62 protein-coding genes, 1 tRNA gene, 1 pseudogene and 1 riboswitch (2 of these 65 only partly in view) are annotated in these 55056 nt (G+C 67.1%); of the genes and pseudogenes, 35 read left to right on the top strand and 29 right to left on the bottom strand.

The annotated features are described in order from the left end of the window. From BDW16_RS17090 to BDW16_RS17060, 7 genes are all read right to left on the bottom strand, one after another. Window positions 1-1075: the 5' portion of a UDP-N-acetylmuramoyl-L-alanyl-D-glutamate--2,6-diaminopimelate ligase gene (locus tag BDW16_RS17090; protein ID WP_066576618.1), read on the bottom strand. 341 nt of this gene lie to the left of the window's left edge; only the first 1075 of its 1416 coding nucleotides appear in the window; it begins with the start codon at window positions 1073-1075; the stop codon falls past the left edge of the window. A 10-nt stretch (window positions 1076-1085) separates the two neighbouring features. After that, the gene (locus BDW16_RS17085) at window positions 1086-2840 is read right to left on the bottom strand and encodes a peptidoglycan D,D-transpeptidase FtsI family protein (protein WP_066576622.1); all 1755 of its coding nucleotides are present in this window, start codon (window positions 2838-2840) and stop codon (window positions 1086-1088) included. Continuing rightward, entirely contained in the window at window positions 2837-3490 is a 654-nt protein-coding gene (locus tag BDW16_RS17080) for a hypothetical protein (protein WP_066576628.1), read from the bottom strand. The genes BDW16_RS17085 and BDW16_RS17080 overlap by 4 nt, the downstream gene beginning before the upstream one ends. A 10-nt stretch (window positions 3491-3500) precedes the next feature. Then, window positions 3501-4451: a 16S rRNA (cytosine(1402)-N(4))-methyltransferase RsmH gene (gene rsmH / locus BDW16_RS17075; protein WP_237241159.1), complete on the bottom strand. Its 951-nt coding sequence runs from the start codon at window positions 4449-4451 to the stop codon at window positions 3501-3503. Next, on the bottom strand, window positions 4448-4933 hold the full coding sequence (locus BDW16_RS17070; RefSeq protein WP_237241160.1) for a division/cell wall cluster transcriptional repressor MraZ: 486 nt from the start codon (window positions 4931-4933) through the stop codon (window positions 4448-4450). Before BDW16_RS17070 ends, rsmH begins: the two co-directional genes overlap by 4 nt. A gap of 374 nt (window positions 4934-5307) precedes the next feature. Beyond that, on the bottom strand, window positions 5308-5613 hold the full coding sequence (locus tag BDW16_RS17065) for a hypothetical protein (RefSeq protein ID WP_066576638.1): 306 nt from the start codon (window positions 5611-5613) through the stop codon (window positions 5308-5310). 63 nt (window positions 5614-5676) lie between these two features. Then, a complete protein-coding gene (locus BDW16_RS17060) occupies window positions 5677-6669 on the bottom strand; it encodes a cysteine synthase A (RefSeq protein ID WP_066576640.1) in 993 nt (330 codons plus the stop codon). 134 nt (window positions 6670-6803) lie between these two features. Between BDW16_RS17060 and BDW16_RS17055 the strand changes: the two genes are divergently transcribed. Further along, on the top strand, window positions 6804-7226 hold the full coding sequence (locus BDW16_RS17055; protein WP_125958790.1) for a hypothetical protein: 423 nt from the start codon (window positions 6804-6806) through the stop codon (window positions 7224-7226). Here BDW16_RS17055 and BDW16_RS17050 read toward each other — a convergent pair. Next, complete coding sequence (locus BDW16_RS17050) at window positions 7223-7549, bottom strand: Mpo1-like protein (protein ID WP_066576646.1); 327 nt, start codon at window positions 7547-7549, stop codon at window positions 7223-7225. The two genes, BDW16_RS17055 and BDW16_RS17050, sit on opposite strands and share 4 nt — an antisense overlap. Before the next feature lie 22 nt (window positions 7550-7571). Between BDW16_RS17050 and BDW16_RS17045 the strand changes: the two genes are divergently transcribed. The 5 genes from BDW16_RS17045 (at window position 7572) to BDW16_RS17025 (ending at window position 13742) form a co-directional block, all read left to right on the top strand. Further along, on the top strand, window positions 7572-8075 hold the full coding sequence (locus BDW16_RS17045) for a DNA-deoxyinosine glycosylase (protein WP_066576649.1): 504 nt from the start codon (window positions 7572-7574) through the stop codon (window positions 8073-8075). Window positions 8076-8112: 37 nt separating this feature from the next. Further along, a complete protein-coding gene (locus BDW16_RS17040) occupies window positions 8113-8526 on the top strand; it encodes a VOC family protein (protein WP_066576651.1) in 414 nt (137 codons plus the stop codon). A gap of 50 nt (window positions 8527-8576) precedes the next feature. After that, window positions 8577-8778: riboswitch (cobalamin riboswitch) on the top strand. Between the two features lie 108 nt (window positions 8779-8886). Next, window positions 8887-9651 carry an acyl-CoA thioesterase gene (locus tag BDW16_RS17035; RefSeq protein WP_066576652.1) on the top strand — a complete coding sequence of 255 codons (765 nt, stop codon included), beginning with the start codon at window positions 8887-8889 and terminating at the stop codon, window positions 9649-9651. A 120-nt stretch (window positions 9652-9771) separates the two neighbouring features. Then, window positions 9772-12282: a TonB-dependent receptor gene (locus BDW16_RS17030; protein WP_066576654.1), complete on the top strand. Its 2511-nt coding sequence runs from the start codon at window positions 9772-9774 to the stop codon at window positions 12280-12282. Next, window positions 12282-13742, top strand: coding sequence for a CehA/McbA family metallohydrolase (locus BDW16_RS17025; protein WP_083954244.1), 1461 nt, complete (start codon window positions 12282-12284; stop codon window positions 13740-13742). Before BDW16_RS17030 ends, BDW16_RS17025 begins: the two co-directional genes overlap by 1 nt. Before the next feature lie 20 nt (window positions 13743-13762). Here the strand turns inward: BDW16_RS17025 and BDW16_RS17020 are convergent, their stop codons facing one another. Further along, complete coding sequence (locus BDW16_RS17020) at window positions 13763-14458, bottom strand: DUF899 domain-containing protein (RefSeq protein WP_066576659.1); 696 nt, start codon at window positions 14456-14458, stop codon at window positions 13763-13765. A 20-nt stretch (window positions 14459-14478) separates the two neighbouring features. Continuing rightward, a complete protein-coding gene (locus BDW16_RS17015; RefSeq protein WP_237241161.1) occupies window positions 14479-14700 on the bottom strand; it encodes a hypothetical protein in 222 nt (73 codons plus the stop codon). Window positions 14701-14779: 79 nt separating this feature from the next. On the opposite strand from BDW16_RS17015, the gene BDW16_RS17010 reads away from it, so the two are divergent. The 8 genes from BDW16_RS17010 to BDW16_RS16975 all read left to right on the top strand — a co-directional run bounded on the left by BDW16_RS17010 (window position 14780) and on the right by BDW16_RS16975 (window position 21360). Further along, window positions 14780-16000: an HTH domain-containing protein gene (locus BDW16_RS17010; RefSeq protein ID WP_066576668.1), complete on the top strand. Its 1221-nt coding sequence runs from the start codon at window positions 14780-14782 to the stop codon at window positions 15998-16000. Between the two features lie 29 nt (window positions 16001-16029). Beyond that, window positions 16030-16668, top strand: coding sequence for a Vgb family protein (locus tag BDW16_RS17005; protein WP_066576669.1), 639 nt, complete (start codon window positions 16030-16032; stop codon window positions 16666-16668). Between the two features lie 151 nt (window positions 16669-16819). After that, entirely contained in the window at window positions 16820-17002 is a 183-nt protein-coding gene (locus tag BDW16_RS17000) for a hypothetical protein (protein WP_066576670.1), read from the top strand. 72 nt (window positions 17003-17074) lie between these two features. Continuing rightward, window positions 17075-18022, top strand: a complete 948-nt coding sequence (locus BDW16_RS16995; RefSeq protein ID WP_066576673.1) for a class I SAM-dependent methyltransferase — start codon at window positions 17075-17077, stop codon at window positions 18020-18022. An 84-nt stretch (window positions 18023-18106) separates the two neighbouring features. Beyond that, window positions 18107-19411 (top strand): Y-family DNA polymerase, encoded by a 1305-nt coding sequence (locus BDW16_RS16990; RefSeq protein ID WP_066576675.1) that lies wholly within the window; start codon window positions 18107-18109, stop codon window positions 19409-19411. A 97-nt stretch (window positions 19412-19508) separates the two neighbouring features. Then, window positions 19509-19895: a hypothetical protein gene (locus BDW16_RS16985; protein WP_066576677.1), complete on the top strand. Its 387-nt coding sequence runs from the start codon at window positions 19509-19511 to the stop codon at window positions 19893-19895. A gap of 143 nt (window positions 19896-20038) precedes the next feature. Next, window positions 20039-20506 carry a carboxymuconolactone decarboxylase family protein gene (locus tag BDW16_RS16980; RefSeq protein WP_066576679.1) on the top strand — a complete coding sequence of 156 codons (468 nt, stop codon included), beginning with the start codon at window positions 20039-20041 and terminating at the stop codon, window positions 20504-20506. After that, complete coding sequence (locus BDW16_RS16975) at window positions 20503-21360, top strand: sigma-70 family RNA polymerase sigma factor (protein ID WP_066576681.1); 858 nt, start codon at window positions 20503-20505, stop codon at window positions 21358-21360. Before BDW16_RS16980 ends, BDW16_RS16975 begins: the two co-directional genes overlap by 4 nt. Here the strand turns inward: BDW16_RS16975 and BDW16_RS16970 are convergent. Further along, the gene (locus BDW16_RS16970) at window positions 21357-21899 is read right to left on the bottom strand and encodes an AAA family ATPase (protein ID WP_066576683.1); all 543 of its coding nucleotides are present in this window, start codon (window positions 21897-21899) and stop codon (window positions 21357-21359) included. The genes BDW16_RS16975 and BDW16_RS16970 overlap by 4 nt on opposite strands. An 82-nt stretch (window positions 21900-21981) precedes the next feature. Between BDW16_RS16970 and BDW16_RS16965 the strand changes: the two genes are divergently transcribed. After that, a complete protein-coding gene (locus BDW16_RS16965; RefSeq protein ID WP_066576685.1) occupies window positions 21982-22713 on the top strand; it encodes a ParA family protein in 732 nt (243 codons plus the stop codon). Then, a complete protein-coding gene (aat, locus tag BDW16_RS16960) occupies window positions 22710-23459 on the top strand; it encodes a leucyl/phenylalanyl-tRNA--protein transferase (RefSeq protein WP_066576690.1) in 750 nt (249 codons plus the stop codon). The genes BDW16_RS16965 and aat overlap by 4 nt, the downstream gene beginning before the upstream one ends. A 35-nt stretch (window positions 23460-23494) precedes the next feature. Here aat and BDW16_RS21715 read toward each other — a convergent pair. Both BDW16_RS21715 and BDW16_RS16950 read right to left on the bottom strand, forming a co-directional pair. Beyond that, window positions 23495-23728: pseudogene (locus BDW16_RS21715) on the bottom strand (DUF2155 domain-containing protein); the annotation flags it as partial. A 197-nt stretch (window positions 23729-23925) separates the two neighbouring features. Then, window positions 23926-24318, bottom strand: coding sequence for an NADH:ubiquinone oxidoreductase subunit NDUFA12 (locus BDW16_RS16950; RefSeq protein ID WP_066576693.1), 393 nt, complete (start codon window positions 24316-24318; stop codon window positions 23926-23928). Window positions 24319-24436: 118 nt separating this feature from the next. Here BDW16_RS16950 and BDW16_RS16945 point away from each other — a divergent pair, with 118 nt between their 5' ends. Next, a complete protein-coding gene (locus BDW16_RS16945) occupies window positions 24437-24643 on the top strand; it encodes a ParD-like family protein (protein ID WP_066576699.1) in 207 nt (68 codons plus the stop codon). Between the two features lies 1 nt (window position 24644). Beyond that, on the top strand, window positions 24645-25415 hold the full coding sequence (map, locus tag BDW16_RS16940; protein WP_066576702.1) for a type I methionyl aminopeptidase: 771 nt from the start codon (window positions 24645-24647) through the stop codon (window positions 25413-25415). Here map and BDW16_RS16935 read toward each other — a convergent pair. The 3 genes from BDW16_RS16935 to BDW16_RS16925 all read right to left on the bottom strand — a co-directional run bounded on the left by BDW16_RS16935 (window position 25412) and on the right by BDW16_RS16925 (window position 27103). Next, window positions 25412-25876, bottom strand: a complete 465-nt coding sequence (locus BDW16_RS16935) for a DUF192 domain-containing protein (protein WP_075153352.1) — start codon at window positions 25874-25876, stop codon at window positions 25412-25414. The genes map and BDW16_RS16935 overlap by 4 nt on opposite strands. 7 nt (window positions 25877-25883) lie before the next feature. Continuing rightward, the gene (locus BDW16_RS16930) at window positions 25884-26492 is read right to left on the bottom strand and encodes a cold-shock protein (RefSeq protein WP_066576710.1); all 609 of its coding nucleotides are present in this window, start codon (window positions 26490-26492) and stop codon (window positions 25884-25886) included. Window positions 26493-26557: 65 nt separating this feature from the next. Further along, window positions 26558-27103: a regulatory protein RecX gene (locus BDW16_RS16925; protein WP_066576712.1), complete on the bottom strand. Its 546-nt coding sequence runs from the start codon at window positions 27101-27103 to the stop codon at window positions 26558-26560. Window positions 27104-27238: 135 nt separating this feature from the next. On the opposite strand from BDW16_RS16925, the gene BDW16_RS16920 reads away from it, so the two are divergent. Both BDW16_RS16920 and BDW16_RS16915 read left to right on the top strand, forming a co-directional pair. Further along, complete coding sequence (locus BDW16_RS16920) at window positions 27239-29002, top strand: fatty acyl-AMP ligase (protein ID WP_083954248.1); 1764 nt, start codon at window positions 27239-27241, stop codon at window positions 29000-29002. A 268-nt stretch (window positions 29003-29270) separates the two neighbouring features. Further along, window positions 29271-31490 (top strand): putative bifunctional diguanylate cyclase/phosphodiesterase, encoded by a 2220-nt coding sequence (locus BDW16_RS16915; RefSeq protein ID WP_241230461.1) that lies wholly within the window; start codon window positions 29271-29273, stop codon window positions 31488-31490. Between the two features lie 93 nt (window positions 31491-31583). Here BDW16_RS16915 and BDW16_RS16910 read toward each other — a convergent pair whose 3' ends face one another. From BDW16_RS16910 to BDW16_RS16880, 8 genes are all read right to left on the bottom strand, one after another. Continuing rightward, entirely contained in the window at window positions 31584-34040 is a 2457-nt protein-coding gene (locus tag BDW16_RS16910) for an EAL domain-containing protein (RefSeq protein WP_164519398.1), read from the bottom strand. Between the two features lie 29 nt (window positions 34041-34069). Then, a complete protein-coding gene (locus tag BDW16_RS21150) occupies window positions 34070-34279 on the bottom strand; it encodes a hypothetical protein (protein WP_125958791.1) in 210 nt (69 codons plus the stop codon). Between the two features lie 292 nt (window positions 34280-34571). Further along, window positions 34572-35108, bottom strand: a complete 537-nt coding sequence (nusG, locus tag BDW16_RS16905; protein ID WP_066576721.1) for a transcription termination/antitermination protein NusG — start codon at window positions 35106-35108, stop codon at window positions 34572-34574. Window positions 35109-35131: 23 nt separating this feature from the next. Beyond that, the gene (gene secE / locus BDW16_RS16900) at window positions 35132-35329 is read right to left on the bottom strand and encodes a preprotein translocase subunit SecE (protein ID WP_066576723.1); all 198 of its coding nucleotides are present in this window, start codon (window positions 35327-35329) and stop codon (window positions 35132-35134) included. Between the two features lie 235 nt (window positions 35330-35564). Beyond that, window positions 35565-35819 (bottom strand): hypothetical protein, encoded by a 255-nt coding sequence (locus tag BDW16_RS16895; RefSeq protein WP_066576734.1) that lies wholly within the window; start codon window positions 35817-35819, stop codon window positions 35565-35567. 230 nt (window positions 35820-36049) lie between these two features. After that, window positions 36050-36304, bottom strand: a complete 255-nt coding sequence (locus BDW16_RS16890; protein WP_125958792.1) for a hypothetical protein — start codon at window positions 36302-36304, stop codon at window positions 36050-36052. Window positions 36305-36489: 185 nt separating this feature from the next. Further along, the gene (locus BDW16_RS16885) at window positions 36490-37062 is read right to left on the bottom strand and encodes a YqaA family protein (protein WP_066576740.1); all 573 of its coding nucleotides are present in this window, start codon (window positions 37060-37062) and stop codon (window positions 36490-36492) included. A 26-nt stretch (window positions 37063-37088) separates the two neighbouring features. Beyond that, window positions 37089-37165: transfer RNA gene (locus BDW16_RS16880), tRNA-Trp, on the bottom strand. Window positions 37166-37464: 299 nt separating this feature from the next. On the opposite strand from BDW16_RS16880, the gene rplK reads away from it, so the two are divergent. From rplK to trhO, 3 genes are all read left to right on the top strand, one after another. Continuing rightward, on the top strand, window positions 37465-37896 hold the full coding sequence (gene rplK / locus BDW16_RS16875) for a 50S ribosomal protein L11 (protein ID WP_066576748.1): 432 nt from the start codon (window positions 37465-37467) through the stop codon (window positions 37894-37896). A 4-nt stretch (window positions 37897-37900) separates the two neighbouring features. Then, window positions 37901-38599, top strand: a complete 699-nt coding sequence (rplA, locus tag BDW16_RS16870) for a 50S ribosomal protein L1 (protein WP_066576749.1) — start codon at window positions 37901-37903, stop codon at window positions 38597-38599. A 71-nt stretch (window positions 38600-38670) separates the two neighbouring features. Further along, on the top strand, window positions 38671-39612 hold the full coding sequence (trhO, locus tag BDW16_RS16865) for an oxygen-dependent tRNA uridine(34) hydroxylase TrhO (protein WP_371836689.1): 942 nt from the start codon (window positions 38671-38673) through the stop codon (window positions 39610-39612). A gap of 28 nt (window positions 39613-39640) precedes the next feature. Here the strand turns inward: trhO and BDW16_RS16860 are convergent, their stop codons facing one another. The 5 genes from BDW16_RS16860 to BDW16_RS16840 are packed head-to-tail and all read right to left on the bottom strand — an operon-like array spanning window position 39641 to window position 45388. Next, a complete protein-coding gene (locus BDW16_RS16860; RefSeq protein ID WP_066576752.1) occupies window positions 39641-40363 on the bottom strand; it encodes an anti-sigma factor family protein in 723 nt (240 codons plus the stop codon). Next, the gene (locus BDW16_RS16855; protein ID WP_255265766.1) at window positions 40356-40868 is read right to left on the bottom strand and encodes a sigma-70 family RNA polymerase sigma factor; all 513 of its coding nucleotides are present in this window, start codon (window positions 40866-40868) and stop codon (window positions 40356-40358) included. The genes BDW16_RS16860 and BDW16_RS16855 overlap by 8 nt, the downstream gene beginning before the upstream one ends. Further along, entirely contained in the window at window positions 40865-42109 is a 1245-nt protein-coding gene (locus tag BDW16_RS16850) for a glycosyltransferase family 4 protein (RefSeq protein ID WP_066577005.1), read from the bottom strand. The genes BDW16_RS16855 and BDW16_RS16850 overlap by 4 nt, the downstream gene beginning before the upstream one ends. A gap of 34 nt (window positions 42110-42143) precedes the next feature. After that, window positions 42144-43313, bottom strand: coding sequence for a PepSY-associated TM helix domain-containing protein (locus BDW16_RS16845; RefSeq protein WP_066576755.1), 1170 nt, complete (start codon window positions 43311-43313; stop codon window positions 42144-42146). Continuing rightward, a complete protein-coding gene (locus tag BDW16_RS16840; protein WP_066576757.1) occupies window positions 43313-45388 on the bottom strand; it encodes a TonB-dependent receptor domain-containing protein in 2076 nt (691 codons plus the stop codon). Before BDW16_RS16840 ends, BDW16_RS16845 begins: the two co-directional genes overlap by 1 nt. Before the next feature lie 187 nt (window positions 45389-45575). Here BDW16_RS16840 and BDW16_RS16835 point away from each other — a divergent pair, with 187 nt between their 5' ends. The 12 genes from BDW16_RS16835 to BDW16_RS16780 form a co-directional block, all read left to right on the top strand. Continuing rightward, a complete protein-coding gene (locus BDW16_RS16835) occupies window positions 45576-47288 on the top strand; it encodes a DEAD/DEAH box helicase (protein WP_066576759.1) in 1713 nt (570 codons plus the stop codon). Next, on the top strand, window positions 47285-47737 hold the full coding sequence (locus tag BDW16_RS16830) for a YaiI/YqxD family protein (protein WP_066576762.1): 453 nt from the start codon (window positions 47285-47287) through the stop codon (window positions 47735-47737). Before BDW16_RS16835 ends, BDW16_RS16830 begins: the two co-directional genes overlap by 4 nt. A 73-nt stretch (window positions 47738-47810) precedes the next feature. Continuing rightward, window positions 47811-48632 (top strand): alpha/beta hydrolase, encoded by an 822-nt coding sequence (locus BDW16_RS16825; protein WP_066576766.1) that lies wholly within the window; start codon window positions 47811-47813, stop codon window positions 48630-48632. A 141-nt stretch (window positions 48633-48773) separates the two neighbouring features. Beyond that, the gene (locus BDW16_RS16820) at window positions 48774-49094 is read left to right on the top strand and encodes a DMT family transporter (protein WP_066576771.1); all 321 of its coding nucleotides are present in this window, start codon (window positions 48774-48776) and stop codon (window positions 49092-49094) included. A 78-nt stretch (window positions 49095-49172) separates the two neighbouring features. Then, on the top strand, window positions 49173-50672 hold the full coding sequence (locus BDW16_RS16815) for a L,D-transpeptidase family protein (RefSeq protein ID WP_066576775.1): 1500 nt from the start codon (window positions 49173-49175) through the stop codon (window positions 50670-50672). A gap of 22 nt (window positions 50673-50694) precedes the next feature. After that, on the top strand, window positions 50695-51003 hold the full coding sequence (locus BDW16_RS16810; RefSeq protein ID WP_066576778.1) for a hypothetical protein: 309 nt from the start codon (window positions 50695-50697) through the stop codon (window positions 51001-51003). A gap of 111 nt (window positions 51004-51114) precedes the next feature. Then, window positions 51115-51636, top strand: coding sequence for a regulatory sequestration protein YfiR (yfiR, locus tag BDW16_RS16805; RefSeq protein WP_066576781.1), 522 nt, complete (start codon window positions 51115-51117; stop codon window positions 51634-51636). Beyond that, window positions 51633-52850 carry a diguanylate cyclase DgcN/YfiN gene (gene dgcN, locus BDW16_RS16800; RefSeq protein ID WP_066576784.1) on the top strand — a complete coding sequence of 406 codons (1218 nt, stop codon included), beginning with the start codon at window positions 51633-51635 and terminating at the stop codon, window positions 52848-52850. Before yfiR ends, dgcN begins: the two co-directional genes overlap by 4 nt. Before the next feature lie 5 nt (window positions 52851-52855). Continuing rightward, window positions 52856-53347 carry an outer membrane lipoprotein YfiB gene (gene yfiB / locus BDW16_RS16795; RefSeq protein WP_066576785.1) on the top strand — a complete coding sequence of 164 codons (492 nt, stop codon included), beginning with the start codon at window positions 52856-52858 and terminating at the stop codon, window positions 53345-53347. A gap of 302 nt (window positions 53348-53649) precedes the next feature. After that, window positions 53650-54165 (top strand): 50S ribosomal protein L10, encoded by a 516-nt coding sequence (rplJ, locus tag BDW16_RS16790; protein ID WP_066576787.1) that lies wholly within the window; start codon window positions 53650-53652, stop codon window positions 54163-54165. Window positions 54166-54219: 54 nt separating this feature from the next. After that, on the top strand, window positions 54220-54597 hold the full coding sequence (gene rplL, locus BDW16_RS16785; protein ID WP_066576792.1) for a 50S ribosomal protein L7/L12: 378 nt from the start codon (window positions 54220-54222) through the stop codon (window positions 54595-54597). A gap of 150 nt (window positions 54598-54747) precedes the next feature. Further along, window positions 54748-55056: the 5' portion of a hypothetical protein gene (locus tag BDW16_RS16780; RefSeq protein ID WP_066576798.1), read on the top strand. The gene runs 72 nt beyond the window's last position; only the first 309 of its 381 coding nucleotides appear in the window; the start codon lies at window positions 54748-54750; its stop codon lies off the right edge, out of view.

Here is a 55056-nt window from a genome sequence, read left to right as displayed (position 1 = left end):
CGGTGTGCGGCTTCAGCGCCGCGATCGCGGCCTCGAGCGCGTCGGGGGTATGGGCATAATCGACATAGATGGGGGCGCCGGTCCGGCTGATCGCCGCGCGTTCAAGCCGGCCGCGCACCGGCTGCAGCCGCGAGAGATTGGAAAGCGTGGTCGCACTATCGCCGCCGGTGGCGATCACCAGCCCGGCGGCGATCAGTGCATTGGCCGCCTGATAGCCGCCGATCAGCGGCAGGCTGACGCGATGCTCCTGGCCGTCCACGGCGACCACCAGCTTCTGGTCGAGCAGGGTTGGCTCACGCGAGACCAGCCGGATCGCGCTGCCATGCTCGCCCACCGTCATCACCCGGTTGCCGCGCATCCGCGCGATGTCGATCACGCGTTCGGAATGGGGATCGTCGGCCCAGACCACCGCGGTTCCGTCGGGATCGAGCACATCGGCGAACAACCGCAGCTTGGCGGTGAGATACTCCGCCATGTCGGCATGATAGTCGAGATGGTCGCGCGAGAGATTGGTGAACGCCGCAGCCGCCACCGGCAATCCCTCGGTCCGGTATTGCGACAGGCCGTGGCTCGATGCCTCGAAGGAAAGATGCGTCACGCCCTCGCGTGCGAGCCCCGCGACATTGGAAAGAAAGGTCACGACATCGGGGGTTGTAAGCCCCGTCGATACCGCCTCGTCCGCGGTGGTCACCCCCAGCGTTCCGATCGACGCGGCGTTGAACCCGGCCATGCGCCAGAGCTGACGGACCATCTCGACCGTCGATGTCTTGCCGTTGGTGCCGGTGACGGCGACTGCGGTTTCGGGGAAGGGCGCGAAGAACCTGGCCGCGATCCGCGCGAATTCGGTGCGCGGATGATCGGTCGCGATATGGACCGCGCCCTCGACGCGCGTCTCGGGCCGCGCGATCACCGCGATCGCGCCGCTCGCCACCGCCTGCGGGATGAAGTCCTCCCCGTTGAAGCGCGCGCCGCGGAAGGCGCCGAAGACCGTGCCGGGCGCAACCTTGCGATGATCGATCGCGAAGCCGGTGACGATCGTGTCTTCGGTGCCGCCGGTCAGCTCGCCCAGTCTCATGTACCGCGCCTCACTCGCCGGCTCCCGGTGCGACGATCGGGGTCGCAGCTGCGGCGCCCTTGGGCTTGTTCTTCGGCTCGGCCTTCCACAGCAGCGGCGTCAGGTCCGAGACATTCACGTCGCGCGTCTCGTCGGGCACCACGCCGAGCATCGCGCCAGTGCGCATGATGACGCGGCTAACGACAGGGGCGGCGGTCCAGCCCGCGGTCGAGAAGCCATGGGTCTGAGCATTTCCGACAGGCGAATCGAGCATCACCAGCACCACATAGCGCGGTGCGTCCATCGGGAAAGCCGCCGCGAAGGTCGAGACGTTCTGGTTGCGCTTGTAACCGCCCGCGCCGGGCACCTCGGCGGTACCCGTCTTGCCGCCGACACGATAGCCGGGAGCGTCGGCCTTGCGGCCGGTGCCGTAGGTCACGACCAGGCGCAGCAGCTGGCGCATCCGCGCGCTCGTCGCCTCGGAGACGACACGCCGGCCCGCGGGCGCCTTGCCCGGCTCGATCCGGCGCAGCGTCGCCGGACGCCATACCCCGCCATTGACCATCGCCGCATAGGCGCTGGCGAGGTGGAGCGGCGTCACCGCGATGCCATGGCCATAAGCGGTCGTCATCACCGTCGTGCGCGCCCAGTATTTGGGCCAGAGCGGCGCGGCCTTGCCGCCCAGCTCGATGTCCGGACGCTGATCGAAGCCGAGCTTGCGGAACATGCTTTCCATCCGCTGCTGCCCCAGCTCGTCGGCGATGCGCGCGGTCGCGATGTTCGACGAATGGATCAGCGTCTCGGGGATGTTGAGCCACCGCTTCTGGGCATGATCGTCGCGGATGCGGAAGCCCCCGACCTGGAGCGGCACGGTGGCGTCGTAGCGCTTGGCCATCGACGTCGCGATGCCGCTCTCGATCGCGAACGCCATGGTCAGCGGCTTGAAGCTGGAGCCGAGCTCATAGACGCTCTGCGTCACGTTGTTGCGGAAGCTCTCGGGGTTCGACCCCTTGATGTTGTTGGGATTGAACGTCGGGAGCGATGCCATCGCCATCACTTCGCCGCTCGCGACGTCGAGGATCACGCCAGCTGCCCCTCGGGCCTGGAACGTGGTCATCGCCGCGCCCAGCTCGCTCTCCAGCGCCGCCTGTGCGCGCAGGTCGAGCGAGAGCGCGACCGGCTGGCCGCGCCGCGCCGGATCGGTAAGCTGCTTGTTCAGCGCCAGCTCCATGCCGGTGACGCCGTTGCCGTCGAAGTCGAGATAGCCGAGCACATGCGCGCCGAGGCTGGCCTGCGGATAGAGGCGCTGCGGTTCGCGCGCGAACTCGATCCCCGGCTCGCCCAGCGCATGCACCGCCGCGACGAGTTCGGGCACCGCGCGCCGCTGAAGGTAGGTGAAGCGCGAATCGCTGCCCAGCAGCTTGGCATAGTCGCCCTCGCTCTTGCCGGGCAGCGCCGCTGCGAGCATCCGCGCCAGCTCGCGCTTGTCGCCGATCACCTTGTCGGGCCGCACGCCGATCGACCAGGCATCGATGGTCCGCGCGAGCGGCGCGCCGTTGCGGTCGACCAGATCGCCGCGCAGCGGCACCAGCATCGCATTGACGCTGGTCGCCGCGGCCGGTTCGGCGAACAGCGCGAGCAGCGTCAGCCGCCCGACGATCACCGCAATGCCCGCCGCGAACACCAGCGCCAGGATCATCAGCCGCACATGCGCGACAGCAAGGCTCGCCTGCCGGTTTCCCGGCCGCGTGCGATTGCGGGGCGCAGGGGCGACGAGAACGGTCACCGCGCGCGTCGCGCCTCGGCACGGACGCCCTTCATCAGGTCGCCGAAGCTCGAATCGCGAAGCAGGCTGCGATCGAGCGAAGCCACCGCCTGTTCACGGGCGGTCTTCGGCGCGGGCCTGGGCGGCTTGGCCGCTGCGGCCTGCTGCCGTGCGGGCGGCGTCGCGGCCGGCGCCTTCACCGCAGCGACCTTCGGCGCGACGGCCTTTTCGGCCACCGCCTTGAGCGGCACAGGCTTGGCCGGCGCGGACGCCACGGCGGCGACGGCGTCGCTCGCGGTCGGCGCGGAGCCGGCGATCGCGTCGGGAACCCCTTCCGGAACCACCATCGCCGCATAGCGCTCTGCCACGCCCTCGGTCTCGAGCGCGCGCATCGACGCCAGCGCGGTGTCGCTGGCGAGGAACTGCTGCGGGGTCGGCGCGGTGTAGCGCATCACCTCACCGTTCCAGCGCTCGAGCTGGGCAAGGTTGGCGCGCGTGTCGAATTCGGTTTCGAGCTGGCGAATGTCCTTCTTCGCCTTGGCGATGGCGCGTTCGACGGACTCGACATGCGTCCGCTCGGCCGCAACCATCGACGAGACGAGGTAACAGCCCGGCGCCACGATCAGCCCCGCGGCGTACCAGCCCAGTCCGTTCAATGCCTTGATCGCCATCTCCGCCTCCTCAACTCACCCACGCCGGAGCCGCGGTGCGCCGCGCGACGCGGAGCGTCGCGGACCGGGCACGCGGGTTCGCCGCAATTTCTTCCTCGCTCGGACGCACTGCCTTGGCCGGGGTCTCGAAGCTCGGCGCGCGCGCCGCCGCCGTTGCCGGGCGATGCCGCGAACCGGCAGGCTCGCTGCCAGAGCGCTCGCGCAGGAATTTCTTGACCATCCGGTCTTCGAGGCTGTGGAAGGTCACCACCGCCAGCCGCCCGCCGGGCTTGAGCACCCGCTCCGCCGCGGCCAGCCCTTCTGCCAGCTCGTCGAGCTCGCGATTCACATGGATGCGGATCGCCTGGAAGGTCCGCGTCGCCGGGTCCTTCTTGTCGTGCGGCTTGTAGCCCAGCGCCTTGCGCACGACGTTCGCCAGCTCGCCGGTGCGCGTCAGCGGGCGCGCGGCGACGATCGCCTTTGCGACGCGGCGCGAACGCGGCTCCTCGCCATAGTGGAAAAGGACGTCGGCGATCTCCGCCTCGTCCGCTTCGTTGACGAAGTCGGCGGCGGTCATCCCCTCACCCGCCATACGCATCGACAGCGGCCCGTCCTGCTGGAAGCTGAAGCCGCGCTCGGCCTGATCGAGCTGCATCGACGAGACGCCGATATCCATGGCGACGCCATCCACGGGCACGAGACCGCGCGCCTCCAGTTCGCTGTCGAGCGCCGAAAAGGGCGCCTCGATCAGCACCAGCCGGCCGCCGCTGGCCGTGACGATGGATTGGCCGCCTTCGATCGCGTCCGGATCGCGGTCAAAGGCGGCCACCTCGGCTCCCCGCTCGAGGAACGCCAAACTGTAGCCACCGGCACCAAAGGTCGCGTCGACGATGCGCGAACCGGGCTGGATCGCGAGCGCATCGACGGTCTCGTCGAGGAGCACCGAGACGTGCGGGCGCGTGCCGGGCAGAGCGGCGCTCACAGCGTCACCTTCTTCTCTTCGAGGTGATAACGGCACGCCGCCTTCATGCTCTCGGGCAGCGACGGGTGCGCGAGCAGCGTGGCGGGATCCCAGATCTCGATCACCGGGCCGACGCCATAGAAGAAGGCATAGCCCGACTTGCGGATGCCGGCATGCTGGCACAGCATCCCCGGCATGACGAAGCGGCCCGACGGATCGAAGGCGATATTCTCGCTCGGCCCGACGCCTTCGCGCCAGATGTTCGAATCCGCACGCCCGCGATCGCCGGCATATTCCAGCGAACGCGCGTTGAGCCGCTCCATCAGGGCATCGAAGTAGGGCTCGTCATAGGCGATCAGGCAGCGGTCGCTCTCGTGGCTGGAGAGGATGGCGACGCGGGCATCCTTGGTGTCGGCAGGAAAGCCGCTGTTCTTTTCGAGGGTAGCGCGCAGGGCAGAGGGGATGGCGACACGACCCTTGTCGTCCACCAGCTGCAGCCCCACGCCTCTGTACCCCGTTCGGTTCACTCCCCGCCCTCGCTTGCGGCGGGCAAACCTTTCCCGTCTCCGGAAGCGCACGACGTCGCGCGCCCCGGACCCGATTCCGGCTGACGATAAGGTTGCCCTGTTAACCAGCGGCGTATCTTAAGCGCCAATGGTTTTCAATGCCTGAACGCGGGAATCTCCGGTAATCAGCCCCACTTTCTGCCTCAAATCGGGGCTGTACCCAGGCTATTCGATCTTTGGACTTGCTCTGTTCCAAATAGATCCAGCCGGACGACGCGCGCGAGATCGCGCCGCGCGGAGCGGACGGGCAGCGTGTGGAGTGCGGTGGGGCAATTTCCCGTCAGACGGCCGCGGCGAGGCAGCCCGGCCCGTCACTTCTCGGGAATGGGATAGGGCGTGATCGCCGGCGCCGGCGTCTCGGCGGTACGCGGCGCGATGCCCAGTTCCGCGATCGGCTCGTCCTTTTCGAGGCCGGCATCGTTGACGATGACGCCGTCGGTCATGTTGGCGACCACCTCCGGCTTGGCGCCGCCCTCCGCAACGACCGGATCCTCGTTATTGGCCAGCGAGAAGATCGCGCTTGCCACGCCGATCAGCAGCAGCACGGTCGCGAGACCGGTCACGCCGACGATGACGCGCATCATGCTTTGCTTGGGATCGGTCGGAAGCGACTTCATAGCGGTGTGGCATAAATGTAACGCCCTTTGCGCGCTTTGCGAAGCCCCTGTTTTACGCTTGCGTCAGGCTCCGGCGAGCCAGGCCGGCACCGGCAGCCCCTTGGACTGCAGCCAATCGCGATTGTAGAGCGTTGAAAGATAACGAAAACCCGTGTCGCACAGGATGGTCGCGATTCGCTTGCCCGGCCCCAGCTCACGGCCCAGGCGCACCGCACCCGCAACGTTGATGCCCGAGGACAGGCCAAGGCACAGCCCCTCCTCCGCCAGCAGCCGCTCGACCCATTCGAGCCCCTCCTCGTCGGAGATGCGAAACTGGGTGTCGATCGGCGCGCCCTCGAGATTGGCGGTAATTCGTCCCTGCCCGATTCCCTCGGCGACCGAGCTGCCCTCGGCCTTGAGCTCGCCATGGGCGTAATATTCGTAGAGTGCGGCGCCGTGCGGGTCGGACAGCGCGATCGTCACACGCTCGTCCTTTTCCTTGAGGCCCAGACCGACACCCGCGATCGTCCCGCCGGTGCCGGCCGCACAGGTGAAGCCGTCGATCCGGCCCTCCATCTGAGTCCAGATCTCTTCGGCGGTGCCGACAATATGCGCCTTGCGGTTGGCGATATTGTCGAACTGGTTCGCCCAGATCGCGTTGGGCGTTTCCTCGGCGATGCGGCGGCTGGTGTGCACGAAATGGCCGGGGTTCGAATAGGGCGCGGCGGGGACGAGGACGAGTTCGGCGCCGAGCGCGCGCAGCGTGTCCATCTTCTCGCGGCTCTGCGTCTCGGGCATGACGATGATCGTCTTGTAGCCCTTGGCATTGCCGACCAGCGCCAGCCCGATGCCGGTATTGCCGGCCGTCCCCTCGACGATCGTGCCGCCCGGAGCGAGCAGGCCGCGCGCCTCGGCATCCTGCACGATGAACAGCGCCGCGCGATCCTTCACGCTGGCGCCCGGATTGGCGAACTCGCACTTGCCGTAGATGTCGCAGCCTGCCGCTGTGCTGGGGCCCTTGAGCCGCACCAGCGGGGTGTTGCCGATCAGCGCGATTGTATCGTTTGCGACTTGCATGGCGCGACCATTTGCACGGCCTGCCGTGTACGGCAAGCAAGCGATGCTTGGCGCGGGGCAACATCCTGACGCAGCCGCTTGACCCGCTCCCGGCCGTTGACTACAACTGTAGTCATAAGGTTGGGAGACGACGAATGCCTCGTATTGCGTATCTTGCGATCCTCTCTGTCGCGGCATTCGCCGCCGCTCCGGGTAGCGCCCGCGAAACCGCCGAGAAGAGATTGTCCGCGGCGGTGGAGAGCGAAATGGCTGCCCAGGGCCCGATCGTCACCGCGGAGGACCGGGCGCTGATCGCACGGAAATGCGGCTATGGAGAGAATGAGACCTGGAGCGACAACGTCAATATCGGCAACCACACGCTGCATTGCGCCAACGGCAAGCGCATCCCGATGGATGACGAGCTGCACGCAATGTCGGGCCGCATCTCGGAACGCGCGAACCGGCATGTCGAGCGTGCGATGAAGAGTGCGAAAGTCGCCCGTGCCACCTCCCAGGTCGCGCGGGAGGCCACGGAACGCGCGCTGAAGGAAATGCGCCGGTCGCTGAAGCAGCGCTAAGCGACCCCGGCCCGCTGCAGGTGCGGGCCGAGCCGCCCGCCGAGCCAAAGGAAGAACATGCGATAGTCGCTGACCAGCGACCAGAGCGGATAGGTGAAGGTCGCCGGACGGTTCTTCTCCACCCCGAAATGCGCGGCCCAGGCAAAGCCGTAGCCGGCCAGCGGAATGGCGAGGAACCACCAGCTGCTGAGCCAGATTCCCGCCGCCAGCGCCGCGAAGGTCAGCATCGTCCCGGCATAATGCAGCGCCCGCGTCTGCGCCTTCGCATGTTCGCGAAGATAATAGGGCCAGAAATCGGCATAGCGGGTGATCGCGCGCGCCATGGCCGGATGCTAGGACGGCGGCGTGTCGCAATCAACTCCCCGCAAGTCCAGCTTCCCGCCCGTCGTCGATAGCGCTGTGCGCGTGCTGATCTGCGGCAGCCTGCCCGGCGATCGTTCGCTCGCCGCGCAGCAATATTACGCCCATCCGCAGAACCAGTTCTGGCGGCTGATGTCGGCGGTGGTCGATCGCGACCTCGCCGCCCTCGCCTATCCCGAACGTCTCGCCGCGTTGCTCGAGGCGCATGTCGGACTGTGGGACGTCGTCGCCAACGCCCATCGGCCGGGCAGCACCGACGCCGCACTTAGCGGGATCGCGCCCAACGACATCGCCGCGCTTGCCGCGACACTCCCGGATCTGCGTGCCATCGCCTTCAACGGCGGCACCGCGCTGAAACACGGGCTGAAGCAACTGGGCGCAACCCGCTATGCGACCGTCGCCCTTCCCTCGTCCAGCCCGCTGCATACCGTCGGCTTCGACAGGAAGCTGCCCGCCTGGGTGGAACTGCGCGATCATCTCCGTCATTGAGCGGGGGCGGCCGCTGCCGCCCCAGCAGGAGAGAGCCATGACCCAACCCTTCGCGATGCGCGGACTCGACCATATCGTGCTGCGCGTCGCCGATCTGCCGCGCATGCTGGCCTTCTACCACGCGGTTCTCGGCTGCACGGACGAGCGCGCGCAGCCCGAGCTCGGCCTCTACCAGCTCCGTGCCGGCGCCTCGCTGATCGACCTCGTCACCCTTGACGGCCAGCTCGGCGCGCGCGGCGGCGCCGCTCCGGGCAAGGAGGGACGCAACCTCGATCATTTCGCGCTCGCGATCGAGCCGTTCGACGATCCCGCGTTGCGCGCGCACCTTGCCGCGCACGATGTCGCGATCATCGAAGAAGGCCCGCGCTACGGCGCCGAGGGAGAAGGCCCCTCCTTCTATATCCGCGATCCCGAGGGCAATGTGGTCGAACTCAAAGGACCTCCCGGCTGAAGATATAAAGAATTCTTTATATCTCTATTGACGTTCGATCCCACCGGCGCGATGCTGGCGGGGTCGAAGGTTCTCCGGCCGGTCCGTCCGCGCCGGAGCTAAGACGGGAAACCGGTGCGAGCCCGGTGCTGCCCCCGCAACTGTAAGCGGTGAGCGGCGGCCTTCCATGTGTCACTGGAGCGTGCTCCGGGAAGGCCGGGCCGTCCGCATTGACCCGCAAGCCAGGAGACCTGCCCGCGACGCCATAACGTCCACCGGCGGGGTGCCCGGTCTGGCCGCTTGCACGCGCCGCCGGCCTTGCGCCGGCGCGCAATCGTGCATGCCCGGTCGTCATCCCGCCCCATTCGGGATTTGAGAACGATGACTGAAGCCACCGCAGAACCGATCGTCCGCCTGATCGACATGGTCTTTCCGGGTGACACCAATCACCACGGCACCTTGTTCGGCGGCGTGGCGCTCGCGCATATGGACAAGGTCGCGTTCCTTGCCGCCAGCCGCCATGGCCGCGCGCCCTTCGTCACCGCCGCCTCGCAGCGCATCGATTTCGCCGCCCCGGCGCGCGCCGGCGAGATGGTCGAGGCGTCGGGTCGCATCGTCCGCGTCGGCACCGCTTCGCTCGATGCCGAGATCACATTGGTCGCCGAAGCGCCGGTCAGCGGCGAGCGGCGGCTGTGTACGCGCGGGGTCTTCACCCTCGTCGCGGTCAAGGGACCGGGCACCCGCCTGCCCCTGCCTCCAATCGCGCCTGCCTCGGAACCCGAGCCCGGCGTGCTGCGCATGGCCGAGATGGTCTTCCCGCCCCAGACCAACCATTACGGCACCCTCTATGGCGGCGACGCGCTCAGGATGATGGGCAAGGCCGCCTTCATCGCCGCCACCCGCCATGCCCGCGCGGTGATGGTGATGGCCGCGTCCGACCGGATCGACTTCACCTCCCCGATCCGCGCGGGGGAGATGGTCGAACTGGTCTCGCGCATCCGCATGCAGGGCCGCAGCTCGGTCGCGGTCGCGGTCGAGCTGTGGGCGGAGGACCTGCTCACCGGCGAGCGCCGCCGCTCCGCCGCCGCCACCTTCACCATGGTCGCAGTCGGGCCGGATGGAAGGTCGACCCCGATTCCCGGCTGACGTCGCCAACCGGTCATCGTGCTGTAACCGCCCGGTCATCGACCCGCCGCCAATGTGAAACCGGTTACCCCTAGGGCGCCCCGGCAGTCCTGCTGCCCGTAACATCCAAAGGGGACGACCATGATCATCCGCAAGGCGCTCGCCCGCGCCAGCGTTTCCGCGCTTCTGCTCTCCGTCAGCCTGCCCGCGCTGGCGCAGGATCAGGCAACCGGCGCCGAGTCCGAAGCCGACAGCCAGGATGGCGAGATCATCGTCACCGGCCGCGCAGGCGCGGGCGAGCGCACCAAGCTCGACACCAGCTATGCGATCACCACGCTGTCGAACGACATGCTGCGCTCGCGCGCGCCGTCGAGCGTGACCGAGACACTGAAGTCGGTTCCCGGCTTCTGGGTCGAGGCGTCGGGCGGCGAAGGATCGGGCAATATCCGCGCGCGCGGCATCCCGGTCGACGGCTTCGGGTCGATCAACCTGCTCGAGGACGGCCTGCCCGTTCAGCACGATCCCGCGCTCGGCTATTTGAACGCCGATCAGGCCTTCCGCATCGATGAATCGATCGACCGGATCGAAGTGGTGCGCGGCGGCCCGTCCTCGGTGTTCTACTCCAACGCGCCGGGCGGCGTGGTCAATTACATCACCCGCCGCGCGATGACCGAACTCAAGGGCAATGCCCGCCTGCTCTATGGCCCGACCGCCGATCTCTACCGCTTCGATGCGTGGGTCGGCATGCCGGTGGCCGAAGGCTGGTCGGTCGATGTCGGCGGCTTCTATCGCAACGAGCGCGGCGTGCGCGATCCGGGCTATGCCGGCAACAAGGGCGGCCAGATCCGCGCCGCGGTGCATGGCGAATTCGCCGGCGGCCGCACCTCGATCAGCTACAAGCACCTCGCCGACAACGCGATCTTCTACACCGGCATCCCGCTGACCAAGGATTCGGACGGCGACATCGTCGGCCTGCCGGGTTTCGACCCGCATTACGGCACCACCGCCAGCCGCCAGACCCGCCGCCTGACGCTCAGGAGCGCGACCGGCCCGGTCGATTTCCGCCAGGAAGAAGGCTCGCGCATCCGGCTCGACCAGCTCAGCTGGATCACCGACTGGGAGTTCGGCGACGGCTGGAAGCTCAGCCACAAGCTGCGCTACCGGGATTCGAACACCGTGCGCAACGGCGTCTACCCCGCCTCGATCAGCACCGCGACGGCGTTCCTCAACACCTATCGCCCGCAGGTCCTGACGGCGTTCCCGGGCGCGACCAGCGTCCAGCTGCGCTATGTCGATGACGGCACCGCCTTCAACGTCACCGGCCAGAACGGCAATGGCGACGTGTTCATCAACGCCGCGCGCCCGGTGACGATCGAGGAAAGCGAACTGCTCAACGATGTGCGGATCGCGCGGCGGTTCGAGGCGGCGGGCACGCACGACGTCGCGGTCGGCATCTACTACGCGCATATCGACGAGACCTTCCGCCGCTACTCGGCCTCGACCGTTCAGGACGTGTCGAACAACAGCCGCCTGCTCAACCTCGTCGCGCTCAACGCGGCGGGTCAGGTTGTCGGCTCGCTCACCGAGAATGGCGTCGCGCGCTACGGCTCCGAATTCGCCAACGGCTATGGCTCGCAGAGCACCTTCGCCATCTACGCGTCTGACGAGTGGCAGATCACCCCGGCGCTGCGCATCGACGGCGGCCTGCGGTACGAAGAAGTGACCACGCGCGGCGCGCAGGAAGGCAGCCGCACCGTCAATCTCGGCAATGCCGCGATCCTCGCCGACGACAGCGTACTCACCGGCAACGGCGCGTTCACCCCCTTCGACCGCAAGTTCGACAAGCTCGGCTGGACGCTCGGCGCCGACTGGAAGTTCATGGACAATGCCGGCGTCTTCGCGCGCTACACCTCGGCCTTCCGCCTGCCCAGCGTCGGCAGCTTCATCACCAGCGCCACCGCCCAGCCGGTCACGCAGGGCATCGACATGTGGGAAGCGGGCCTCAAATACGGTTCGCGCTTCCTCAGCCTCTACGCCACCGCGTTCCTCACCGATTTCGATTCCTACGGCATCGGCAATACGCGATTCGACACGGCGACCAACGGCTATGTCAGCCAGACCGTCTATACCGACACCCGCGCCTATGGCGTCGAGTTCGAGGGCACGGTGCGCCCCGCGCCGTGGTTCGACTTCACGCTCAACGCGACCTGGCAGGAGCCGACCTTCCGCAACCTGCGCTATGCCGAGCTCGGCACTGCCAACGGCCAGCCGACGCTGATCAACCGCGACTATTCGGGTAACCAGCTGCTGCGCGTGCCCAAGCTCGCGTTGCGTGCAACCCCGGCGGTCACGCTGCTCGGCGACCGTTTCCGCGCGCAGGCCGATGTCGAGCACTACACCAAGCGCTATGCCGATGCGGCGAACACGTCGGAGCTGCCCGCCTACACCGTGGTCAACGCCAGCGTGCGCTTCAAGGTGACCGAGAACATCCAGCTCTGGGCCTATGGCGACAACCTCACCAACACCATCGGCCTCACCGAAGGCAATCCGCGCGCGGGCGAGCTGACCAGCGGCCAGGCCAATGACCTGTTGTTCATCGGCCGCCCGATCCTCGGCCGCAACTTCCGCTTCGCCGTGGACTTCAAGTTCTGATGCGCGTCCGTCTCCTGCTCGCGGCACTTGCATGTCTCGCCACGCCCGCCGCGGCGCAGGAGGCGGACCATACCGTCACCGGCGAGATCACCGGCGCCGATCATCAGACCTACAAGGCGATCCCGTTCGACGTCCCCGCGGGCGTCGAACGGATCACCGTCCGTCTGACCTATGACAAGGCGAACAGGACCGTGGTCGATCTGGGCATCTTCGATCCCCAGCGCTTCCGCGGCTGGAGCGGGGGCACGCGCGACCGCTTCACCCTGAGCGAAAGCGATGCCACGCCGGGTTACCTCCCCGGCGCGCTGCCCGCCGGCCGCTGGCACGTCCAGTTCGGCGTCCCCAACGCCCGCAAGGACGCCCGCAGCGCGTACCGCGTCGAGGTCTTCTTCGACCGCGGCACCGCCCTCAACGCCAGCGCCGCCATCGCCGACGCGCCGCTCAGGGCCGGCCCCGGCTGGTATCGCGGCGACCTGCACATGCACGACGCGCATTCGGACGGCAGCTGCGCCAGCCAGCAGGGCAAGCGCGTCCCCTGCCCGCTCTACCGCACCGTTGAAACCGCGGCACAAGCGGGCCTCGATTTCATAGCGGTCACCGATCACAACACCAGCTCGCACTTCTCCGCGCTGCGTGAGCTCCAGCCCTTCCACGACAAGCTGCTGCTGATCCCGGGCGCGGAGATCACCACCTTTGGCGGCCATGCCAACATCTTTGGCCAGTCGCGCTGGGTCGACTTCCGCGTCGGCAGCCCCAGCGTGCCGAATGTCTCCGCGCTGCAGAAGGATGTCGCCGCGGCGGGCGCGATCCTCTCGGTCAATCACCCTGCGCTCCCCTCGGGCGAGGCGTGCATGGGCTGCGGCTGGGTCTGGCCGGATACGGACTGGAGCAAGGTGACGGCGATCGAGGCGATCAACGGCCTCACCACCCAGCCGCCGCTCGCCGGGCTCGACTTCTGGTACGACAAGCTCAACCGCGGGTTCCGCATCACCGGCATTGGCAGCAGCGACAATCACGATCCCGACACCGCTCGTCCGGGCAGCGCGCCGATCGGTCGTCCCTCCACCGTCGTCCGCGCCCGCGAGCTTTCCCAGCCCGCGATCCTCGACGGCATCCGCGCGGGCAATGTCTTCATCGATGTCCAGGGGACGCGCGACCGGATGCTCGAGGTCACGGCCGTATCGGGCAAGGCGCGCGTAGCGATGGGCGAGACCATCACCGCACCCGCCGCGACCATCCAGGTCGAGGCTCTCGTCACCGGCGTCGAGGCCGGAACCGTGCAACTCATCGCCAACGGCAAGGAGCATGCACGGGCGCCGCTCGCGCCCGCGACCCGTTTCGACATCCCCCGCACCGCCGCCTGCGGCTGGATCGCGGTCAATGTCTTGGGCCCCGAGGACCGCAAGCTGCTGATCGGCAACCCGGTCTATATCCAGTGCAAGGCGGCGCCCCGGCGCTGAGGCCGGAACGCCGCAGCGCGTCAATATTCGTCGTGCAGCCGCACCCAGCTCATCGTGCCGCCGGTTTCGTTGCGGCCCTTGGGGGCGAGGTCGAGCCAGTTCATCGCCCCCATCAGCAGCTCGGTGCCGCGGTGATAGGTCGAATAGCTGTGGAAGATCTCGCCCGCCTCGTTCTTCGCGAACACGCTGACTCCGAACATGTCGGCGCTGCGCTGGATCGTCGTCAGACCGTAATTGTAGAGCGCCGTCCCCGCCTCGCGCTCCTCTTCGGTGAACGAGACGCAGAAATCATAGTTGAAGTCGCTCTCGCCCGACGACACCCAGGGAAAAGTCCACCCCATCCGCGCCCTCGCCGCCTCGATCTGCGCGATCGGCGCGCGTGAGACCGCCGCGAAGGCCAGGTCGGCATGCTCGAAATGCTGCCGCGCCGGATCGACATGGTCCATCGTGTAGGAGCAGCCCGGGCAGAGGTGATCCTTCCCCGGCGTCAGCATGAAGTGATAGACGGCGAGCTGGCTGCGCTCCCCGAACAGATCGCTGAGCGATCGCGGCCCGTCCGGCCCCTCGAACACATAGCGTTTCTCGACCTTCACCCAGGGCAATCCGCGCCGCTCGACGCGTAGCGCGTCAAGCGCGTGAGTCATCGCGCGCTCCTTCTCGAACAACGCCTTGCGCGCCGACATCCATTCCTCGCGCGATACGATTTCATGGTGCATCTCTCTTCTCCTTCCGGGGTTCATCGCCCGGCCAGCGTCAGCCAGGGCGGTAGGTGAAACAGGCTCATCAGCAAGTACATCGCGGTCATGCCGTCGACCGGCAGCAGCGTGCTGCCCGCCGCGCACATCGACAGCGGCGGCGCGTCGGTGGCGGAGATCAGCGCCATCGCGGCGAATACCGGCGCCGCCGCAAGCGCGAGCCATGCCGGCTTCCCGGTCGCCTTGTTTGCTGCTGCGGACATCGCCATGCTCCGTCGTGGTTGGTTCGATGAACCTAGGGACGGGCCGCGCGCGGGTGAGAGTTACAAGTGTGACGCGATTATGGACTCGCTGATCAACGCCGCCGCCCGCGCGCTCGCCGCGGGGGATGCGCTCGCCGCGCTCGACCGCGTCGCGCTGCGCGAGGATCCGTCCGCCCTGGCACTGCGCGGCATCGCCATGGCCCAGCTCGGCGACCTCGCGCTCGCGCGCGCTCTGCTGCGCCGCGCCGCGCGCGCCTTCGGCAGCCGCGAGCCGGTCGCCCGCGCCCGCTGCATCGTCGCGGAGGCAGAGATCGCCCTCGTCTCCCGCGATCTCGGCGAGGGGGCGCAACCGCTGGACGATGCGCGGGCAACGCTCGAAGCCCATGGCGATCGCGCCAACGCCGCCCATGCCGCCTATCTCAAGGCACGACGGCTGCTGCTGATCGGCCAACTCGACCCCGCCGCACGCACGCTCGAGGCGATCGATCCCGTTTCCCTGCCCCCCGCCTCGCGCGCTGCCGCCTGGCTGGTCGCGGCCGGCATCGCCATGCGCCGTATCGAAGCCGCCCCGGCAAGCGCGGCGCTCGCCCGCGCGGCGGCGGCGGCGAAGCAAGCCGGCATCCCCGGGCTGACGGCCGAGGTCGAGCGCGCCATCGACAGTCTTGCCGCACCGGCCGCCCGGTTGCGCACGCCTCAAGGGGAAACACAGGTCGATCTCGCCGGCGTCGAAGCCCTGCTGGCTTCGAACACGCTGGTCGTCGATGCCTGCCGCAACGCCATTCGCGCGGGCGGAACGACCGTACCGCTCGGCAATCGCCCGGTCCTCTTCGCCCTCGCCCGTGGCCTTGCAGACGCGTGGCCGCACGACGTCGCCCGCCTCGCTCTCCTGCAACGGGCGTTCCGCGCGCGCGAGGCCGATGAATCGCATCGCGCACGGCTGCGCGTCGAGATCGGCCGGCTGCGCGCCGAGCTCGATCCGCTGGCCGACATCCGCGCCACCGAGGACGGCTTCATCCTGCATCCCCGCGACGACCGCCCGATCGCCATCCTGATCCCGCCACGGGAAGAGCCGCATGCCGACATCCTCGCGCTGCTCGCCGATGGCGAGGCATGGTCGAGCTCGGCGCTCGCGCTCGCACTCGACGTCAGCCCGCGGACCGTCCAGCGCGCGCTCGAAGGGCTCGCGGCAATCGGCAAGGCCGACCGCTTCGGCCGTGGCCGCGCCTGCCGCTGGACGGCGCGGCAGGTGCCCGGTTTCCCGACAAGCTTGTTACTCCCGGCCGGTTTGCCCGGCGCATAGATTTGCCTCCGCAACCAAGGAGCGAAGACATGACCGAAGCAGCCGAAATCCTCCGCGAATACGGCCCCTTTCCCGGCGATGTCGGCGGCGTCAGCTTCGACGGCAGCCGGATCTGGTTCGCCGCCGATGGCCGGATCAACATGCTCGACCCCGACAGCGGGGAGATCACCGGCGCACTCGACGTGCCTGCCGATGCCGGCACCGCATTCGACGGCACCCATCTCTGGCAGATCGCCGAGGCGGTGATCCGCAAGGTCGATCCCGCGACGGGGAACGTCCTCGCCACCATCCCCGCGCCCGGCAATGGCGGCGATTCGGGCCTCACCTGGGCGGAAGGGTCGCTGTGGGTCGGCGAGTATCGCGCCGCCCGCATCCACCGCATCGACCCCGAGACCGGCGCGATCCTGCGCACGATCCACTCGGACCGGTTCGTCACCGGCGTCACCTGGGTCGATGGCGAGCTGTGGCATGCCACCTGGCAGGATGACGCAAGCGATCTGCGCCGGATCGATCCCGACAGCGGCAGGGTGCTCGAACAGCTCGGCATGCCCGCAGGGGCAGGTATCTCCGGCCTCGAATCCGACGGCGCCGGCCGGTTCTTCTGCGGGGGCGGCGGGACCGGAAAGGTCCGCGCGGTGCGCCGTCCGGGTCATGCCGCCGCCGCCTGAACCCGTCTTCCTGCTTTGCTAATGCCAAAGCCGGCCAATCGCCGTCGAAAGCTAATGCCGCCGCCCGCTATCTGAAGCGGGCGGCGCATGGTGCGCTCGCGCCACGCGGCCGGCCTCGCGCCGCAGGACTCCAACCCCATGAGCGACGACCATGAATGTCGCACTCCTCCAGCTGGCGCTACTGGCGCTCGGCATCGTCAACCTCGGGCTGCTGTTCCGGCTCAGTCAGCGACAGCGGCGGCAGGCGCGGAACCACGCCGCGCTGGTCGAACGGCTGCTGCGCCGCCGGTCGCGGCTATCCCGCGACGACGCCTTTCCGGGCCGCTTTCGCTGACCAGCTTCTGGCGCGCCGTCGATGGCGACGTCACCCCCCGCTCCTGATCTCCACTCCATCGGAGTCACATCCATGTCGTTCCGCTTCGCCCCGCCGCTCGCCGGTCAGGGCTCCACCGACCCGCGCCCGCTCAGCGCACGCCACGCCGCCGACGCCTATGACGCGACCGGCACCGCCTATCTTCACTATGCCGACGGCGTGAGCGACCCGCAGCGCCATTTCTCCAGCCGCTACGCCTTCGCCGATCGCACGCTGTGGAGCCGGATCGAGGCGAGCCTGATCGCGCTCCATGCCAGCGGGCGCCGTGCGATCCGCATCCTCGACATCGGCTGCGGGCCGGGCACCTGGACGATGCGCACCGCGCGCCGCGCCGCACAGCTCGGCTTTACCGGGATCGAATGCCGCGGCATCGATCCGTCGCCGGGCATGATCGCGCTGGCAAAGCAGGCAGCGGCCGAAGTCGAAAGCGCCGCGATCGGCCTGAGCTTCGAGGTCGCCGACCTGCACGGCGCCCTCGCGTCGGAGGACGATCATGGCGCCGATCTGGTGCTGTGCCTCTATGGCGTCTTCAACCACCTTGCCGCGCCGCTCCGCGCATCGGCGGCGCAGGCGCTGGCGCGGGTCAATGGCGGCACGCTGATCGTCACCGCGCGCAGCGTCGGCAGCCTGCCGACCATCTATGTCGCGGGGATCGAGCAGGCCGCGCATTATGTTCAGGACAATGACGCCGACCGGATGGAAGTCGATCTCACCGACGGCACGCATCTGGCCTTCGACTCGCATCTGTTCCGCGCGAGCGAGCTTGCCGCACTGTTCAGTCCGCACTGCCCCGTCCGCGAGCTGACGGGCCTCGACCTGTTCCACAGCCGCTTCGCCTGTAACCCGGCCTGGAACCCGGCGGGCGCGAACGGCGCCGAGACCGCCGAGCGGCTGGCCCGGCTCGAACAGCTCTGCGCCGCGGACGAGGTGCTGATCGACAGCGCCGCGCACATCATGCTGGTGGCGGAACCGCATCTCTGACCACCGCCCCCCGGGCCGGTCGCTGCGGCGACCGGCCCACCCGCCACGCGTGACTCTCCTGCACCGTTCCTTTATTGTTCCGGCATGGCCACGGCCCCGCTTCTCGACCTGCCCCCGCGCCCGCTGCGCTGGCTGTATCTCGACTTGAACAGCTTCTTCGCGGCGGTCGAGCAGCAGCTGAACCCCGATCTGCGCGGCAAGCCGATCATCGTCGCGCCGGTCAACAGCGACACCACCGTCGCCATCGCCGCATCGGTTCAGGCCAAGAAATTCGGCATCGGCACCGGCACCCCCGTCTGGGAGGCGAAGCGGCTGTGCCGCGACCTGATCGTGACGCCCGGCCAGCATGAGAAATATGTCGAGTTCCACAATCTGATCGTGGACGAGATCTGGAAGCATATCCCGGTCACCTCGATCGGATCGATCGACGAGGTCGCCTGCCGCTTGCTCGACAATGAGAATGATCCGGAGACGGCGATCGCGCTGGCGAGACGGATCAAGGCGGGCATCCGCGCCAATGTCGGCGAATGCCTGACCTCATCGGTCGGCATCGCCCCCAACCGCCTGCTTGCCAAGCTGGCGTCGGACATGCAGAAGCCCGACGGTCTCACCGTCCTGACCCAGGACATGCTCCCCCACCGGCTGTTCGCCCTCAAGCTGCGCGACATCGCCGGGATCGGCGCGAAGATGGAGAAGCGCCTGGCGCAGCAGGGCATCCTCGACATCGGCCAGCTGTGTGAGCGGCGGCCACGCGATGCCGGCTCGGCCTGGGGCGGGGTCAATGGCGACCGGCTCTGGTATCTGCTCCACGGCTTCGACCTGCCCGAAAAGCCGACACAGAACCGTACCATCGGCCACAGCCACGTCCTCAGCCCCCGCAAGCGCGGGCTGGAGCCGACCCGCCTCACCGCGCGCCGCCTCGCGCTCAAATCGGCCAGCCGGCTGCGCCGAAAGGGCTATGTCAGCCGGCTGCTCGTCCTCCACGCCCGGTTCGAGGACGACAAGTCGACCTGGCGGACCTCGATCAAGCTTCCCTCGACGCAGGACAGCTTCACCGTCCTCCACGCGCTCGACTCGATCTTCCCCCGCCTCGCCGAAGCCGGCCGCGCCCGCACGCACGGGTTCGCGATCCGCATGATCGGCGTGACGCTCGCCGAAATCGCGCCGCTGGAGGGCGAGCAGGAATCGCTGTTCGCGGCGCTCGACCCCAATGATCCGCTCGCGCGGGAGACCCGCACGCTCTCGCTCAGCAAGGCGATGGACAGAATCAACGAGAAGTTCGGGCGCCACGCGGTTTCGGTCGGGCCGATGGACGGCAGCCGGATCGACCGCGTCGGAACGAAAATTGCGTTCGGCCGCATCCCCGACCTCGACGAATTTCACGAATGAATCCGAAGCCTTTCGCGATTGCACCGGAAAACGCTTTCAGCGCGGCGATGATGTATCCCTTGACCTTAATTGCCGCATAAGCAAAGGAGCGCGCGCTATGAAGATGCGCCTCCTCCCCGCTGCCGTCGCGATCGCGCTTCTGCCGCTCGCTGCCTGCAAACCCGAACCCGAAGTCGTCACCGACACCGCGCCCGATCCCATGGCGACCGCGCTGAAGAACGCGCCCGCCGTCGAGCTGCCGCCGGCGATCAAGGCAACCGTTTCGATGCGCTGCCAGCCGGGCAACGCGCTGGTGTTCGCCGAGTTCTTCCAGGGCGACAAGCTGGTCAAGCTGCGCACCGAGAAGAATGGCAAGCCGACCGATCTCAAGGCGCCCGAAGCGGGCCAGCCCTTCACCGCAGAGGGCGGCTACAAGCTCACCGGCAACGAGAAGTCGGCGACCGTCGAGCTTCCCGGCAAGGGCTCGCTCAGCTGCAAGGGCTGATCTTCCAGCCATTCTCCAGTTCAAGGGGCCGGCGGCACAAACCGCCGGCCTTTTTCATGCCCGCAGCACTTTTTTCGCGGTCCATGTCACATCCGCCGCGCGTCGCTCGTCATGACAGTGCAACCCAAGAAGGAGCACATGCCATGACCCCCAAGCTCGATCCGTTCGCCGCCGCCCCCAGCGTCATGAAGCCCTGGTTCGCGGCCTCCACCGCGATCCAGAACAGCCTCGAACCCTCGCTGATCGAACTGGTCAAGATCCGCGCATCGCAGATCAACCAGTGCGCCAACTGTCTGAACATGCACACCGCCGAGGCGCGCGCGCAGGGCGAGACCGAGCAGCGCATCTACCTCCTCTCCGCGTGGCGCGAGGCGCCCGTCTTCAGCCCGCGCGAGCGCGCCGCGCTCGGCTGGACCGACGCCTTGACGCGGCTCTCGGAAGGCCACACCCAGCGTGAGGCCTATGAGGCGCTCGCCGCCGAATTTACGCAGGAGGAACAGGTGAAGCTGACCCTGATGATCAACATCATCAATGGCTGGAACCGCCTCGCGGTCGGTTTCGATCTGTGGCTTGAGCCAGCAGCGGCCAAGACCGTGGCCCACACCGCGTGACACCGAGCGATCATGAGGGCGCGGCGGCGAGTTTCGACCCGCTGCGCCCGAAGCTCATCCGCGTCGCCTACCGCATGCTCGGCTCGGTCGCCGATGCCGAGGATGCAGTGCAGGAGGCGTTCGTGCGCTGGATGGGGACCGATCGTGGGGCGGTGCGCGAGCCCGAAGCGTTCCTGCGCCGTACCGTCACCCGCCTGTGCCTCGACCAGCTCAAGTCGGCGCGCCACCAGCGCGAGACCTATATCGGACCCTGGCTCCCCGACCCGGTGGTCGAGGAAGAGCCCGAGGAGGACGTTACCCTCCCGCTGATGCTCGCGCTCGAACGCCTCTCGCCGCTGGAACGCGCCGCATTCCTCCTCCACGACGTGTTCGGCGTATCGTTCGAGGAGATTGCAACAACGCTCGACCGCGATGCTCCGGCCTGCCGGCAGCTCGCGGCGCGCGCTCGCACGCACGTCCGCGAGGCACGCCCGCGCTTTGCGGTCGAGCAGAAGCGCGGACTGGAAATCGCCGAAGCCTTTTTCAACGCTTCCCGGACCGGCGACATGGCCGCGCTCGGCACCATGCTCGCAGCGGATGTCAGCATGCATTCGGACGGTGGCGGCAAGCGAGCGGCGGCGATGCAGCTGGTGCTCGGCTTCAAGCATGTGATGAAGCTGCACAAGTCGCTCGCGGTGCTGTTCGGCAAATATGGCTCGAAGCTGGTACGGACCGGCTTTGTCAACGGCCTGCCCGGTTTCGTGACTCTGGAATCGGACGGCGAGATCCAGACCACTGCGCTGGAGATCGAGGATGGCCGTGTCGTCGCGATCTACGTCACCCGCAATCCGGACAAGTTGCAGCACCTACACTAGGCACGGATCCGTTCCATCACGAACCGCGCCCGCTCCGCCACCCTGGCGAACGGCAGCGGTACCAGATCGTAGCCCAGCCCGGCATAAACCCGCGCCATCATGTCGTGGGTTGCCGCGGCTTCGGCTTCATCCTGTTTCCGCTCGGCATCCTTCGCATAGATCGCCGGCCAGTGCGGCGCGATGAACACCGTACGGTTGTAGCGGAACGCCGTAGCGGCCCGTTCGACACGTTCAGGTACCGGCAGCCCGCACAGCAGCAGATAGCCGATCACGTCCGGGATCCCACGATCGAGCAGGACCGGCCCTGCGCGTTCCCGCGCCTCACGATGCGACCGCAATTCCCACCCCAGCATCTGCTCCGCAAAGGAGGCACGATCCGCCCAGGGCAGCGCGTCGCCGCCGATCGCGACCTGATCCTGGATGATCGCCCGTCCCGCTTCCGGCATCGTCGCAATCCCCTGCGCGGCCAGCGCCGCGATCAGGCTCGATTTGCCGGACCCCGGCCCGCCGGTGATCACGAACAGATGGTCCGTCGTCATCTTGTTATCTCCTTCAGGAACATTGATGATGGACGCGCCGGAACATCGTCCGGCGGATCGATTTCTCGGGCGGAGGCAAGGCTTGGCGACGATCGCGATCTACAGCCTGAAGGGTGGCGTCGGCAAAACCACGCTCGCGGTCAATCTCGGCTGGTGCGCTGCGACGCTTTCGGCCCGGCGCACGCTGCTCTGGGATCTCGATCCGCAGGCGGCGTCCACCTTCCTGCTCGGCGGTGCCAGGGGCAAGGCACAGGCGCAGGCCGTGTTCACCCGGGACGTCGAGCCTTCGAAGCTCGCCCACGCCACAGGCGTCGAACGGCTCGACCTGATCGGCGCGGACGCTTCGCTGCGCGGTCTCGACCTTCTCTTCCATGAACTCGACAAGAAGAAGCGCCTCGCCAAATTGCTCGGCCAACTCGACAAGGCCTATGACCGGATGCTGCTCGATTGCCCGCCGGGTCTTACCGAAACCAGCGAGCAGGTGATGCGCGCCGCCGATCTGATCGTCGTCCCGGTCATCCCGTCCCCCTTGTCGGAGCGCGCGCTGGCCGAGGTCGAAGCGCATCTGGGCAAGGGGAAAGTGCCGCTGATGCCCGTGCATTCGATGGTCGATCGCCGCCGCAAACTGCATGCCGAGGCGCTGGAGAAGCATCCGAGCTGGCCGGTCATCCCGATGGCCAGCATCGTCGAATCGATGGCCGCGCGCCGTGCCCCGGTCGGCGCGTTCGCCGCCCGCACCGCCGGCGGGCAAGCGTTCGCCAGCCTGTGGCAGGCGATCGAGAAGCGCCTTGCCAAACCGAAAAGAAAGACATGACCCGTCCCACGCGCCGCTCGTCCGATCTCGATCCCGATCTGGTGCTACGCGCCTATGCGATGGGCGTGTTCCCGATGGCCGAGCATCGCGACGAGGACAGCGTCTTCTGGGTCGAACCGCGCCAGCGCGCGATCCTGCCGCTCGACGGCTTCCATCTCTCGCGCTCGCTTCGCAAGACGATCATGTCGGACCGATTCCGCGTCACCGCCGACGCCGCGTTCGAACAGGTGATCGCGCTCTGCGCCGAATCCGCCCCGGATCGGCCCGACACCTGGATCAATCCCGCGATCGAGAAGGTGTTCGCCGAGCTGCACCGCCGCGGCTTTGCGCATTCGATCGAGACCTGGGACGGCGACCGGCTGGTCGGCGGACTCTACGGCCTCGCGCTCGGACGCGCCTTTTTCGGCGAATCGATGTTCAGCCGCATGCGCGATGCATCGAAGGTCGCGATCGCGGCGCTCGTCGCGCGGCTGCGCGCGGGTGAGTTCCAACTGCTCGATTGCCAGTTCATGACCGACCACCTCGCCTCGCTGGGCGCGGTGGAGGTCCCGCGCGAGACCTATCTCTCGATGCTCTCCGACGCGCTCGGCGAAGGCTCGGCAGGGCTCGCTTCGGGCGTGGCGGGAGTCTCCGCCGATTTCGGCGCGCTCGACGCCTTGGCCGCGCCACCGTTGCCGGACGGGCGGACTTCCTCGCCGCCCGTCTCCGGGAAGGTCATCGCGCAGCTCTTGACCCAGACGTCGTAGACGGGGTGCTGGACCACGTTGAGCGCCGGCCGCTCCTTGTAGAGCCAGCCCGAAAAAGCGCGCTTCCACTTGCCATCGCTCTCGCGCACATCCACCTGCGCGAAGGCGCCGGTATAGGGTTCACTCTCCCACGGCGCAGTCTTCTCGCACGCGCGCAGCCGCAGAATCACGTCCCCCGCACGCACCGCCTGTCCGGGCTTGAGGGTAATGTCACGCGCCTGTCCGTTGCGCTTGTTGAGCAGGCCCAGCACCGCGACCCGTTCCGCCATCGGCGTCGCACCCGCGGTGAGCGCGGCGGCGTTCGCGGTGTCGGTCGTCACCACCTCTTCACCCGGTCCCGCCTTGGGCGCGACCTCGACCGTGTCCGCGGCGGCGGTCTTGTTCTGCGGCGCGTCTCCGCCGAACCAGCCGCAGCCCGCCAGCGCGAGCGGCGCCAGCACGAACGCAGCGGGACGGAGCAGGTGCATCAGGCGCCGGGCGTCCAGGCTTCGTAGTCGCCGGTCGCGCCGATCCGCTTGCCGCCCATGTCGAGCGCGCCGGCCGGGCGATAGGCCTGGGCGGTGCCGGTCAGATTGGGGACCGCGGGCTTTTCCCACTGGCGGACGGGCGGCAGTGCGCGGTCGGGCACGTCATCGATCTGGTGATGCAGCCAGCTGAACCATTCGGGCGGCACGCGGCTCGAATCGTTCGACCCCTTGTAGATCACCCAGCGGCGAGTCATGCCGTGCATGTTCGCGCCGCCTTCATAATAGACATTGCCCAGCGCGTCCTCGCCGACCTGTTGCTTGCCGCGCAAGCCGACCCAGGTGCCGAAGGTGGAGCCGTTCCACCAGGTGAAGATGTTCGCGAAGATACCCATGGATCGCGCTTTACGCGCCAAGCGCGGCGGCGGCAACGGGGGTTGGACGGGTTGCGCATTGACCCGGCGATATACGAACCATATACGATTCATATATTCGAACGTGGAAGGCCATGCGATGGGTATCGTGAAGATCGGCGAGGAGATGCACGAGGAGCTCCGCCGGGCGAGCGCGGTGATGTGCCGCTCGATCAATGCGCAGGCCGAATTCTGGATGAAGATCGGCATGCTTGCCGAAGCCAATCCGGGTCTGTCCTTCACCGAGATCGTCCGGATGCAGCTCGCGGCCGCCGAGGCGGCGCCCGCGCAACGCGAGGCCGCCTGACATGGTGAAGTCGCCGGACGAGCTCACGCTCATGCGCATTTCGGGCAGGCTGCTCGCCTCGGTCTTCGAGATGCTCGACGAACAGCAGCTCGCCGGCATGTCGACGATGCAGGTCAACGATCTGGTCGAGCGCTTCATCACCGTCGACCTCGCCGCCCGCCCCGCCAGCAAGGGCCAATATGGCTTCAAATATGTGCTGAACTGCTCGATCAATCAGGTGGTCTGCCACGGCGTGCCCGATCCCGATACGATCATCCGCGATGGCGACATCATCAACCTCGACATCACGCTCGAGAAGAATGGCTTCATCGCCGATTCGAGCAAGACCTACATGATCGGCAATGTCACGCCCGCCGCCCGGCGGCTGGTGCGCGTAGCGCAGGAAGCGATGTGGAAGGGCATCGCGCAGGTGCGTCCCGGCGCCTATCTCGGCGACATCGGCTTCGCGATCGAGCGTCATGCGAAGCAGAACGGCTATTCGGTCGTGCGCGACTATTGCGGGCATGGCATCGGCCGCGAGATGCACGAGGAGCCGTCGGTGCTCAATTTCGGACGGCGGGGAACGGGCATGCAACTGCGCGAGGGGATGACCTTCACCGTCGAGCCGATGGTGAACCAGGGCAGCCGCAAGGTTTCGACGCTGGACGACGAATGGACCGTCGTGACCGATGACGGCAAGCTCTCCGCCCAGTTCGAACATACCGTCGCGGTCACCGCGACCGGCGTCGAGGTCCTGACCCTGCGCCGCGACGAGACGCTGCGCGCCGCCTAGCGCCAGCTCACCTTGTCGCCGGGCGAGATGCCCAGCTCGGCCGCCTTGCCGCCGAGGATTTCGAGCACCGCCGAGACCGGCTCGCCCGAGCGGACCTGATCCTCGGACAGCGGCACCGTATTCTCCGCGATTCGCGCGATCGTCCCGTCGGGACGGATGAACACGATATCGAGCGCGGTCGGCGTATCCTTCATCCAGAAGCTCGCCTCACGGGGGCCGCTGCCGTCTGCGGGATAGGGCGCGAACAGCATGCCGCCATCGGCCGGAATGTCGGTGCGGTACATGAGACCCTGCTGCTGCTCGGCCGGGGTGCGCGCGACATCGACCTTGAAGACGTGCTTCGTCCCGCCGCTTTCGACCGTGACGATCGCCTTCGCGGCCTGCTGCGCGGGGGCGGAGGCGTTCCCCGCCTCGCCGCCCTTGCATCCGGAAACCAGCGCCAGCGCGGCGAGCGCCAGCAGCGGCGAGCTAGTCCGCCGGCTCCACGACGACCGCGAGCGGCCCCTTGTCGCCTTCGACAATGCGGGCACGAAGCGGCTGATCGGGTTCAACGTCATAAATCTCCGCTCGGCGAAGGGTTTCCATATGCACGAATATATCGGCCGAATCGCCTTCGCGCACCAGAAAGCCATAGCCTTTAAGCCGGTTGAACCACTTGACCGCCACCGGTTCGAACGGACCGGCGGATTCGATCAGCTGCAGCCGGTCCGCGCGATCGGCCCCGCCGCCCCGCGGCTTGACCGGCTCGACCGCGTCGGTCAGGTCGATCGACAGGACCTCACGCGCCTGAAGACCGCGCTCGCGGCGCACCACGGTGCACACCACCCGTGCGCCCTCGGGCAGGCTGCGGCGGCCATGGGGCTGCAACACCGAAAAATGGATCAGGATATCGCCCGCCGCCGGATCGTCGGCGACCAGGAATCCGAAACCACGAGTCACGTCGAACCATTTGACCGCGCCCGAATATTGCTCCCCCGAACAATCTTCGTTCTGCGCGCTGTCCTCGCCGAGCGGCAATGCCGCGCCAGCCGGCACGGGCACAAACTCGTTCGACGCTCGTTGCGGGTCGATACGCATCCAGACACTTCCCCCTGACCGGCAATATTAACACAGCATTTCCGGCAGATGCGAATCCTTTGTTACTAATCGTCGTCCAGCAACGGCTTGACGCTTTCGCCGGGAGACATTCGCACGATTTTCCATGCCAGTTCGGGGGCATGGCCGGCGCGCACCATCGCCGCGACCTGCTTGGCGCGACGGTCCCGATCGGCTTCCGCTTCGGCGAAGGGTCCGAAGCGCCGCTTGCGCGCAAAGGCGATGGCGGTTTCGTTCGTCCGCTCCTCGACCTGCTGTGCGACGGCCTCGGCGTCCCCGTCCTGCACCCCCGCGTGACGCAGCGCCTCGCTCACGCGCCGCGCCCCGAGTCCTCGCCGTGCCATCGCCGAAGCCTTTGATTCGGCGTAGATCCGGTCGTTGACATACCCCAATTCGGCGAACCGTTCCGCAATCGCGACGGGGTCCGCAGGCGCGCCCTCCCACCCCCGCTCGCGCACCTTGCGCGCGAGGTAAACTGCCAGTTTTCCCCGGGTCGTCGCGAACCGCTCGACATAGCGCAGCGCCAGCCGCTCGAGCGCGGCAGGGTCAAGCGGGGGCGGAGAGCGGCGTTCGGGGCGGGTGTCACGGCGCATGCGCCTTGTTTGTGCCACAGTACCAACCGAATTTGAACGCCAGTGCGTAGCAGGGCGATCCGCATTTCTGATGTGGAGCCAGAGTCAGCAAATTGACCGGCGGCCTGCCACGATCAGGGGCACGGATTTTAGGATATGGTTTTGGACGTCAAGAACATGGTCGATGCGGGCGGCGCACCGCTGCTTCCGACCCCAAGTGAAGATGCACTTCCCCGCCGGCTCGCGGACTTCGCGACGCTGGGCGATGCGCTCGACTATGCCGCAGAGGGACAGCGCGGATTGAACTTCCACGATGCGCGCGGCACGCTGACGCGCGCCTATCCGTTCCGCGAGATGCGGGCGGACGCGCTGACGCAGGCGCGCCGTCTGATCGCCGCCGGCGTGAAGCCCGAGGACCGGATCGCCCTGATCGCCGAAACCGGCCCTGATTTCGCGGCCCTGTTCTTCGGCGTCGTCTATGCCGGCGCCTGGCCGGTGCCGCTGCCGCTGCCCACCAGCTTCGGCGGCAGCCAGCATTATATCGACCAGCTCGCCGTCCAGCTCGAAAGCTGCGACCCCACGATGCTGTTCTATCCGGCCGAGCTGTCGGCGATGGCGGGTGAGGCAGCACGCCTCAAGGGTGTCGAGGGCATCGACTGGGAAAGCTTCACCGAGCGCGATGCGCCCGAGACCGAGCTGCCCCAGGCGAAGACCGACGACATCGCCTACCTCCAGTACAGCAGCGGCTCGACGCGCTTCCCGCACGGCGTCGCGATCACGCACCACGCGCTGCTCAACAATCTCTCGGCGCACAGCCATGGCATGAAGCTGCAGGACAGCGACCGCTGCGTCTCGTGGCTGCCCTGGTATCACGACATGGGCCTGGTCGGCTGCTTCCTTTCGGTGGTCGCCAACCAGGTCTCGACCGACTATTTGAAGACCGAGGATTTCGCCCGCCGTCCGCTGGCATGGCTTGACCTCATCACCCGCAATCAGGGCACGACCCTCTCCTATTCGCCGACCTTCGGCTACGATATCTGCGCACGCCGCATGTCGAGCCAGACCAAGGCGTCGGAACGGTTCGACCTGTCGCGCTGGCGCGTCGCCGGCAATGGCGCGGACATGATCCGTCCCGATGTAATGCAGGCGTTCGTCGATGCCTTCGCCGATGCCGGGTTCAAGGCCAGCGCCTTCCTGCCCAGCTACGGGCTGGCCGAGGCGACGCTGGCCGTCTCGATCATGCCGCCGGGCGAGGGCATCGTGGTCGAGCTGGTCGAGGAAACCCAGCTTTCGGGAGGCGCACACGGCGCCGATCGCCCGCAGCGCTTCCGCGCGATCGTCAACTGCGGCAAGCCGGTCAAGGACATGGACGTCGAGATCCGCGAGGAAGACGGCACCCCGTTGCCGGAACGCGCGATCGGCAAGGTCTGGTGTCGCGGCCCCAGCGTGATGGTCGGCTATTTCCGCGACCAGGCATCGACCGACGCCTGCATGCACGACGGCTGGCTGGACACCGGCGACATGGGCTATATGTCCGACGGCTATATCTACATCGTCGGCCGGGCGAAGGACATGATCATCGTCAACGGCCGCAACCACTGGCCGCAGGACATCGAATGGGCGGTGGAGCAGCTCCCCGGCTTCAAGCAGGGCGACATCGCCGCCTTTGCGATCACCACGCCGGGCGGTGAGGAAACCCCTGCCGTGCTGGTCCAGTGCCGCACCAGCGACGAAGCCGAACGCATCAAGCTGCGCGAGGAAATCCGCGAGCGCGTGCGCACCGTTACCGGCATGAACTGCGTGATCGAGCTGATCCCGCCGCGTACGCTGCCGCGCACCAGCTCGGGCAAGCTGTCGCGGGCCAAGGCGCGCAATCTCTACCTCAACGGCGAGATCAAGCCCTACAGCATCGCCGCCTGAGTCTTCATTCGGGGAAGACTGCGCCAGCCTGCTCGATAGAGCACACTCCGGGGCGGTGGAAAAATTTCGCCGCCCCGCCGGACACCTAACCTCTCGATAACCCAATCCGGTTATTGATGAGCGGGTGACGAGCCAGACAACCTCTCAATTCGCGAGACCGCGCATCGATGTGCGCGCGTTGCTCGGTTTGTACGACCCCGCGGACACCACCGACTGGGGGCCCATTCGTGCAGCGCAGATGAACGTGGGCAGCCAGCTTGCATTGTTCATGCTGGCCGCAAATGTGATGGGCGCCGCCCTTGTCACCCTCAATTTCGCACCCAGCTTCCCGCTATGGAAGCTTGCAAGCTGGAGCGCGCTGGTCGCCGCCGTCGGCGTGACCGTCGCCTTCCGCCGGCTCGCCGTGCGCCACCGGACCGAACGGACCGCCAGCCTCAAGGACGTGCGCGAGACCGCGCTCGACGGCATTTCACTCGGCGCGGTCTGGTCAATCGCCCCCCTGTTCTTCGGCCCGTCTTCCACTGCCGATCAGGCAGCGGCGCTCTGGATCATCCTGTCGATCCTGATGGCCGCCTCCGCGGTCGCAATGGCAGCACTGCCGCTTGCGACGATCGCGTTCCTCGCCGTTCTGGGCGGATCTGCCGCGGTGTCGCTCGCGCTCACCACCGCACCTGCGCTGGGTGCGGCATCCCTGCTGTTCACGGCGCTGCTCATCATTGCCTGCTTCTCGCGCGGCAAGGCGCTGGTGGTGATCCGCGCGAACGAGATCGCTCTTGCCGAGCGTGACGAGACCGTCAGCCTGCTGCTGCGCGAGTTCGAGGACAAGGGCTCCGACTGGCTCTGGGAAACCGACGCGCAGCGCCGGGTGGTTCGCGCCAATCCGCGCTTCGCGGTCTCGCTGGGGGTCGATCCCAAGGCGATCAATGGAATGCCCTTCCTCCAGGTGCTGGCCGGCACCGCGTGGGAGAGCGGCAATTTCTCGCAGGGGCTGCGCGAGATGGCCGAGCGCCTCAAGCTGCGCGAGCCGTTCCGCGACCTGCTGCTCCCGGTCTATGTCGATGGCGCCGAACGCTGGTGGGAGATGACCGGGTCGCCGCGGTTCAACGAGGAAGGCGGCTATGTCGGCTTCCGCGGCGTCGGCTCCGACGTGACCGAGGCCCGCAAAACGGCCGACCAGATCAGCCGCATGGCGCGCTACGACCCGCTCACCGGACTGCCCAACCGCCTGCTGATCAACGAAGCACTGAGCGTGGCGATGGGGGAGGCCGACAAATGGGGCTCGCGCTGCGCCTTCATGATGATCGACCTCGATCGCTTCAAGGCGGTGAACGACACGCTCGGCCATCCGGTCGGCGACCGGCTCCTGATGCGCGTGTCGGAGCGGCTCAAGCAGCTGATGACCGCCAACGACGTGATCGGGCGGCTGGGCGGCGACGAGTTCGCCGTGGTGGTCCGCGACGCGACCGACAGTGCCGCGGTCGAGCGGCTTGCCCGCACGATCATCGACGTGCTCTCCCAGCCCTATGACGTCGATCAGCACACGCTGTTCATCGGCGCCAGCGTCGGCCTGGCGATCGGCCCGCGCGACGGGCGAACCGCAGAGATGCTGATCCGTTCGGCGGATCTCGCGCTCTACCGGTCCAAGGATGCGGGCGGCGGCGTCTATCACGCCTATGAGCCCGAGCTGCATGTCCAGGCCGAGGAACGCCGCGTCCTCGAAATGGCGCTGCGCGCCGCGCTCGAGAATGACCAGTTCCATCTCCTCTACCAGCCTGTGGTCCAGGCGGGCAGCGGACAGCTGACCGGGTTCGAGGCGCTGCTGCGCTGGACGCATCCGGAACTCGGCAACATCTCTCCCGCCAAGTTCGTGCCGCTGGCCGAGGAAGCGCGGCTGATCGCGCCGATCGGTGAATGGGTGCTGCGCGCCGCCTGCATGGAAGCCGCGTCCTGGGACGACCCGATCCGCGTCGCGGTGAACGTCAGCCCCGATCAGCTTCACAATCCCGCCTTCGCCTCTTTCGTCGCGGCCGCGCTGCGCGACAGCGGGTTGCGCCCCGACCGGCTCGAGCTCGAAGTGACCGAAAGCGTGTTCATGCGCGAGGGCACCGCCGCGGTGAGCACGCTCGAGACGATCCTCGACATGGGGGTGCGCCTCAGCCTCGACGATTTCGGAACCGGCTATTCCTCGCTCGGCTATCTCAGCCGCACGCGCTTCTCGTCGATCAAGGTCGATCGCAGCTTCGTGCAGGGCGCATCCAAGGGGAGCAAGGAAGCGATCGCGATCATCCGCGCCGTCGTCGCGCTTGCCGACAGCCTCGGCATGGCGACCACCGCCGAGGGTGTCGAGACCGAGGACGAGCACCGCCTGATCCAGGCGCTGGGCTGCACCAAGGTGCAAGGCTACTATTTCGGCCGCCCGCTCCCCGTCGTCGAAGCCCGCGGCCTCGCCATCCGCGGCGCCAGCAGCAGCGCCAGCGTCGCCGCCTGATCCGGACGGGCTTCGTCCTGCCCTTTACCGCAAGTGCATTCTCCGCACGGCTGTTCAACCCGGCGCGGCTGGCGCTGGTAGCCTCGAACCCCCTCAGGCTGCGGCGGAACGGGCGGCAGGCTGAACCGCGGTGTTCTGGTGCAGTGCCAGCCGCGCCCAGTCGCCGACCCAGCCGGGCGGGTTTGCGGCGGGTGCCTGGGGCTGGATCAGCACATTGCGCCGATAGTCGCCGATCGGCCTCGGCCTCCCGACCAGAAAGCCCTGAATCTTGTCGCAGCCCTCGGCCAGCAGAAGCTGCATCTGCGCTTCGGTCTCCACTCCCTCGGCGATGATCGACATCCCAAGGCCCTTGCCCAGTCCGATCACCGCCCGGACGATCGCGAGCGATTCGCGGCTCACCGTCACCTGTTCGATGAACGAGCGGTCGATCTTGACCTCGTCGAACGGGAAGACGCGGAAATAGGCGAGCGAGGAGAAGCCGGTCCCGAAATCGTCCATCGCGATCCCGACGCCCAGCGCCTTGATCCGGCGCAGCGCCGCCAACGTCCCGTCAGGATCGCCGACCAGCAGCCCCTCGGTCACCTCGAGATCGAGCCGTCGCGGATCGAGCTTCGCATCCGCCAGCGCCGACGCGATCACCTCGGTGATGTCCGCCTGGGCGATCTGCGCGGGCGAAAGGTTCACCGACAGCTTGAGCGGCTGCCGCCAGCGTCCCGCCTCGCGGCATGCGCTGCGCAGCACCCACTCGCCGATCGGCACGATCATCCCGCCGTCCTCGGCAAGCGGGATGAACTCGGCGGGCGGGATCTCGCCATGTTGGGGATGGGTCCAGCGCAACAGCGCCTCGAACCCGATGACCGCGCCCGTCACCAGGCACGCAAAGGGCTGGTAGACGAGGCTCAGTTCGCCGCGCTGGAGCGCGAATTGCAGATCATGCTCCAGCTCCAGCCGCCGCACCAGCTGCGCGTCCATCGTCGCGTCGAAGAAGCGCATCGTGCCCCGCCCATGCGCCTTGGCCCGGTAGAGCGCGAGGTCCGCCTTGGTATGCAGCTCCTCCGCGGTGGCGGCGTGATCGGGATGGATGGCGATGCCGATGCTCGCCCCCGTGCGGATCGATCGCCCCGCGACCTGCATCGGCACCGCCAGGGCATCGAGGATCCGCAGCGCAAGCGACGCGGCGCGATGCGGCTGGTCGCCGCCGGGCTGAACGATGGCGAACTCGTCCCCGCCCAGCCGCGCCAGCGCCTCGTTGCCGGTCATGCACTCGCGGATGCGCCGCGTCACCTCGACCAGCAGCGCATCGCCGGTACCGTGGCCGTGAATGTCGTTGACCGCCTTGAACCGGTCGAGGTCGAGGCAGAGCAGCGCGACCGGCGCCTGCTCGGTAGAGCGGCTCAGCGCGTCGGCGAGCAGATGGCTGAGGCTCAGCCGGTTGGCCGCGCCGGTCAGCGGGTCGTGTGCGGCAAGGTGCGCGATCCGGGCCGCCGCCGCGGTCTGCTCAGAAACGTCGCGCAGCACCACCAGGTCGCGGTCGACCCCCAGCAACTGCCCGCGCCGGAACGCCATCTCGACATCGATCCGCTCGCCATCGCGGGCGCGCAGCCGGGCATTGAAGAAGCCGGGGCCGCGCCGCTGCGGCGTGTCGCCGGCCAGATCGGGCAACAGCTCGGCGAGATTCAGTCCTTCGGGCGGGTGAACCGGATCATAGCCCGCCAGCCCCCAGAAGGTGGTGTTGGCATCGACGATCACGTCGTTCTCCAGGATCGCCAGCGCCTCCAGCGCGCTTTCGCTGAAGCTCTTCAGGCGATCGGTCTCGTGCCGGGTATGCCGAGCGATGCGCGCTTCGGCCATCGCCGTCACCAGGCCGACCCCCAGGATCGCCGCCGCCAGCGTCGCGATCAGCAATGCCAGCGTCCCCGATTCGATCGTGCCGGGGTCGATCGTCCGCCCCGCTTCGGGGTAGATCGTCACCGCCGCCATCGCGCCGAAATGGATGGCGCAGATCGCCAGCACCAGGCCGAGCGCCGGCAATATCGGGATCCGCCGCCAGCGCAGCTTCACGATATGGAATCCGGCATAGCTCAGCACCACCCCGACCGCGACCGAGGCGGCGATCATCGTACCGTCATAGGTGATGCGACCGGTGGTCTGGAGCGCGGTCATCCCGGTCTTGTGCATCGCCGCGACGCCGATCGCGAACACCGCCGGCGCCGCCAGCCGCCAGATCGCACGTTTCGCGAAGAAGGCACGCCATGCCAGGGTCGATGCCGCCACGCCGACCCCGACCGACAGGATCGTGCGCAATGGATCGTACGCCGTCGGCAAGTGCGGCTGATAGGCAAGCATCGCGATGAAATGCGTCGCCCAGATCCCGCCGCCGGAAACGAAGCCGAGCGCAGCGAGCCAGCGCAGTCGCTGCCGGGCGCGCATCTCCCCGATCTGCGCAGCGAGCAGGAATGCGGTTACCATCGACAACAGGCAGACGAGCCCCGCCACGATGACGAGTCCGAAGTCATGCTCTGTCGTCAGGCAGGAAAGCACACGAAGCACGGCCCCTCCCAAAAGACGAACAGATAGTATCATCTTGTTATCAAGGCATGAAGACCGGATTCACTCCAAATCACCATCCAGGCTTCGAGCGATCTTTCTGTTTCCGATAGTAAACTGCCGATAAACTGAACCAGTATCGCAAAATGAACTGCCGTCTTGCATAGCATCGCTAGTTGCAGGCCTGCATCGAATGACGCTTGCAAGGTTGGAATTGGTTTGCTTGCATCGGCGGGCCGCATGGTGGCCGCTCTTTGATTGCGTGATTCGCCCGGTTGAACGAGATCCCCGAACCGCCGCGGACAAAGGCGACAAAGTTGACAGAATGAATCGCGCTTCCCGGAACTATGTCAACTTCGCGGCAGCTTGCTGCGCGCCGACGATATCCGCCACTCCCATCTCGGCCGTTCCGCCCGTGCCGGGAGCGGCGGCAATAGGTGGCAGTCAGCGACGCACTTGATACAGCGAGCAATAAACGAAAAGGCCGGAACGTTTCCGCCCCGGCCTCTCACAATCTCATCGCTGTAACTGCGCTTACTTCGACCGTTCCACCTGGTCGAAGTCCAGCTCCACCGGGGTCGCGCGACCGAAGATCGACACACTGACCTTGACCTTGGACTTGTCGAAATCGAGTTCCTCGACCACGCCGTTGAAGCTCGCGAACGGGCCTTCCAGGACCTTGACCGCGTCGCCGATCTCGTAATCGACCTTGATCTGCGTCTTGGGCGCGGCGGCGGCTTCCTCCTTGGTGTTGAGGATGCGCGCGGCCTCGGCCTCACTGATCGGCTGGGGCTTGCCCGAACTGCCAAGGAAGCCGGTGACCTTGGGCGTGTTCTTGACGAGGTGATAGACGTCGTCGTTCATCGCCAGCTTGGCGAGGACGTAGCCGGGAAAGAACTTGCGCTCCGACTGCACCTTCTTGCCGCGGCGGACCTCGGTCACGGTCTCGACCGGAACCTCGACCGCCTCGACCAGCGCGTCGAGGCCGAGCCGCGTCGCATCGGACAGGATCTGGTCCCGCACCTTGTTCTCGAAGCCCGAATAGGCGTGAATGATGTACCAGCGCGCCATTGGTTTTCCCGTTATTGGCTCAGTTACTCAGCCAGGCTGAGCAGGAAGTTGACGATCGCACCGAAGGCGCGGTCAACGCCGAAGAAGAACAGGCCGAGCAACGTCGCCATGATCAGCACCATCACGGCGGTCATCACGGTTTCCTTGCGGGTCGGCCAGACGACCTTCTTGGTCTCTGCCTGAACCTGGCGCATGAATTCGAGCGGACTGGTCTTGGCCACCTGTTGCCTCGCAAATTGGTTGCCCGGCTTCGGGACAGGGTCCGCCGCCCGGCCCCTCTCGAGAGACCCGGCGAACACCCATCACGCTGTCGGATTGGGGCTGGTATCTAGCGACTTGGGCGCGGCGGGGCAAGAGCTGTGATGCCCCTGCCACGGCGGCGGCGCTTCCTTGAAGAACGGGCACCCGGCAAGGGCGCCCGTACCGGTCTTGCCGGGTCGCAAGATCGACGCAGGATCAGGGGCTGTCGGGATCGTCGTCGCCGCTCGCGAGTTCGACGATGCCCCAGATCATCAGCCCCGCGACGATCGCGCCGATCACATAGATCCCGGCGCCAGTCTCGCTCTGCGCGTTGCTCGCGCCCGCGGCAGTGGATGCGCGGCCGATCTCCGGCGCATGCGCCAGGCTCAGCGATTGCGCGGGCGACGCCTGAACCGCGCCTGCCGCCAGCAGCGACAGCGATGCGAGCAGCGTCGAAAGTGATTTGAACATGTTGGTCCTCCTTCGGTTGATCCGTGCCGGCCATTGCCTCGGGATGCGATCTGTCAGGAGGAAATTGAACCGGCGGCAGGCAAGCGCGTTCCGGTCGGGAGCCATCGAGCGGGGCGAATTGCGGGAGAGGCGGGGCGAAGCGTTGCCCGCCCGGACAGTCAGCGCTGCAGAACAAAAAAAATGGCGGCCGAAGCCGCCATTTTCCGAATCGGTACGATCCTTAGGCCCGATTACGGGCTGTCGGGAGTGTCGTCACCGAAGATGTTGATCGCGCCGGTGATCTCGAGAACACCAACGATCGCAACGATACCGAGGACGATGAACAGCGGGTTCACCGGACCAAGCTGCTTGTTCGACTTCGAATCAACGGTCGCGGCACGTGCCGGAACGTTCTTCAGGCTGAGCGACTGCGCCGCCGAAGCGTGAGCAACACCGCTCAGCGCCATCGTCGAAGCTGCCACTGCAAGGGCAATCTTCTTAAACACGTTATTTCCCCTTCGATTTGCGCAAAGGCATTTGCTCGCTAGGGGCATTTCCCAAAGTTCGCAAGCGCAATAATTTCCAACAGCGCGCAGAAAACTGCTGAAAATGTAATGGAATATTCACATCAGATACTATTCCGGATGCAGTTAGCGCAAACAGCGCCACTACTCCGCCCCGCCGCAGCCCCCTAGACCAGTGCCACCACCGCAAATCCGCCGATCAGCGCCGCAAGAACGATCCAGCCGATCAGGTTCAGCCGTTCCTCGATCACCTTCTGAACCGGCTCGCCATATTTCTTGAGCAGGAACGCAACGAGAAAGAATCGGGCACCGCGGGTGATGGTGCAGAGCAGTATGAAGATGCCCAGCGGATAGTGCGACAGGCCGCTGGCGATCGTCACCAGCTTGAACGGGATTGGCGTCAGGCCCTTCACCAGGATCAGCGCCGCGCCATATTTCTGGTAGGCCGCAGTGAAGTCCTCGAACGCGCCGTGACGGAAGAATTCGAGCACCTGATGCGCGAAGCCGGTGAGGAAATAGCCGATCGCGTAGCCGAACAGCCCGCCCAGCACCGACGCGATCGTACAGATCGTCGCGATCCGGTACGCCTGGTCGCGTCGCGCCAGCACCATCGGCACCAGCATCACGTCGGGCGGGATCGGGAAGAAGCTCGATTCGGCGAACGATACCGTCGCCAGATAGCGATCGGCGTGGCGATGACCGGCAAGCCTGAGCGTCCAGTCGTACAGCGCGCGGAACATTGGAGGGGAATATCCTTGGCAAAGGATGGCAGGGGAGCTCGGATTCGAACCGAGGGCCTTCGGTTTTGGAGACCGACGCTCTAACCAGCTGAGCTACACCCCTGTGCGGCCACCGCCCCTAAAGTTTGCCGCGCGGGAAGGCAAGGGGCGTGCGCGGGGATATTCACTTGCCTGCCCCACTAGAGCCGCCTGGACGGATGATTCGCCCGCGGCCCATGCATGGCATTTCAGTTCCAACATGTATCCGACAATCGCTCACCCTTGCTTTAGGAGCGCACTGGCGCTATGCGCGCCGCCTTCCAGAGCGACAGCATTGGAAACCTGCGGGAGAGCGTCTCGGCGTTCGCCTGAACCGCTAAACTTGAACCGGCCGGGGCAATCCGGCCAGCTAGAGAGTGAAACATGGCTAAGAAGATTACGGGCTATATCAAGCTCCAGGTGCCTGCGGGCGCCGCCAATCCGTCGCCGCCCATCGGCCCTGCACTGGGTCAGCGCGGCGTCAACATCATGGAATTCTGCAAGGCGTTCAACGCGGCGACCGATGGCCAGGAGAAGGGCACCCCCCTCCCCACCATCATCACCGTCTATGCCGACCGCAGCTTCTCGTTCGAGACGAAGCAGCCGCCCGCGACCTACCTGATCAAGAAGGCCGTTGGCCTCAAGTCGGGTTCGAAGGAGCCGGGCAAGGTTTCGGCCGGAAAGATCAAGCGCTCGCAGCTCGCCGAAATCGCGACCGCGAAGATGAAGGATCTGAACGCGAACGACATCGACGCTGCGACGAAGATCATTGAAGGCTCCGCCCGCGCGATGGGCCTCGAAGTGGTGGAGGGCTGATCACATGGCAAAGCTGACGAAGAAGGCGAAGGCCATGGCGACCGCGGTTGACCGCGAGAAGCTCTACGGCATCGACGAGGCGATCGCGCTGGCGCAGAAGAACGCCACCGCCAAGTTCGACGAGACGATCGAAGTCGCGCTGAACCTGGGCGTCGATCCGCGTCACGCCGACCAGATGGTCCGTGGCGTCGTCACCCTGCCCGCCGGCACCGGCAAGACCGTGCGCGTGGGCGTGTTCGCCAAGGGCGCAAAGGCTGACGAGGCCCGTGAAGCCGGTGCGGACGTGGTCGGTGCCGAAGACCTGCTCGAAATCGTGCAGGGCGGCAAGATCGAGTTCGATCGCTGCATCGCGACCCCGGACATGATGGGCCTGGTCGGCCGTCTCGGCAAGGTTCTGGGCCCCAAGGGCCTGATGCCGAACCCGAAGCTCGGCACCGTCACCATGAACGTCGCGGAAGCGGTCAAGGCCGCCAAGGGCGGTCAGGTCGAGTATCGCGTCGAAAAGGCCGGCATCATCCATTCGGGCATCGGCAAGGCGTCGTTCTCGGCCGCCGACCTGCGTTCGAACTTCGACGCGCTGGTCGATGCGGTGGTCAAGGCCAAGCCTTCGGGCGCCAAGGGCAAGTATCTGCGCAAGGTCGCGGTCTCGTCCTCGATGGGCCCGGGCGTGAAGATCGACGTCGCCGAGGTTTCGGCGGTCTGATCCTCGGTTCGACCGAACAATGCAAAGGGGTCGGTGGCAACACCGGCCCCTTTCCGTTTATGGAGCTGGGCGTGACCCACCACCCGATCCGCGTCGTCGCGCTGTATCAGTTCACCCCCTTTGCGGACCTTGAGCAGATCAAGGCGCCGCTGGCGCAGGCCTGCTGTGGCCTGGGCGTCAAGGGCACGCTGCTGCTGGCCCGCGAGGGCATCAACGGCACGATCGCCGGCAGCGACGACGCCATCGAGCAGGTGCTTGCCCATATCCGTGCCCTGCCCGGTTGCGCCGACATCGAGGTCAAGGAATCGCGCGCGCCGGCGATGCCCTTCCACCGGATGAAGGTTCGGCTCAAGCAGGAGATCGTGACGATGGGTCAGCCCGACATCGATCCGCTCGACACCGGCCATTATGTCGCGCCCGCGGACTGGAACGCGCTGATCGACCGGCCCGACACGATCGTGATCGATACGCGCAACGACTATGAAGTCGCGCTGGGCAGCTTCGCCGGCGCGATCGATCCGCAAACGCGCAGCTTTCGCGATTTCCCGGAATGGTTCCAGGCCAACCGGGACCGGCTGCTGGACGGCGAGGTGAAGCCGAAGATCGCGATGTTCTGCACCGGCGGCATCCGTTGCGAGAAATCCACCGCTTTCCTCAAGGCCGAGGGGCTCGACGAGGTCTATCATCTGAAAGGCGGCATCCTCGCCTATCTCGAGACGATCCCGCCCGAACAGAGCCGGTGGGAGGGCGAGTGTTTCGTCTTCGACGAGCGGGTATCGGTCGGCCACGGCCTTACGCCTGGAGACAACCAGCTTTGCCGCGCCTGCCGCATGCCGGTGACGCCCGAACAGCGCAACTCGCCCCTGTTTGTCGAGGGCATCAGTTGCCCGGCCTGTCATGGAGAGCGCACCGACGAACAGCGCGCGCGCTATGCCGAGCGCCACCGTCAGACGATGCTGGCCGAGGCGCGCGGCGAAGCGCATGTGGGCGCGATCCATCCGGACCACGGCTGAACCGTCGCGCTGCCCCGTCCGCTCTTGTTCAGGAGCGGGTCTGCACCAGCGTTTCCGCACGCGCGTCCATCGCACCGGGGTCGCCATCGCCGGTCAGCGCATAGGACATGTCATTGCGCCGCCAATAGGCCACCGACTGCGGCCCTTCACGCACCGCGCTCGGCCGTTTGGGCGCATCGCTGCGCGACTTGAGCGCAAAGAGCGACATGCGCTGTCCGTCGCCCGCGGTCACCGCGACCAGCAGCGCCGGCCCCTCCTCCGTGGGAAAGAGCTGAACGTCGGTCACTTGCCAATCGGCAGGCAGGACGGGCAAGTCGATGCTGGTGCTGCTCTGGATTTCCTTGGCGTTCAGGGTCGGTGCCTCGATCTGCGATGGCATGCTTGCGCGCATCATCGCGATGCGGTGCGAGCTGACCGCATAGTCGACATAGCCGGGCGTGCCCGCCGGCCAGGCCAGTACCAGCGACGCGGCCGCCGCCAGCGAGAGTCCGCCGAAGATCGCGCCACGGCGGACGAAACGCTTTGACGGCGCCTCAGCCAGCCGCGCCATCTGTTCGATCGCAGCGGATGGGGCGGGACTCGGATCGTCGGCCAGCAGCTGCAGCGCGGTACGATCGCTCAATTCCCCCATCACCCATGCGGCCCGCTCGGGATCCTGCGCGAGCTGTGCTTCGATCGCGAAGCGGCGCACGGGATCGAGCTGTCCGTCGATATAGGCATGCAGTTCGAACTCAGATGGTTGCTCAGCCATTTTCCCCTCCCACGATTCGCAAGGGGGACGGCCCCTGTTCCCGTTGCTTCAAGGCTTCGCGTGCACGCGACAGCCGCGACATCACCGTGCCGACCGGGATATCGAGCACGTCCGCTACTTCCTGATAGGTCAGCCCTTCAACCGCGGTCAGGTGAAGCACCGCGCGGTGATGCTCGGGCAGGCTCGCATATGCGCTGGCGATGCGCGACAGGCGCACACGCTGTTCCTGCTCCAGATCGGGGTTACGTTCCAGCGTCTCGGCGAAGCGATCATTGCGGCGCGTTTCGGCCGCCTCGCGGCGCTTGCCCGAGATGAAGACATTGTGGACGATCGCGAGCAGCCAGCGGCGGCGGCTGAATTCGGGCTTGAAACTCTTCCTGCGCTCGATCGCCCGCAGGATCGCATCCTGCACCACATCGTCGGCATCCGGATCGTCACGGGTGAGCGCACGCGCATAGCGGCGCATCGCGATCTGGTCGCCGGTGATGTCGGCATCCGGGCTCACGCCGCAAGTTCCTGCAGCAACCGCGGGGTCGCGTCCACCTTCGCGGCGTCAAGGGAGCGGCAGCGGCGATAATCCGCTGCAACCCCCGCCAGCACATCGTCCCAGCGATAGCGCAGCGCCTCCATGCTCGCAGCAGCGCCCATGGCGCGGCGCAATGGCGCTTCCTGCATCAGCATCCGCACGGCGCGCGCATAGGCAGCGGGGGCATGCGGGGAGACCAGCCAGCCGGTCCGGCCGTCCGCGATCAGCGCCGACGCGCTCGGCACATCGGCGGAAACCACCGCGAGGCCGCTCGCCATCGCTTCCAGGTTCACGTTGCCGAACGCCTCGGTCACGCTCGGGTTGATCAGGATGTCCGCGCTCGCCACGGCGCGGCCCAGCGCCGCACCTTCCAGATGCCCGGCAAAGACCGCGCCGGGCAGCCGTTTCTCGAACCAGCCGCGCGCCGGTCCCTCGCCGACGATCAGCGGACGCGCGGCATGTCCCGACGCCTGCAACGCGTCGATCGTATCGGCGAACACGCCAAGGCCCTTCTCCTGCACCAGCCGCCCGAAGAAGAGCGGAACGATATCGCCGGGCGCATAGCCGAATGCGGCGCGGGTCGCTTCGTCGCGCAGCGAAGGGTGAAAGGCCGCGGGATCGATCCCGCGGCTCCAGACCGACACGCGGCCGGCGCCATGTTTGGCGGCCAGCTCGTCGGCGATCGGCCGGGTCGGCGCAAGGATCAGGTCGCTGTCGCCATAGAAGCGGTCGAGATAGCGTTCGATCACCGGACGCAGAAAGCCCATCCCGTAATAAGCGGGGTAGGTCTCGAACCGGGTATGCAGGCTCGCCACCACCGGGATCCCCCTCGCCCGCGCCCATTTCTGCGCCTGCCGGCCGAGCAGGTCGGGCGCGGAAAGGTGGACGATGTCCGGCGCGAACGCCTCGAGCTCTATCCTTGCCGCGCGCGTCAGGCCCAGCGCCAGCCGGTATTCGGGTCGCCCCGGCAGTGCGAGCGAGCGCACCGCGCGGACGTTGCCCGCAGCGGCGAAGGCGGGTTTGGGCGCGCGGGGGGAGAAGACGCGAACCTCGGCGCCCTCCTTGTCGAGCAGGTGCGCCACCAGCCGGTTGAGTGCGCGGTTGGCGCCGTCGCGCACGCAATCGTAATTGCCGGAGAACAAGGCCACGCGGGTCGGGCGTGCCGAGGACCTGACGCGCGCGGTGCCGGTCGGAAAAAGCGGGGACGCGGATACAGACATGCCCGGCATACGCATGTCGGCGCCGGTTTATTCCCTACTGTTTGCGGGCGGGCGATGCGCGATGCTGCCGACGGCGACGCAGCCACAGCATCCAGCCAGTGACCACAAGTGCCATGGTGACGATACCCGAGACGAAGACGATCCACCGTCCCACAGCCCCGAACGCCTTCCCCGAATGCAGCGGATATTGCCAGGCGAAGAACTGGTCGCCCGCGCTTTCCCCATTGTCGTGGCGGGTCGCGAGGATGCGCGCATCGGCCATCGCGACATAGGTCCACAGCCGCCCCTGATCGTCGCGGTCGCGCGGGTCGAAAGTGCGTACGGCATAGGCGGCATGATCGGGCAGGAGGCGCAGGCTGTGCACGCGCGAACGGTCGGTAACCACCGCCGCCATCGCCGCCTCAAGCCCCACCGGGCGTGCGGGCGGTTCGACATCGGGCCAGTGCTCGTGAAGCCGTTCGTTGACCGGCGACACCAGCGCCACCGCGCTACGGCTGTCATCGGGCCAGGCGAGCGTCACGCCGGTGAGAGCCAGGACGAAGGTGACGGGCCAGGCCCACATGCCCGGCGCGCGGTGCCAGTCGAACAATCGCCGGAGGCTGCCCGGCCGTCCCGCGACGGCGAAGGCACTGCGCCACTTGGCCAGCGCCGGTACCGCCAGCCACAGCGCGATCGCGTGATCGATCAGCCAGGCGAACGAGACGAGGCCGAAGAACCAGGTCATCCAGGCGCCCGCGAGCAGATCGACATGCAGGCCGTAGAGCACGTCCATCAGGTGCCGCCGGTCGAGCGAGACCTTGCCGCTCTCCCGCCAGCCGAGCACGCGCCCGTCGCGCGGATCGGCGAAGAGCTGGACGGGGCGCGGCTTGCCCTCGCCCAGCGGCGCGCGGCCGAGCATCCAGATCGTGCCCTGCGAATGCGACGGCATCAGGATATTGTTGGGCGCGAACCCCGGAAGCGCCGCCTGTGCCCGGTTGACGGCAAGGTCCATGGGCACGTGCTGCCGTGTCGCCGCAGGGATCGTCCGCAGGTCCGGATTCAGCCAGCTGTCGAGCTCGTCATAGAAGGTCACCGCCGATCCGGTGACGGCCAGCAGCAACAGCCACAGCCCGCCGAATATCCCGAACCAGCGGTGCCAGATCCGCGCGAACGGCCGCCACCGGCGCTTTGCGGCAGGTGGCGGCCCCTTCACCGCTTCCGCCATCAATAGCGGAACGAGACGCCGAGGCGGATATTACGGCCCGGCTCGGGCAGGCCGCGCACGATCTCATACCCCGCCACGCCGATCTGGCTATAGTCGCCGACGCTGGCATGCGCGCGATACTGCTTGTCGAGCAGATTATAGACCGCGGCCTGCAGCTCGATCATGTCGGTGCCGAACGGACGCCAGGTGCCGGAGATGTCGACCACGGTGTAGCCCGGCTTGTCGATGAAATAGGTCTTGTTGAAGAAGCCGAGCTGCTTTTCGCGGAACAGCACCTCGATATCGTTCAGATCCTCATAGCGGGTCACCGTCGCGCGCAGGCTGAGGTCGGACGAGGGTTCGAACGCAGCGCTCACCGCCCAGTTGTCGCCCACCGAATTGCCGAGTGCAATCTGCTCATACCCCTCGATCCGCTTGTCGTTGAGGCGCGAATCATAGTGGTTGAAATAGCCCTCGATCGAGAAGGGGCCGGTGCGATAACCGGCGCGCAGCTCGAAGCCCTCGGCTTTGAAGTTGCCGACATTCTCGTAATAGACCGCGTCCTGAACGGTACCCGGCGTCCGGACCGCGCCGAGCTGGTCGAGCACGACATCCCGGATCTTGGTGCGGTAATAGACCGCCGATGCCGTGATGCCGTTGCGGTCATACTTCACGCCACCTTCGATATTCTCGACTCGTTCGGGCTTGAGGCCGGGCGCGAGCGAGATGCGGCCGGGCCGCTTCTCGAGCGTGAAACCGTCACCGATCTCCTTGCCGCGAAACGCTTCGGCATAGCCGGCATTGAGCGACAGGCCCGGCAGAACATCCAGCGTGGCGCCCGCGTTGAAGCTCACGCCATCGCTGTCGATGCCCTTGCGATAGGTCACCTGATCGAGGTCATAGGCGTCGTAGCGCGCGCCGAAGCTCAGCAGCAGCGGCTCGACCACGCGCCAGCGGTCCTGGATATAGACGCCCATCAGTGCGCCCTTCTCTTCGAACCGGCCGACCGCGGGGTCCCATGCCCAGGCCTGCCACTGGGCCGGCGCACCGAGATACTGGCCGACGACGCGGTCCGAGCGATGCTCGAACCCGACCGTCACGTCATGCCCGCCGCGACGGATGCGCGCGCGTGCGTCGAAACCCCAGCTGTCGATATTCGCACCATACAGGCCCCAGCGGTCCGATCGGTTCTGGGTGAACTCGGTGCGGGTCCAGTAACCCGTCGCCTCCAGATCGATTCCCACGGCCGTCTCGAAGCCGTAATTGGCGATCGCGGTCTTGCGCTTGCCCTCGACCGCGAACAGCCGGTCGTTCGCCAGCACCGGCCAGTTCGGACGCATGCCGAAATCGCCCTCTTCGTTGCGCTGTTCATAGCTCAGCGTCAGGCGATGCCCGGCGCCGAGGTCACCGCCGATCTTGACGAAGCCCAGCTGCTGTTTGGCGGCGGTGCCGCGCAGCGTCGTGCCGTTGCCGTCCTTGAAGTTCTCGCGGTCGACATGCACGAACGAAGCGAGGATGCCGATATCGCCCGTCAGCCGCGCAAAGGCGGTGCCAGACAGCTTGTAACCGTCATTGCTGAACCAGCCGCCCTTGGCGATCACGCCGAAATCGCGGCCGTTGCGCAGCAGGTCGGTGGGATCGACCGTGCGGAAGCGGATCGCGCCGCCGATCGCGCCGAAGCCCGAATCCGCCTCACCCGCGCCGGCCTGAACCTGGACGCTCTTGAGCAGCTCCGGCTCGATGCTGACGCGGCCGACATGGTGGAACAATGTGCCGCGCTGCGGCGCGCCATCGATGGTGACGTTGAGCATCGAATCCTCGAGCCCGCGCACATAGATTTTCTGCGCGATGCCGAGCGAGCCGCCCACCGCGACCGAGGGAACGTTGCGGAACAGGTCGGACAGGTCATTCGCCTGGATCGCCTGGATCGCCTTGCGATCCAGATCCACATCGGTCAGCGCACCGACCACCACCACAACGTCATCGCTCTCGGCGGTCGCGGGCGCCTCGACTGCCTCCTGCGCATGGGCCTGAGAGGTGAGCGCGAGCATTGAGGCGCCGAGCAGCAATGCCGCGTAAGCGGTTTCGGTTTTCATTGGGGTTCCCTGGATCGTTTCGCGGGTGCGGTAAATGTTATTGCGACTTATTGTCAACAGTAAGGGGCGCGGATTTGCGGGCGGCGCGACGTCCCAAACCCGCCCCCTCGCCAAACCCTCCGATATGCGCTATGGGGCCGCGCTTACCCGCGCCTTGCCCATTGGCCGCGCGACCATTGTGAGCTGCATGACCTTTACCCACCTCCCCGCCAGCCTCGCCGAGGCGCTGACCGCGCGCGGCTATACCGCCCTCACTCCGGTGCAGGCCGCCGTCACCGAAGACGCCGCCAAAGGCCGCGACCTGCTGGTCTCCGCCCAGACCGGCTCGGGCAAGACCGTCGCCTTCGGCCTCGCCATGGCCGACGAGCTGCTCGAGGACGGCAAGCTCCCCGCCCCCGGCCTGCCTCTCGCGCTGGTGATCGCACCGACGCGCGAGCTGGCGCTTCAGGTCGCCAAGGAACTGAGCTGGCTCTACGCCTCGGCCGGCGGACGCATCGCGACCTGTGTCGGCGGCATGGATGCGTCGCGCGAGCGCCGCACGCTGTCCTATGGCACGCACATCGTCGTCGGCACGCCGGGGCGTCTGCGCGACCATGTCGAGCGCGGCGCGCTCGACTTGAGCCAGGCGCGCATCGCCGTGCTCGACGAGGCCGACGAGATGCTCGACATGGGCTTTCGCGAGGAGCTGGAGGCGCTGCTCGACGCGACCCCGCCCGAGCGCCGCACCTTCCTGTTCTCGGCGACGCTGCCCAAGCCGATCGTCGCGCTGGCCCGTCGCTACCAGAATGACGCGCACCGCATCTCGACCGTGGGCGAGGATCGCGGTCATGGCGACATCACCTATCAGGCGATCGCCGTCGCCCCCGCCGACATCGAACATGCCGTGATCAACCTGCTCCGCTTCCACGAGGCGGAGACCGCGATCCTGTTCTGCGCGACGCGCGACAATGTCCGCCACCTCCATGCCGGCCTCACCGAGCGCGGCTTTGCCGCCGTGGCGTTGTCGGGCGAGCATAGCCAGAACGAGCGCAACGCCGCGCTCCAGGCGTTGCGCGACCGCCGTGCGCGCGTCTGCGTCGCCACCGACGTCGCCGCGCGCGGGATCGACCTGCCCACCGTAACGCTGGTCATCCATGTCGAGCTGCCGCGCGACGCCGAGACGCTTCAGCACCGTTCGGGCCGCACTGGCCGCGCGGGCAAGAAGGGCACCGCGGTGCTCATCGTTCCCTATCCGCGCCGCCGCCGCGTCGAGATGACGCTCAAGCAGGCGAAGATCGCCGCCGAGTGGCTGCCCGTCCCCGGCGCCGAGGATATCCGCGCCAAGGATCGCGAACGGCTGATGACCAAGCTCATCGCTCCGATCGAGATCGAGGACGAGGATCGCGAGATCGCCGAGGCGCTGCTGGCGGAAAAGTCCCCGCTCGAGATCGCCGCCGCGCTGGTCCAGGCGCATCGCGCGTCGATGCCCGCGCCCGAGGAGCTGATCGACCGTTCGCCGGCCGAACGGAGCGCGCCGGTCCATCGTCCGGGCTTCGACGAAGTCGTCTGGTTCAGCATGAACATCGGCCGTCGCCAGAACGCCGATCCGCGCTGGATCCTGCCGCTGATCTGCCGCCGGGGCCATATCACCAAGTCGGAAATCGGCGCGATCCGCATCGGCGCTGGCGAGACCCGCTTCCAGATTCCGACCAAGCTCGCCGATCGTTTCGCCAAGGAGGTCGCCAAGACCGCCGCGCAGGATGAGGACGGCGTGCTGATCGAAGTGGCCGATGGTCCACCCCCGCCCGGAACGCGCGGCGACCATGCCCCACGTCACCACAAGCCGCGCAACCATGACCGCCCGGTCCACCGCGCCCGTCCGGCCAAGCCCCATCATCGCGGCAAACCGCCCAAGAAGTGAGCGCCCTCCGCATCCTGGTCGATGCTGACGCCTGCCCGGTGAAGGACGAGGTGTACAAGGTCGCGTGGCGGCGCGAGGTGCCGGTCACCATCGTCGCCAACACCTTCATCCGCATCCCCGATCACCCGCTGATCGGACGGGAGGTCGTATCGGACGGGTTCGACGCGGCCGACGACTGGATCGCCGAGCGCGCCGGGCCGAAGACGGTGGTGGTGACGGCGGATATCCTGCTCGCCGACCGCTGCCTCAAGGCCGGGGCGACCGTGCTCTCGCCCGCCGGCAAGCCGTTCACGACCAGCTCGATCGGCGCCGCGATCGCGACGCGGGCGATCATGGCGGACCTGCGCGCGGGCGGCGATCAGCTCGGTGGCCCGCCGCCGTTCCGCAAGGAGGATCGCTCGCGCTTCCTCTCCGCGCTCGACGATGCACTGGTCCGGCTGGCCCGCTGACGGGTACTCATATTGCAGTCGCGCTCGTTACGGATGCGTGATAACGTTCATGCTTCCTTCCAGGGAGGCGCGCATGACCGAAGAACGGATCACCCACCCCGATGGCACCGGTATCAACCTTCACTCCTGGCCCGCGAACGGCACCGCCAAGGGTGTCGTCATTCTCCAGCACGGCTTCAACGCGCACGGCGCGCATCTGAGCTGGGCCGCCGGGCGGCTCAATGAAGCGGGCTATGCCTGCTACGCGGTCGATCTGCGCGGACGCGGGAAATCGGACGGCGAGCGCTTCTATGTCGACGATTTCGACAGCTATCTCTCAGACCTCCAGCTCGCCTTCGACAAGGCGCGTGCAGAGCATCCGGGGCTGCCGATCTTCCTGATGGGCCACAGCGCCGGCGGCGTGATCGCAACCAGCTACGCGTTGCGCAACCAGCGCGAAATCAAGGGCCTGATCTGCCACAGCTTCGCCTTCCGCGTGCCGGCGCCGCGGCTGGTATTGAACCTGCTGCAATGGCTGAGCGGGCCATTCCCGCGCCTCAAGGTCCTCAAGCTCAAAAATGCCGACTTCTCGCGCGATCCGGCCTGGGTCGCGATGATGAACGCCGATCCGCTGATCCATGACGAGAACCAGCCCGCCAAGACGGTCGGCGAGATGTGGAAGGCGGACAAGGTGCTGGAGGTCTCCTTCCCGAAGATCACCCTCCCCGTCCTGATCATCCACGGGACGCAGGATCATGCGACCCTGCCCGCCGGCAGTCAGATGTTTTTCGACAATGCCGGATCGGCGGACAAGACGCTCAAGCTGTACGAAGGCCATTATCACGACCTGCTAGCCGACACCGGCAAGGAAGGCGTGATGGCGGATATTCGCGGATGGATCGACGCGCGGGTGTGAATCGCCGCCATTGACTAGGGAAGGTTGCGCGGCCACATGCGCCACGCAACGCCGCTCGTTCGCGACCGGCGCCATGCGCCGCCTCTTTCGGGTTTCCGGCCTGCGCATGACGTTTCGAGCCCGCGACAGACCGGAAATCTCATGGCGTGGGTTATCCTCGGCATTGCCGTTGTTACTGAAATCATCTGGGCGCTCAGCCTCAAATGGGCGGCGAGCGCCTCGACCTGGCACGCGTCGCTGGTCCCCGTGACGCTCAGCTTCGTCAACATGGCGCTGCTCGGCCTCGCGATGCGCGATCTGCCCGCCGGCACCGCCTATGCGATCTGGACCGGCCTCGGCGCCGTCGGCGTGATCCTGATGGGCATCATGATCTTCGGCGATCGCGTATCGCCGGTGCAGGCCGGGTTCATGGCGTTGATTGTTATCGGAGTCGCGGGAACAAAAGCCTTCTCTCCGGCTTGAGCATTCCGGGCTGGGGACGGGTGACTTTCACGGACGCGGCCTCTATCATTGGGCTTCGGTGAAAGGATGATGCTCTAGATGTTCGGACGATCGCGGTCGCATGGTGTTGCGGCGCTGCCCTTGCTCGGTCTTGCCCTCGGCGCGCCTGCGCTTGCGCAGCAGGGTGCACCGCGCCCGCCCGCCGCTACGGCAACCCCGACATCTCCGCAGGCAGCGCCCCCGGCTGCGCCAGTCCAGATCACACCGGTCCAGATCCCGCTCCCCGTGCTCAGCCCGGAGCAGGCGCAGCAGGTGCGCCAGTTGATCGTGCAGGGCCGGATCGCGCAGGGTCTGCGCTATTCGACCGCCGAGGCCGAAGTGCTGCCCGCCGACGATCAGGGTCTGGTCCGCGCTGCGCTGGACTATGCCCGCGCGATCCATATCGGCCGCCTCGACACCGCCGATTTCCAGGAGGATTGGGCCCTTCGCCCCGCCGCATGGGATCCGCTGCCCGGCTTTGCCAAGGCCGTCGCGGACAACCGGATCGGCCAATGGTTCGCGGGCCTGACACCGCAGTACGAAGGCTATGACAATCTGCGCAAGGGCCTTGCCCGCTACCGCCGGATCGAGACCGCGGGCGGATGGGGCACCATTCCCGCCGGCCCGGACCTGTCTGCCGGGTCGAGCGGCCCGCGTGTCGCCGCGCTGCGCGCCCGCCTCGCGGTCGAGGATGGCGAAGTCACCGGCAGCGGCGACAAGTTCGACGCCGCGCTTAAGGAAGCCGTCGTCCGCGCCCAGCGCCGCTATGGCCTGGCACCGACCGGTACCGTCTCCACCGGTACGCTTTCGGCGCTCAACGTCCCCGTCTCCAGCCGCGTCCGCCAGATCATGGCGAACATGGAGCGCTGGCGCTGGATGCCGAAGGAGATGCCGGTCGACCGCATTCAAGTGAACATCGCCGCCGCTCAGGTCGCGGTATTCGAGGGCGATCGCCCGGTGATGTCGATGCGCGGGGTGACCGGCAAGCCCGGCGGCGGCGAGACGCCGATGCTTCAGTCGAGCATTCATTCGGTCGTACTCAACCCGCCATGGAACGTCCCCGCAGGCATCGCCCAGCGCGAGCTGTTCCCCAAGGGAGCGGCCTATCTCGCCCGCAACGGGTTCAAGGTGATCGGTACCGGTCCCAACCGCCGGCTCCAGCAGTCGCCCGCGCAGTCGGCGCTGGGCAAATACAAGTTCGACTTCAACAACCCGTTCGCGGTCTATCTGCACGATACGCCGAGCAAGGGCACCTTCTCGCGCTTCGACCGGCTCGCCTCGCACGGCTGCATCCGGCTCGAGCGGCCCGCCGACCTTGCGCGGCTGCTGCTCGAGGGCAGCACGCAATGGACCCCCGAGGCGATCGACGGTGCGCTGGCGAAGGGCGAGACGGTGCGTGCCGCGCTGCCCAACCAGGTGGCGGTCTACCTGCTCTACTGGACCGCTTATGCGAGCGGCACCGGCACGATGAATTTCCGCGGCGATCCCTATGGCTGGGACAAGACGCTTGCGACCAAGATCGAGAAGCGGAGCGCCGCTCAGGCGCTCGCCGCGCGCTGACCCCATTTCCACGGAGAACCCAATGACCCGTCGCCTGTCCCTTGCCGCAGCACTGCTCGCCGCCACGGCGCTCGCCGCCTGTTCGGGCGGTTCCGACGCGCCCGACGCGCCCGTCAACGACAACGACAATGCGGCCGTGGTGATCGACGAGACGCCGGTGCAGAACCTCGCCGAGCCCGAGCCCACGCCCAGCCCGACGCCGACCCCTGCACCGATCGTCGAGGACGATCGCGCAACCGACGAACAGGTGCAGGACGATGCCGACGCGGTCGGCATGACCGCGCGCCTTCCGCGCGATCAGGGCGGCAACGAGACCGCGCCTGCCGAGTGACGCCCTGCGTCGCAGTTAACGAAATCTGGCATTTCGCCGTTTGATACGCTAGCGACACGTCAATCGAGATGAGCGGAACCGGTTCCGCTCGGGGGAATTGACGTGACGTTGATGGTAGCGCTCATCGTGATGGGCGCGAGTACATCCATCGGTTCGGCAGGGCTGATTGCAGAGACACGCGTCCCGCCCGGCCAGCATGACGCGGTGGTCGCCCGCACCGTAGGCGGCATGATCAGCTATACCCGATGGCCCGAGCCGCGCCCCGTGCAGCGGCTCTGCGTCAGCGGTGCCACGACCTATACCAAGGGCTTCGGCCGCATCGGCCAGAGCGCCGGGCGGCAGGTGCAGACGCAGATCGTGCTGCCCGGCGGCCCGACGCGTGGCTGCGATATTCTCTATTTCGGCGTGATGACCGATGCCGATCGTCAGCGGATGCTGCGCTCGATCCGCGACCAGCCGATCCTCTCGATCGCCGAGGCCGATCCGGAGTGCCGCGGCGGCACGATCTTCTGCCTGCGCGTATTGCCCGACCGGGTCGGTTTCCGGCTCAGCATCGACGCCGCGTCGCGAAGCACGGTGCGGATCGATCCGCGCGTGTTGCGGATCGCGCTCCCCGAGGATGGCGCGTCGTGAGCGGTATCGCCCCCCTGCCGACGCTGCGTCGCGTGCTCGCGCGGATGCATCTGCGCGTCACCCTGTTCGCGGTCGGGCTGACCGGCCTGACCGTGCTGCTCGCCGGCTTCGCCGCGATCGGTGCCTATGCCGGACAGAATCTACATCTGATCGGCCGCTCGGCAGGCTATTCCGCGGCCCCATCGATCGTGTTCGACGACCCCGTCTCCGCCCAGCAGGCCATCGCCCCGCTGCTCGAGCCGGGCGTAGCCGGTATCGCACTGATCAAGCCCGACGGCACCGTTCTTGCCACTGTCGAGCGCGAGGGGCAGGATGACTCGCTTGCCCGCTGGATCGCGGACCGGCTGTTCTTCGCCTCCCCCGTCGACGAGCCGGTGATCCATCTTGGCAGCCGTATCGGCACGGTGCGCGTGCGCGGCGAAGGCAGTGGGGTCGCCGCCTATATCCGCGACGGCGTGCTCGGCACGCTGGTCTGCCTGGTGCTAACCGGCCTCGCCGCCTGGCTGCTGTCACGGCGGTTGCGCGCAGACATTGTCGAGCCGCTCAACGCGATCGTCGACGCCGCGCACGGCTTCCGGCGCGAGGAAACACTCGACCCGAAGGTCCCGCCCGCGTCGATCCGCGAGGTCGAGGCGTTGAGGATCGATTTCAACGCGCTGATCGCCGAGCTGGGCGACTGGCGCCAGCATATGCGCCGCGAGAACGAAACGCTGAGCTACAAGGCGAGCCACGACGCACTGACCGGCCTTCCCAATCGCGCGCTGTTCGAGCGCCGGGTCGGCGAGATGCTCGCCGAGGCACGCGCGGGCGAGGCGAGCTTCGTGCTCCTCTACGCCGATGCGGACTCGTTCAAGCCGATCAACGATCGTCACGGCCACGCCGCGGGCGATGCAGTGCTGATCGAGGTCGCGGCACGGATCCGCAATTGCCTGCGCGCCCGCGACGTTGCGGCGAGGCTGGGCGGCGACGAGTTCGCAATTCTGCTTGCAGCGCCCAGCGGTGCCGACGCGGCGGAGCGCGTGGCGGGCGAGATCGCCGCGCGCATGGCCGAACCGTTCCGCCTTCCATCGGGCGAGACGGTTGCGATGACGCTGAGTCTCGGCGCTGCCATCTATCCGGGCGATGGTCAGGACCTGACCACGCTCATCAATCGGGCGGACGCGGCAATGTATGTCGCCAAGGGAGACCTTCGCGCCCGGCAACAGGGAGTTTGACCGTCATGCCGCCGTTCGTGCGTACCGCTCTGTTCCTCGCCCTCGCCGCGCTCGTCCTCGGCGGTTGCCAGATGTCGAAGGACAAGTCCCCCTGGACCCGCGCCCAGCGTGCGGTCTTCATGGAGGAGGGCTTTGCCGAGACCGACCGCGGGTGGGAATTCAGCATCAACGACCGGCTGCTTTTCGCGAGCGACGAAAGCACCGTGCTTCCCCAGCAAGCCGGATCGATCAAGCGGATCGCCGGTCGCCTGCTCGCTGTCGATATCCGCCACGCGACGGTCGAGGGCCATGCCGACGGTTCGGGCAGCGCCGAGCACAACCAACGCCTGTCCGAACGCCGTGCGGCGGCGGTGGCCGAAGTGCTGGTCGGAAGCGGGTTCGACAAGGCCGCGATCTCCACCACCGGTCTTGGCGACCGCTTCCCTATCGAGAGCAATGCCACTGCCGAAGGGCGTCGCGAGAACCGCCGCGTCGTCATCCTGATCACCGCCCCCTGATGCGCCGCCAGAGTTGACTTTCGCGCGCCAGCCGCTATTGGCGCGCCTTCGCGTGGCCGGCTTGCCGGTCAGGCGTACCGTCCGAGACAGTGGGTGACCGGGTTTGCCGGTCTTAATTTCCCGCCAAGACGGGGACAAGGATTTTACCGGCTCCTTCCAAGCGACGGAGTTCGGGTCAGCCAGCCGGAGCCTATCCGCGCCCTGACGATCATGCCCCTCGGACATGGGGGTTGGGCATCCGCCCTTCCCTCGGCGTAACCGGCTCCAACTCTTGTGGGTTGGGGTATTTTGAGGAGACCGGCATGGATCGTGCTCAGAAGACCGAGTCCGTTGCCGAGCTGAACCGCACCTTCAACGAGGTCGCTGTGGTGGTCGTCACCCGCAACCTCGGGATGACCGTCAAGCAATCGACGGACCTCCGCAACAAGGCGCGTGAAGCCGGCGCGAACTACAAGGTCGCGAAGAACCGCCTTGCCAAGATCGCGATCGAGGGCACCGACTATTCGGTGCTTGCGGACCTGCTCGTGGGTCCGACGGCGCTTTCCACTTCGACCGACCCGGTCGCCGCCGCCAAGGTGGTCGCCGAGTTCGCCAAGACGAACGACAAGATCGAGATCGTCGGTGGCGCGATGGGGAGCCAGCTGCTCGACGCGGAAGGCGTGAAGGCGCTCGCATCGCTGCCTTCGCTCGACGAACTGCGCGGCAAGATCGTCGGCCTGCTTCAGGCCCCGGCGTCGAAGCTCGCAGCCGTCACCCAGGCACCGGCGGCTCAGCTCGCCCGCGTGTTCAAGGCATATGCGGAGAAGGAGGCCGCTTAAGTGCGGCGTTCTTTCGCGACTATTTTCGAACCAATCTGACCAAAGGAAACTATCATGGCTGACCTGAACGCTCTTGTTGACCAGCTCTCCGAGCTGACCGTGCTCGAAGCCGCTGAGCTTTCGAAGCTTCTCGAAGACAAGTGGGGCGTCACCGCCGCCGCTCCTGTCGCCGTTGCCGCTGCTGGCGGCGCCGGCGCCGCTGCTCCGGCAGCTGAAGAGAAGACCGAGTTCGACGTGATCCTCACCGGCGACGGTGGCAAGAAGATCAACGTCATCAAGGAAGTCCGCGCGATCACCAACCTCGGCCTGACCGAAGCGAAGGCTCTCGTCGAGGGCGCGCCGAAGGCCGTCAAGGAAGGCGTGTCGAAGGACGAAGCCGAGAAGCTCAAGAAGCAGCTCGAGGAAGCCGGCGCGACCGTCGAGATCAAGTGAGCCTGAGCGCCGCGAGGCGCGCAGGACTCATCCCCGCGCAGGCGGGGATCTCGTGCGGCAAGCGTTACGCTTGCTAGTGAATCGGGCGGTCCGGCAACGGGCCGCCCTTTTCTGTTGGCGCAATTCGGCACGCCACCTAGGCATCGAACGATGATCGATATCGTCCCCGCCACGCTCGGCCTCGCCAGCAACAGCGACGAATTCGCTGTGATCGAAGAACTCGAAGCTGAGTTCGGCGTGACGATCGACTATGCTGATGCGCCGCAATGGCGCACCGTCGGCGATCTATTCACCGCATTGCTCGCCCAGTTGCCCGCCGGGCTAACGAACGATCCAGACGTCTGGGAACGTTTCGTCAGCACCCTGTCACAAACGACCGACGTCGATGTGGAAACGATCACGCCACAGATGCCGCTGGCCGATGAGGCTCAGGCGTGGCGCGGCCTCAATTCGCTGTCG

It is taken from the genome of Sphingomonas koreensis, assembly GCF_002797435.1.
Classification (GTDB): domain Bacteria; phylum Pseudomonadota; class Alphaproteobacteria; order Sphingomonadales; family Sphingomonadaceae; genus Sphingomonas; species Sphingomonas koreensis.
This window is presented reverse-complemented; position numbering and strand designations above follow the sequence as displayed.

Bases quoted from the DNA above. Each gene is read 5' to 3' on its own strand.
- BDW16_RS17080 (WP_066576628.1), bottom strand. From the start codon at position 3,490: ATGGCGATCAAGGCATTGAACGGACTGGGCTGGTACGCCGCGGGGCTG.
- BDW16_RS17065 (WP_066576638.1), bottom strand. From the start codon at position 5,613: ATGAAGTCGCTTCCGACCGATCCCAAGCAAAGCATGATGCGCGTCATC.
- BDW16_RS17060 (WP_066576640.1), bottom strand. From the start codon at position 6,669: ATGCAAGTCGCAAACGATACAATCGCGCTGATCGGCAACACCCCGCTG.
- BDW16_RS17055 (WP_125958790.1), top strand. From the start codon at position 6,804: ATGCCTCGTATTGCGTATCTTGCGATCCTCTCTGTCGCGGCATTCGCC.
- BDW16_RS17050 (WP_066576646.1), bottom strand. From the start codon at position 7,549: ATGGCGCGCGCGATCACCCGCTATGCCGATTTCTGGCCCTATTATCTT.
- BDW16_RS17040 (WP_066576651.1), top strand. From the start codon at position 8,113: ATGACCCAACCCTTCGCGATGCGCGGACTCGACCATATCGTGCTGCGC.
- BDW16_RS17035 (WP_066576652.1), top strand. From the start codon at position 8,887: ATGACTGAAGCCACCGCAGAACCGATCGTCCGCCTGATCGACATGGTC.
- BDW16_RS17030 (WP_066576654.1), top strand. From the start codon at position 9,772: ATGATCATCCGCAAGGCGCTCGCCCGCGCCAGCGTTTCCGCGCTTCTG.
- BDW16_RS17025 (WP_083954244.1), top strand. From the start codon at position 12,282: ATGCGCGTCCGTCTCCTGCTCGCGGCACTTGCATGTCTCGCCACGCCC.
- BDW16_RS17020 (WP_066576659.1), bottom strand. From the start codon at position 14,458: ATGCACCATGAAATCGTATCGCGCGAGGAATGGATGTCGGCGCGCAAG.
- BDW16_RS17015 (WP_237241161.1), bottom strand. From the start codon at position 14,700: ATGTCCGCAGCAGCAAACAAGGCGACCGGGAAGCCGGCATGGCTCGCG.
- BDW16_RS17010 (WP_066576668.1), top strand. From the start codon at position 14,780: ATGGACTCGCTGATCAACGCCGCCGCCCGCGCGCTCGCCGCGGGGGAT.
- BDW16_RS17005 (WP_066576669.1), top strand. From the start codon at position 16,030: ATGACCGAAGCAGCCGAAATCCTCCGCGAATACGGCCCCTTTCCCGGC.
- BDW16_RS17000 (WP_066576670.1), top strand. From the start codon at position 16,820: ATGAATGTCGCACTCCTCCAGCTGGCGCTACTGGCGCTCGGCATCGTC.
- BDW16_RS16995 (WP_066576673.1), top strand. From the start codon at position 17,075: ATGTCGTTCCGCTTCGCCCCGCCGCTCGCCGGTCAGGGCTCCACCGAC.
- BDW16_RS16990 (WP_066576675.1), top strand. From the start codon at position 18,107: ATGGCCACGGCCCCGCTTCTCGACCTGCCCCCGCGCCCGCTGCGCTGG.
- BDW16_RS16985 (WP_066576677.1), top strand. From the start codon at position 19,509: ATGAAGATGCGCCTCCTCCCCGCTGCCGTCGCGATCGCGCTTCTGCCG.
- BDW16_RS16980 (WP_066576679.1), top strand. From the start codon at position 20,039: ATGACCCCCAAGCTCGATCCGTTCGCCGCCGCCCCCAGCGTCATGAAG.
- BDW16_RS16970 (WP_066576683.1), bottom strand. From the start codon at position 21,899: ATGACGACGGACCATCTGTTCGTGATCACCGGCGGGCCGGGGTCCGGC.
- aat (WP_066576690.1), top strand. From the start codon at position 22,710: ATGACCCGTCCCACGCGCCGCTCGTCCGATCTCGATCCCGATCTGGTG.
- BDW16_RS16950 (WP_066576693.1), bottom strand. From the start codon at position 24,318: ATGGGTATCTTCGCGAACATCTTCACCTGGTGGAACGGCTCCACCTTC.
- BDW16_RS16945 (WP_066576699.1), top strand. From the start codon at position 24,437: ATGGGTATCGTGAAGATCGGCGAGGAGATGCACGAGGAGCTCCGCCGG.
- map (WP_066576702.1), top strand. From the start codon at position 24,645: ATGGTGAAGTCGCCGGACGAGCTCACGCTCATGCGCATTTCGGGCAGG.
- BDW16_RS16930 (WP_066576710.1), bottom strand. From the start codon at position 26,492: ATGCGTATCGACCCGCAACGAGCGTCGAACGAGTTTGTGCCCGTGCCG.
- BDW16_RS16925 (WP_066576712.1), bottom strand. From the start codon at position 27,103: ATGCGCCGTGACACCCGCCCCGAACGCCGCTCTCCGCCCCCGCTTGAC.
- BDW16_RS16920 (WP_083954248.1), top strand. From the start codon at position 27,239: ATGGTTTTGGACGTCAAGAACATGGTCGATGCGGGCGGCGCACCGCTG.
- BDW16_RS16915 (WP_241230461.1), top strand. From the start codon at position 29,271: ATGCTGGCCGCAAATGTGATGGGCGCCGCCCTTGTCACCCTCAATTTC.
- BDW16_RS21150 (WP_125958791.1), bottom strand. From the start codon at position 34,279: ATGCGGCCCGCCGATGCAAGCAAACCAATTCCAACCTTGCAAGCGTCA.
- nusG (WP_066576721.1), bottom strand. From the start codon at position 35,108: ATGGCGCGCTGGTACATCATTCACGCCTATTCGGGCTTCGAGAACAAG.
- BDW16_RS16895 (WP_066576734.1), bottom strand. From the start codon at position 35,819: ATGTTCAAATCACTTTCGACGCTGCTCGCATCGCTGTCGCTGCTGGCG.
- BDW16_RS16885 (WP_066576740.1), bottom strand. From the start codon at position 37,062: ATGTTCCGCGCGCTGTACGACTGGACGCTCAGGCTTGCCGGTCATCGC.
- rplK (WP_066576748.1), top strand. From the start codon at position 37,465: ATGGCTAAGAAGATTACGGGCTATATCAAGCTCCAGGTGCCTGCGGGC.
- rplA (WP_066576749.1), top strand. From the start codon at position 37,901: ATGGCAAAGCTGACGAAGAAGGCGAAGGCCATGGCGACCGCGGTTGAC.
- BDW16_RS16860 (WP_066576752.1), bottom strand. From the start codon at position 40,363: ATGGCTGAGCAACCATCTGAGTTCGAACTGCATGCCTATATCGACGGA.
- BDW16_RS16850 (WP_066577005.1), bottom strand. From the start codon at position 42,109: ATGTCTGTATCCGCGTCCCCGCTTTTTCCGACCGGCACCGCGCGCGTC.
- BDW16_RS16845 (WP_066576755.1), bottom strand. From the start codon at position 43,313: ATGGCGGAAGCGGTGAAGGGGCCGCCACCTGCCGCAAAGCGCCGGTGG.
- BDW16_RS16840 (WP_066576757.1), bottom strand. From the start codon at position 45,388: ATGAAAACCGAAACCGCTTACGCGGCATTGCTGCTCGGCGCCTCAATG.
- BDW16_RS16835 (WP_066576759.1), top strand. From the start codon at position 45,576: ATGACCTTTACCCACCTCCCCGCCAGCCTCGCCGAGGCGCTGACCGCG.
- BDW16_RS16825 (WP_066576766.1), top strand. From the start codon at position 47,811: ATGACCGAAGAACGGATCACCCACCCCGATGGCACCGGTATCAACCTT.
- BDW16_RS16820 (WP_066576771.1), top strand. From the start codon at position 48,774: ATGGCGTGGGTTATCCTCGGCATTGCCGTTGTTACTGAAATCATCTGG.
- BDW16_RS16815 (WP_066576775.1), top strand. From the start codon at position 49,173: ATGTTCGGACGATCGCGGTCGCATGGTGTTGCGGCGCTGCCCTTGCTC.
- BDW16_RS16810 (WP_066576778.1), top strand. From the start codon at position 50,695: ATGACCCGTCGCCTGTCCCTTGCCGCAGCACTGCTCGCCGCCACGGCG.
- yfiR (WP_066576781.1), top strand. From the start codon at position 51,115: ATGGTAGCGCTCATCGTGATGGGCGCGAGTACATCCATCGGTTCGGCA.
- yfiB (WP_066576785.1), top strand. From the start codon at position 52,856: ATGCCGCCGTTCGTGCGTACCGCTCTGTTCCTCGCCCTCGCCGCGCTC.
- rplJ (WP_066576787.1), top strand. From the start codon at position 53,650: ATGGATCGTGCTCAGAAGACCGAGTCCGTTGCCGAGCTGAACCGCACC.
- rplL (WP_066576792.1), top strand. From the start codon at position 54,220: ATGGCTGACCTGAACGCTCTTGTTGACCAGCTCTCCGAGCTGACCGTG.